Raw genomic sequence first — 55,148 nt, forward strand, 5'->3', positions numbered from 1 at the left:
CCGGGGGCATGTGGTTTTGGGCAGGATTAGAGGCAGACGATGTTTTTCTCTCCCTCGGTCCCGATTGGGGCTGGACTGTCAGGATATGTCGCCGAGATTTCAGCCGCGTTCATCTGCGCGGCCTTGGGCATCGCGCCGACCGTTCGCCATTCCGATTATGTCGGCTCATGGCTCGAAGTCATGCGCGAGGATAACCGCGCGATCTTCCGTGCAGCGGGTCAGGCCAGCAAGGCCGCAGATTATATCCTCGCTTATGGCGAAGACCAAAACGGGAGGCAGGCGGCATGATCCCGCTTCCTCCCGATCTTCGCGCGAAGCTGCTGGCGAACGGGGCCGCGCGTGGTCCCGACCATGCGCCGCTCTTGAAGCTGTTCAATCCCATCGGCGCGGCGACATGGCTTGCATCGGAACTCTATGAGGACGGCGACACCCTGTTCGGACTGGCCGACCTTGGTTTCGGATGCCCGGAAATGGGCACGTTCAGCCTCACCGAAATCGCATCGGTCCGCCTTCCCTATGGCCTGCGGATCGAGCGCGATCTGTATTTTCGCGCCCGCTTCGGCCTCACCGTCTATTCCGATGCCGCGCGTATCGCGGGCCGCATCACCGAGGACGAGCGGCTACTGGCAACGGCGGCGCGCGCGCGTGAATTGAACCGAAACACCGAGATTCCGCCCGACCCGGACGGATGAGCCCGCGCGGACTCTTCTCCGCGTTTATCCCGGCTCCGTCCGCCGCAATTCCCTTAACAGTGAACGGAGCCGGTCCACCCCAAGAAGGAGTGAAGACCCATGCAACTCGCAAATATCGAACTTGGCAAGCTGTTCGTCAGCAAGACCAATATGCGCCATGCCGACAAGGCCCCGGACGTTTCCGACATTCTCCCCACCGTGAAGGCGCGCGGCGTCATCGTGCCGCTGATCGTGCGTCCCGGCGAGGACGAGGGCAAGCCTGATATGTTCGGGATCGTCGCAGGCGCGCGCCGCTTCCATGCCGCCGGTCTTGCCGCGCAGGAAAACGGCGAAGCCGACGCCCTGCCATGCGCGATCATGGAGCCGGGCGACGATGCCGCTGCACTGGAAGCCTCGCTGATCGAAAATATCGGCAGGCTCGATCCCGACGAAGTCACCCAATGGGACACCTTCACCCGCCTCGTGCAGAAGGAAGGCCGGACGCCCGAACAGATCGGGCAGACCTTCGGCCTTACCGACCTTTATGTCCGCCGCATCCTTGCACTCGGCAATCTGCTGCCCCGCATCCGCAACCTCTATCGTGATGGCGAGATCAATGCCGCGAGCGTCCGCCATCTGACCCTTGCGACCAAGGCGCAGCAGAAGGAGTGGTTGGCCCTGTTCGACAGCCCGGACGAATATGTCCCCACCGGCCAGCAACTCAAATTATGGTTGTTCGGCGGCGCGTCCATTTCCACCAAGAACGCGATCTTTCCGCTCGACGGATATAAGGGCAAGATCGTCGCTGACCTGTTCGGCGAGGACGGCATTTTCGCCGATGCCGATCAGTTCTGGCGCGCACAGAATGAAGCCATCGCCGTCAGGCGCGACGAGCTTCTGGCCGCTGGCTGGGCCGATGTCGAAATCATGGAACCGGGGCGCTATTTCCATGCGTGGGAATATGAACGGACGCCCAAGACCAAGGGCGGCAAGGTGTTCATCAGCATCACCCACGGCGGCGAAGTCGAAATCCACGAGGGCTACCTGTCGGGCAAAGAGGCGAAGAAGGCCCGCGCCCAGCAAGCCAGATCGGGCCAAACCGAGGCCGACAAACAGGCCGCGCGCGACCAGCGCAGCGAGACGACGAGCAGCTTGCAGACCTATATCGACCTCCACCGCCATGCCGCCGCCCGCGCCGTGCTGACCGACCATCCCGGCGCCGCGCTGCGCCTGATGGTCGCCCATGCCATCACCGGATCGCCGCTTTGGACCATAAAGACCGAGAGGTCCCATTGCCGCAATGAGGCGACCGCCGAGAGCGTCGAAACCAGCACGGCGGAAGCTTTATTCGATGCCAGACGCCGCGCGGCTCTGGCGCTGCTGGACTTCTCGCACGAGGAACCGACCGTCACGGGCGGGAATGGCAGGAGCGAAGGAACCGCCGCGATCTTCGCCCGGCTGCTCGCCCTTGGCGACGGCGATGTGCTCGCCATTCTCGCCGTGGTCATGGGCGAGACGATGGAAGCAGGCAGCGCCGTGGTCGAGGCCGTGGGCAGCTATCTCAAGGTCGATATGGGCGCGCTATGGACTCCCGACGATGCGCTGTTCGATCTTGTCCGTGACCGGCAGGTGGCGAATGCCATGCTGCGCGAAGTGGCGGGCAAAAAGGTTGCGGACGGTAATATCGCGGAGAAGGTGAAGACGCAGAAAGCTATTGTCCGCGACTGCCTGACCGGCAGCAATGACCGCAGGAAGGTCGAGGGCTGGGTTCCCCGCTGGCTGCGTTTCCCCGCGGCCAGCTATACTGCCCGGCCTTTCGCGTCCCTCGCCAAGTGGAAGCAGATCGAGCCGCATATGAAGGGACTGCCCACGCCGCTTCCCGTCGAGATCGGGCCGGTCGATCCCTACGCGGTCGCGGCGGAGTGAATTAACAAAGGGACGGCAATCGCCGTCCCTTTCACCATGTCTGGCCTGAAAAATCGCGCCGGTACACGCGGCTATGCCGCGCGTACCGGCGTATACAGCATTTCGAAAAAATCGTCGGCCAAATCGCAGGCCGTCTGCGGCAGCAAGCCATCCACCGTTCCGACAAAAGTCGATCCATCGAACATCGCTTGGGTTGGATCGAGTCTGGTGCGCTCCTGAAACCGCTTGAACATGGCGCGCATCAAGGTGGTGCCCGCATCGCCACGGAGATGCGCGTCATAATTCTTCTCCGTCGATATGCAGTCCCAGTTCAGCCGCCAATATTTGCGTCCTATATGCAGATAGACGAAAGGGACGTTGCGGCGCTGGCAGGCATAAAACCAGTTGTCGTTCGCTGCCCGCTCACGCTTGGCGAAAGCCCTCCAGATCGGATCGGGCAATGCCTCTCTCGCCATGCCGCTCAGATCAACGGCCTGATCGTCTGCGCCGAAGTCACTCAACCGTTCAGTCAGTTTCACGTCGCTGACCCGAGCGAGCGGCGGATATTTTTCGCGCGATGCCTTCATCCCGGCCAGCAGCGCGGCGTGCGTGCGATAGCCGAGCGCGGCGGCCAGCCCCTCGCTTATGTAGCTGGATTTGACGTGCGGGAGCGCCGTGCGCAGGCGGCTTTTGAGGTGATGAAGATTGGCATGCGTCAGCAGAATGGCGGCCATGCGACCGTTCCTTTCGTATTTAGCCGTCATTCGCCGATTACGTGACGGCCCGAAAAGGATCGGTGCGTCGTAAAGATTTGATCCGCTTTGACCCGGCGACAGGTCCGGTCGGATCGACCGCCGTCCATGCTATCAGTTCCTTCCGTCAGCACAAGCGGCAGGTGCGATTCCCCCGACGACAGAGCATCGTCCGGCAATCCTGCGCTCATATGTCGGCAGGCTTCGGGGACGCGAAAGAACGTCCTTGGGCGGACAACCGGCCTCGCTTCGCATCTCGCACCGGGCGCGATCTCGGCTGCATGTCGGACCTATGGGCGGTCCTGGCCGCCCGCAACCGGGATGCGCTTGCCTATTTTCCCCGCCGCGTGAACGCGGCTCCTCGCGGTCGCTGCGCTCCAAAATAGCCCGCGCACCCGGTCCTTCGCTTACGCTCCGGCCCTTGCGGGTGCAGGCGTCCCGGCCAGCCCATCACGGTCCATGCATCGCCGGGGATCGGCTCCGGCGGACAGTAAAGGAGTATATGTCATGTCCACTCTCGGTATCGTCTCGCGCAACCCTGAAACCAACGAAATGCGCGGGAGCATCGCGCTCCTCGGCCGCCGCAATCCGGTCGGCATCGAGATCGTTCCCAATCCCGCCAAGGCGAGCGAACGCCAGCCCGATTTCCGCATCTACAGCGGTGCGAACGAGCTCGGCGCTGGCTGGATCAAGGTCAGTCGCGAGACCGGAAAGCCCTATATCTCGCTGCGCATCTTCCACCCGCAGATCGCGCAGTGGCCGATCTATGCCAATCTCGGTCGCGCCGCCGGGCAGGACGATGACGACGTGCTTGCCGTGATCGTCAACGAAGCTGCCTGACCGGCTCGCAGGCCCCCGCGTCCTCTCCGGCGCGGGGGCTTTGCGTATCCAATTCCTGGATCGCCCGAATCCGGGGGCTGGCTGAAACGGGCCTGCCCGAGCGCACCCCGGCGCGTCCAAATGCTCTCCGGCATCCGAGGCGATGAACCCGTCGCTTCCATGCCCGAAAAAGGAGCATCAGACATGGACGACGACGATCCGAACGCCCGCGCAGCGCGGGCGCGAAAGGGCAGCCCGTTCCTCAATACCGCACAGGCCGCCTTCTATATCGGCCTCAACTGGCGGACGCTCGAACAGATGCGGTGGAAAGGGCTCGGCCCGCGCTTCCGCCGCCATGGCCGTTTCATCCGATACCATATCGACGACCTCGACGAGTGGTCGCGCACCAACGGCCAGATGCCCCCGGCGATGGGAGGCCGCGATGCGTAAACGGCTCCCGAAACCCACGCCCGCACCGCTGCTCGAATGGCATCCGCCACTCGCCCGCCAGCTTCGGGGGCGCCGCCGACCGGTCCTGATCGCAGGCAGCATCGGCTTGGCTCTGATCGGGCTTACCACGACGCTCGACTTCGCCATCCGGCCAGCCCCGCGCCTGATCTGGAATGCGTCGGCGAGCGCCCCCATCGGGCTGTGGCGGGTTGATCCCTATGCCCGTTTCCGCGCTGGCGACATGGTTTTGGCACACACGCCCGAAAGCGTTCGCTCGCTTGCCGCCGCGCGCCATTATCTGCCCGCCAATGTGCCGCTCCTGAAGCGGATCGCCGCGCGCGATGGCGATGATGTCTGCGCGCTCGGTTACGAGATTTTCGTCAATGGCGCGAAGGTCGCGGATCGCCGCACCGCCGACCGGCAGGGTCGCCCGCTGCCCTGGTGGAACGGATGCGAACTGCTCCGGGGCAGGCGCGTGTTCTTGCTGATGGATGCGCCGGACTCGTTCGATGGTCGCTATTTCGGACCGATCAATGAGGACGCGCTGATTGGAAAGGCGGTGCCATTGTGGCTGCGCTGATCCGTCCCTTCACGCCGCTTCTGCTCTCGCTCGCGATACCGTCCGCGACGTTAGCGCAGTCCACGCCAATGGTGGAACACGTCTCTCCGGCGATCGAACGCTGGCGTTCATTCATCGCCGAAGCCTCGCGCCGGTTCGGCGTACCACAGGCATGGATCACGGCCGTCATGCAGGCCGAAAGCCGAGGCCGAACGCATCTCCATGGCCGTCCGATCACCTCCAGCGCCGGTGCGATGGGACTGATGCAGATCATGCCCGGCACATGGGAAGCTCTGCGCCGCCAGCACGGGCTTGGTCCCGATCCGCATGATCCGCGCGATAATATCCTGGCGGGCACAGCCTACCTGCGCGCCATGTATGATCGCTTCGGATATCCCGGTCTGTTCGCCGCCTATAATGCTGGCCCCGGACGTTACGCGGAGCATTTGCGCACAGGAAGGCCGCTTCCCGGCGAGACGCGCGCCTATATCTCCCAGCTCGCGCGAGCACCGGCCACGCCCACGATGCCGCCTGCGATCCTGTCGGGAACGCGGCTCTTCTTCGCGCTGGGGAGGGTGAGCAAACCGGTCCCAACAGCCAGCGAAGCGCCGCCAGAAAACCCGCTGTTCGCGACACTGGAACAGTCGCGGGAGGATCAGAAATGAGAGATCCGGCGTTTGTGGAGAGGAGGATATCCGCTCAGACCAGCCCAGTATCCGGCATGGATCGGGCCGCCTCAAGGACGACGCCGGACACGATTTTTTCCGGCTCGGCAAGGCAGGTTCCCTCCTCATTGATATGCTGCCTGGCCGGAAAAAATCGCGCCCGGCATCGCCGCTCGCGCGGCCGCTTCGCGGTCCTTGACCCGACCCGCTCCATACCGGGCGCAGCCTGCATCTTTCGAAGATCAGGAGGCGATGATGACCATTCAGCAGCATATCGACGAGCTTCGGGCCGAACTGTCATGGAACGACGATCCGGCCGAAATCCGACAGATCGAGGCCGAATTGCAGGACGCACTGGCAGAACTGGAGCGGCAGCGACGGGAGGATTGACGGGGTTTGGGGAACGGTGTCGCCCGGCGTCGTTCCCGGCCTTTTCCATGATCGCGGCAAAGGCAGGAAGACGAAGGACGGGAGCGTTTCCGAGGGGAGAAAGGGTAAGGCAAGATCAAAGAAATGGCGTCATGCCCTTCGGGCACTCCGCCATAACTCATTGTCTGCACATCATTTTCTGGATGATCGCCGATGGCGCCATCCGGGAGGCTGTGGCGCCATACCCCGTCGAAGCCCCCGGATTTCTGGGCTTTTCCATGGCGCCATCGGCAGAAGCCGGAGGGATGCGCCATGTCCGATGACGACGAGATCAAGCCGCGTCTCGGCAAGCAGCGCAGCACCCCTATCCGGCGCGGGCGCAGCTATATGAGCCAGGTCTTGCAGGCCGCCAATCTCGCCGGCGGCATCAAGTCCGGCGGAGGAAGCCGGGGCCGGTTCCACGGCAACCGCTCGGGTGTCGGCGTGGGCGTCGGCCGCGTGCTCGCCTCGCGCGACCGTTTCGCCGCTTTTCGCCAGCGCCGTGTCATGGTCAAATCACGCATCGTCCGGCTCGACCGGGCGAAGGGAATGAACGCCGCACGCGCGCATCTGCGCTATATCCAGCGCGACGGCGTCACCCGCGACGGCACGCCGGGCCAACTCTACACCGCCGAACAGGAAAAGGCCGATGGCCGCGCCTTTCTCGAACGCGCGGGCGGCGACCGGCATCAGTTCCGCTTCATCGTCTCAGCCGAGGATGGTCAAAGCTACGGCGATCTCAGATCGCTGACCCGCCGCCTGATGACACAGATGGAGCAGGATCTGGGCACGAAGCTGGACTGGGTGGCGGTCGATCATTTCAACACCGGCCATCCCCATAGCCATATCGTCCTGCGTGGTAAGGACGAGCGGGGTCGCGACCTTGTCATCGGTCGCGAATATTTGACGGGTGGCATCCGCGAACGCGCCGCCGAACTGGTGTCGCTCGATCTGGGGCCGCGCACCAATCTCGAGATCAGCGACCGGCTGCAGCGCGAGATGGAGCAGGAACGGTTGACGAGCATCGACCGGCGTCTGCTGCGTGACATGGATCAGGATCGGATCGTGGAAGCCGCCGACCGCGATCCATTCCAGCAATCGTTGCGCGCCGGGCGATTGCAAAAGCTTGGTCGGCTGGGTCTTTCGGGCGAGATCGCGCCGGGTCGCTGGCGGCTCGCCGAAGGTATGGACGATGTGCTGCGCCGGATGGGCGAGCGCGGCGACATCATTCGCACCATGCAGCGGGCCTTCACCGACCACGAGCTGGAGCGCGCAGGAGCCGACTATGCGATCGCCGATCCCGCGACCATGATACCGATCGTGGGGCGGGTGGTGGAACGCGGCCTTGCGGACGAGATCAACGACCGCCATTATCTCATCGTCGATGCGACCGATGGGCGCAGCCATTATGTCGATATCGGCAAGGGGGATGCGACCGATCCGATCCCGGCGGGTGCGCTGGTACGGATCGACCCGAAATCGACGATCGCCCGCGCCGTGGATCACACTGTGGCCGAGATCGCCGCCGCCCATGGCGGGCGCTACAGCATCGACATCCATCTGCGCCATGATCCCAATGCCACGCAGACCTTCGCCGAAACCCATGTCCGGCGGCTGGAGGCAATGCGCAGGGGCCTGGCCAGAGAGGGAAGCGGGATCAAGCGGGAGGCGGATGGCACATGGATCATTGCGCCCGATCATATCGAGCGCGCCACCGCGTTCGAGGCCCAGCGGGCGAAGACTGCACCGGTCATCGTCAATACGCTCTCCACACTTTCGCTCGACCGGCAGGTGGTCAGCGACGGCGCGACCTGGCTCGATCGCCAGCTTGTCGGCGCGGAAGTGGAACCCCCGCGCGATGCCGGCTTCGGCAAAGAAGTGAGGGAGGCGCTCGACCGGCGGCGGCAATGGCTGGTGGCGCAAGGACTGGCGCAGGAGGAACAGGGGCGCATCGCCATCCGCACGAACCTGCTTGCCACCCTGCGGCGACGAGAACTTGCCCGTGTCGCCGGGCAGCTCTCCAGCGAACTCGGGCTGGGCTATGCCGAAGCCCGAAACGGCGAGCGAATTGAGGGCCTATATCGCCGGCCGGTCGAACTCGCGTCGGGCCGCTACGCTCTGATTGAAAAGAGCCGCGAATTTACCCTCGTGCCATGGCGGCCGGTGCTCGACCGCCATATCGGTAAGGAGGTCTCCGGCATCGTGCGCGGCGATGCCATAAGCTGGACCATCGGTCGTCAGCGCGGACCATCAATTTCGTAAGGGGCAATGACTGGGGTGTTCGACGATCTGGAATGGCCGGTTTCTTTGTCTATCTGGCCGGACTTGCCGTTCGTTCATTCGGTGATTGGCGCCGTTGAAGTGATTGTAGTGACGGTCCGGACACTCGACCGACCGTGACAGCCAATGGTTGGCGCGGTTCACGAGAGCCCGGCCCGCAAGGGCGTGGCAATAAGTCATCGGCAGGTAATTGAGTGTTAAACGGGGAATTCGCAACGCAGGAAAAGTCCGGCAGCCACGGACATCAAGGCTTTCTGATCACCTTGGTTTTGTAGACAGTTTCTTTAACGTCGCCAACTGTGCGTTCGACACCGACCCACATATCTTTGCCGTCGCCATCGTATTTGGCGCTATCCGAGAGCTTCTTATACGAACGCGAAGAAATATAGACGCACCAGGGATAGTTTCGCACATCGGAAAGCTTGGCCGAGAATGCCGGTGCCTTTCCTATCCAAATGAGATCGTTATTATTACTGATGCCAGCGCGAACGGCGCGGGCCACACCCACGTCGATCCCTACGCAGTGGGTGATTTGCAACTCGTTGTCGCGCACAGATTTAAATTTTTCCCGTGCTTTCGGCGCGATGATCTTTTCAACGACATAGTCTATCTCTCTTGCGCAGTTTGCAGCGTTGCTGTTTGGCGTGTCTCCAATAAAGACCCCCATCACGCGATCACCGTCGAAGCTGCGAATTTCTCCGCCCCAGGCCCTGATGAGGCGGGTGGCAACGTCGAGATAGGCCCGGATAATCTTCGCCGTCGTTTGCCATTGGCAAACGCGGGCAAGGCGAGACGATCCAGCCAAATCGGCGTAGAGGAACACAGCATCGAGCTTCACGGCACCGTTGCGGAGCGTCACGCTGTCGGAATCCGGCACGGTCCGACCCTCGCGCTCATCCCAGGCGACGGAAAAAATGTCATCGACGGAATCGCTCAACGTATCGACGAAAGAAGACATTCGGACCTCATATCAAGCAATCAGCGGGCGCGCCTGTCGGTGAACACGCCTTCCTTTTCAATGTGCTCCTTCGCTTCGATGCAGGCGTTGCGCACCGTGCGCTTCATTTCATCGTCGGAACCGGTCCGATATCGCAACGTGGTCAAACCTGCTGCATCGCTCGGCAAACGAACGCCGTCATCTGCGCAAACTAGAAGCATTGATCGCCGACGCCCCAGCACGCCGAGAGAAATCCCAAATTCGAGATGGACATTGTCGCGAGCAACTTGATGGGTTTCGCCTCGCATGGTGAGGGTGTCATCCGCTCCGACAACGGCAATCGTGAAGTCGGACGATTCAATCGCGTCCATCAGCGAGCTTATGGGATAATCGGAAATGCTGAATGTCCCTTTATCCCACAGTTGAACTGCAATTTCCTTGGAATCGAGATTCCGCACGATTTCATTCGCGACACCGATCTTCTCAGATGACGAAATCACGAAAATTCTGGGAATGTCATTTGTTTGCCCAATGCCCTTGTTTCGCTCGTCAAGCCGTCCTGCGACCACATCAAGCATCCGCTTCAAATAGGCAGGGCTATCGCGCGTAATCTCATCCAGCGCAGTGCGCTTGAGGCGAAGTACTAGCGCCTCGCCGATCGCCGAAACGGTAGCCGTGCGAGGCCGCGCTGGGGATGTACCGGTAAGCTCCCCTACATGCGTGCCAGCCTCGCGTACCGCCTGCGGACGCCCGTTGATGGTGATCTGCATCTTTCCGGCAAGAATGAGAAACAGGTCGTCGTCCCAGTCGCCTTGCTTGATGATGACATCGCCATCGGCAATTTCCTGCAACACCCCGGCGGCAACGATCTGTTCGGCAAGGTCCTTGTCATTCGCGACCAAATCCTGGCCGCAAACCGCTTCTATGAGCCTGCCTTTGTTTTCGTCTCCACTAAATCTATCCAGCAATGCGCCCATAGTATCCTCCAATCCTTTCAGCGTAATCCGCACGACTTCATTTTACCGCAACAAGTTTCGCCCAAAGCGCGGGCATCCTGCCAGTATTTTTCAAGATGAAACTTCCTCTTCTGCTCACAAGAGACAAGTTCCAGCATTAGCGTCCGCTTCTTGCAGTCCTTGCGCACAATCGGCCACTTGCGACGACTTTTGTGCTTGCACCCTATTGGGCATGGTGCCCGACCGTTGATCGGGTTGCCCTTCTTGTCGAAAAAACGAAGATTGGGATCGGTGATCCATGAGGGCTCGCCCAGATAGGCGGCGGCGTATTCCTCTTCAAAGCCAAGCTCGCGTGCCGCGATGAGCGCCTTTTCGTGCCATTCGCCTGCACCGCCATGGTCGAGCGCGTGCGCTGGCGGCCAGATACCTGTCTTTTCGGCAATCGACTGGCAGCAAAGGTACTGCCTTAGTTGCTCCCACCATTGAATGGCCGTCTCGTCCGATACCACTTCGAGAGTATGCAGGTCCAGACAAAAGGTCTGATCGCGTTGTATGTGGCGTTCGGGACAACGGGCCGGGAAATTTGTGCCGGGAGTTTCTTCCCTAACGCTGAGCGTCGAATATCCCTGTATGTGCAATTTTATGCCGGAGCCCGACCAGAGAGTGCCGGGCACATACGCTGTGCCTACAAGAAACAGCGACGACGATGTTTCTATCGAAAACCAGGCGGGGCAGTTGCCTTCTAAATGACGGGATGGCATGGCCGCTCACAGCTTCGCATGTGCCCTCATTGGCTCGGGTGCGTGCGCGCGCATCGGCTCCGCCTGCACAGACGAAACGTAAGGCGATGCCATTGTTCCCAGAAGCATTGCCGACGCATCATAATCCATGTTGGAAATGACGCGCTCACTCCCAAAGATTTGCCGAACGACGGCAGGCGCAACCGCATAGGCCTTCTCGCCTATCGCGGTTTCCGTTCCTGTGCACCGGCGCTGTTCGTTCTCCGAAACGCAGGTGGCGCGGCTTGTCGCAGTCCTGACGCTGGCCGCACCGCGAAGCCCGATGCGGCAGATTGGTGTCGGGCCGAAGTCGATGCCGATGGCAAGGCCGAGGCCCGCGATACCCGGCAAGGCCATCTTGCAAAGATCGAAGGAGGAACGAATACCACCTGCCGCGTTCACTGAGGCACGGATGGAATCCATCGCGTTGGTCTCGCGAGAATTTCCCTCTGCGAGAAGTCCGTGCACACAATCGCCGACGAAGCGCACTTTGCGCCCCCCAAAATCTTCCCGCAGCACAGCAGCCATCTCGGCGCGGAGCACATGCAGATTGGCAACGGCTTCAGCTACATTTTCGGTCTGGATTGCGTGATCCACATAGGCAGTGAAACCGTCGATGTCTGCGAAGATCGAGGCCAGTGGCATGCGTATCGCGTTGCTGGGGGGATGCTCGGCAAACACGATGTCCTTGAGCGGCGGTTCCTTATGGTGAAAGCGGAAGGCTGCATCTGAAGCCTGCTCGGGATATTCGCGGCGCTTCATCTGAGCTTCAAAATCAATATAGGCTTTCGCCAGACGCGTGTCGGCATCGAATGTCTGACCTCGGGCACTGACGCCCTCTTGCAGAAATCCTGTTTCCACGGCCTTTGCCAGAGCGGTGAAGGAAGTTGGCGCGTTCTGGTCTCTCGCGTGCTGCACACGATTGCTGAGAAAGATGCCTTCTTCGTCTCCGTCAGCGAGCTTGGCCGCATGGTTTGCAGGGCTACCGATGAAAAGGGGGTCGGGCTCGTCACGCTTGCCGCTATCGATTGCCACCGCCGGACCGCTGTCTATGCCGACCCGCACCGCCGTTTGAAACTCGGGGAAATCGTTGCCGAGGCGCTCGACCATCTGGCGAAATGCCGCTGCAAACGAGATCGCCTTGCGAATGCGCTCCGGTTCGTTCTCTCGCCCTTCGGGGGTTAGCACGACAGCATGGAGACGTGAGCCGTGGAAATCGACGCGCTGGATATCAAACTCGTCGATAAGGCTGTCGCAGGCACTGTAGTGTGTATGCAGGAATTCTAAAGCGCGCCGATGGCTCGCTTCGGTCTCAACGCCAGCGTCTTCAAGGACACCGTTGAAATCGATGAGGTTCGCATAGATATGCGCACCGTGCGTTGTGATGGCGCGGTTGCGGGGCACACGAAGAATTGCGAGTTTATCGTCAGTGAGCCCGCCGCTCGCCTTCAGAACTCGCCTTTCACCCAGATACCGGGCAAAATCCTCGACGACAATTTCACCTTGCGGAACGGTCTCTTTGAACCGCTGGATGCGTAGTGCTGCACGTTCCTGATTCCAGGCCATTCTACCTCACTCTCCGCAGCATCACGGGCTGCGCTTTCATTGTTGACCGCAATCAGCCCTTTGGCGGATTGGGATCGTTGCCATGGCTGTCGCTGCTGGCGATGCGGCCATCCTTATTGTGGATCCGGAATTCGGTGCCCTGATTGCGGCTGATCTCGCGACCCCGATCAATAGCTTCCCGCTTGGTGTCCGCATGTACGCTCGCGCGTCCTGCTCCACCCCGTTTCACGTCCCATCCGCCGTTTGGATTCGGTACGACGTGGTGGGACTTCGGCCCTTTGCCCATGAGCTGTGCTCCGTAAAGCTCGCGAGGCACACTTTATACCTCTACTCCGAACATGCTTGCACAGTTGCTATTCGGCAGTCAAGCCTATAAAATACCTCTACACCGAACACGGCAAGGCGGGAGAAGCGGTTTTGGCAAATATCCTTGGGGAAAAGATTCGTAAGTTGCGCAAAGAGAAGGGATTGACGCTGGACAAGCTCGCCGATTTAACGGGGTCGAGCAAAAGCTATATATGGGAGCTGGAAAACAAGAACCCTCCAAGGCCGTCTGCGGAAAAACTCGCAAAAATTGCCGAACAACTTGAAACGACAATCGAGTTTTTACTCGACGAAGGTGATGAACTCTCGCAGGAAGATGCGGCCGATGCGCGTTTTTATCGCCAATATCGAAAGATGGATTCCGCGACGAAGGCAAAAGTGCGTCAGATCATAAAGCTTTGGGATGAGGATACATGACCAAGAGCTGGTCGCCGCAACGCTGGGCAAACTCCATCACGACAATGCTCAATGCAGTGTACGGCGATGCACCGAAGCGTTTTCCGGTCAATATTCCACAGCTCGCCAAGGAATATTCAAAGCAGCGTTTCCCTGACGACTCGATCACGCTGGTGAAGGGGGCGTCCTTGCCGGGGTTCGATGGCGCGCTCTACCGTGCCCCATCGGCGAAGAAAGGTTGGGGGATCGTTTACAACGATGCGATCAGGTCGCCAGGCCGGATCAATTTCACGCTGGGACATGAGTTCGGTCACTACCTGCTTCACCGCCTTGCATATCCCGATGGGATGGAATGCGGCGACCAGGACATGGTGCGCTGGGACAGCGAATACGCACAGATCGAGCAACAGGCTAACGAATTTGCCGTCGGCCTGCTTATGCCTCTCGATGATTTCCGCAGACAAATCGACCCAAAAGCGAAACCCACCCTTGATGAGATCGGCGCTTGCGCTGCGAGATACGACGTTTCGCTGATAGCGGCGACGTTACGTTGGCTTCAATTCACCGAGCGCCGGTCCGTGCTCGTCGTTTCGCGAGACGGCTATATTCTTTGGACAAGATCGAGTGATCGCGCGCTCAAGACCGGTGCATATTTCAAGACGGTTGGCCGCCCACCGATTGCGGTGCCCGCTCTGTCCCTCGCCGCGCGCTCCGATCCTCTGAATAGCAAGGGCGCAATCGAGCATGGCGCAGACGTATGGTTTGCCGAGCCATGCGAGGAAATCGCCCTCGTCTCCGACCACTACGATTTCACGATCTCGCTGCTGCATCTTGGTCGAGCCGAAAAGCGGACGTGGATGGACGAAGACGAGGTTGAAGATTCCTTCGGCCTGATGCAGCGCAAGTTGCGCATTGAATAGGGGCGTGGGCAACGACGGCTTTGTCCCCAGATCTGGTCAGTCGGTCCACCGTGAGAGCTTGATGAACAAACGGAAGCTTTCGAGAAGCCAATTTGAACGGCTGAACGACGGCTATGTTGGCGGCACCTGCCTGAACGAAGGTCGGATTACTTTGATACACCCCCCCCGAACCCAAAGCTCCAGCCCATGCAGGCTGGCTGGCGCGCGGAAAGGTGCCTTGGCGTAACCACGTCGATCGACTTGAATCTCAGGGGGCCGGCGCCGACATTTGAGCGATAGTCCAGCCCGACCGAAATGCTCGCCGCCTCGGTCAAGCCAGCGTGGGAAGTTCGGCCGCTATGATCCTGATGGAATATGATGTTGATGGAGATTCGCCGCGACACCTACCGTCGCCTGGCAAGTGTATCTACTGCAAAGAAGCCGGCGTTGAGCTGACCGACGAGCATGTAGTGCCGTTTGCTATAGGCAAGGACGCGACCATCCTTGACAAATCCTGCTGCGTGGTCTGCCAGAGGATCATTCAGCCTTACGAGCAGTCGGTTCTGCGTCACCAGCTCGGTCATTTCCGCGCGTCGGTCGAAGCGCCGACGCGAAAGCCGAAGGATCGCTTCACCTCGCTGCCACTCGAATTCGTCGAGGCCAACGAAAAGGGCGAGCCCATCCGCGAACTAGGCAAGCGCGAGATTCCGATCGCCGCGGCGCCGCTGATCCTCAACCTCTGGCAATCGCCACCGCCGGGCGTCCTTGGTATCCCAATCGACCCTGCTTTCGCGGAGGGACGCCCCTTTCGTTATGTCGAGAGCAAGGTCGCCGACCCCATCCTAAAGGCTGTTGCGGCCGAGGCCGGCATCGCGCACGTCGGTTTCAAGCTGCGGCCCGTCAACCGCCTGCATTATCTGCGCACGCTCGCGAAGACGGCCCATGCATATGTCGCCGCCGAGCTGGGAGTCGACGCCTTCAACCCCTATCTCACCGACATTATCCTCAATCGATCGGATGACATCGCGCGGTATGTCGGCGATCTTTCCGGGGTCGCATCTCTTGAAGGTGCGACCGGGCACACCTTCAAGATTGCACTCGGGGAGGTTCCCGAGGATGCCGGGATCGGCAAAGGCAAGATTGCGGTATTCATGCAGTTCTGGGGAGAGCTTGGCTCACCGCCGCACCTAGTGATCGTTGGAGAGACCCTGATCGACATGCAGGCGTATTTCGCTGCAAGGGGCAATGGTGGCCTGATCGCAGCATAGCCCGGACAACTGAAAGTTGACGATGTCGATGAAATTCGCGGAATTTGTAGATCGCTACGGCGCAACGGATCGTCGTCGCTATCTCATCGGCCTGCTCAAGAACGAGCTTGATCACATCGTCGCGCAGGGGTGGCTTTACCGCGCTTTCGTGTTCGGCAGCCTCGTGAACAGTGACAAGGATGAGCCCGGCGACATTGATGTTCTGCTGTGCATCAGCAAACCCTTCGGTGCGGACTTCTGGCGCAAGCTCACGGCGAGCGAGGACATTCATATCAAGGGCTGTCAGCTGGCCCCCAATTTCGACTCCGAGGCCCGGACAGTCCCGCCGCTTCGGTCATGTCACGGCGTTGAAGAGATGGTTCGCCTGTTCAACGAGAGTACGAAAAACACCGAAGAGGATATCGAGATCTCGGCGGACCAATGCGTCGAGATGACGCTCTAGCTGGCGACCGCCGGCGCGATGGTCGCCGTTATGGCGCGCAGCGTGTCAACGAAAGTCTCCAGAAGCTGACGCCCCTGATCGACCGGATTGGCGTTGGCCTGATCTACGTTCGCCCGCCGCAGCCCGCTTTCCACGAGGCTCGAGCCAAGATGGGCATCGGCATTGCGCAGATCATTGATCCCGAACAGTGGCGCCATCATCGCGCGGGCATCCGCCTGACCAAGCGATTGCTCCAGCAGCTTTTCCATGGCCTTCAAGGTGCCGAGCTTATCCTTTGCGGTGAGCCCTGCCGGCCCGCGCAGCGCGTCCATATCGACCCGCTCCATGAGCAGACGATTCAGCTCCTTTGCGAGCGAAAGGAGACCGTCCAGCTCGATCGCGCGGAACCGGTGGGTCCGCCGAAGGAGCATGGGGATGGAATCGTGCTCCCGCAGCAATGACGCGCCGAACCGCTCTTGAAAGGTGTCGTCGAGGGCGTCCAGCGACTTCCTGATCTGCGCTTCGGGTGCCTGCGTGCCTGCCGGCTTGCAGTTCATCTGGGTATCCCAAAGCTCGCCGGGTACGCCGCCGTCCAAAGGCGTGCTGTGCGCGGCCCAGACGCGCTGTTCCCAGCCGTCGAGCTTGGCGATGTCCTTTGCGAAGATCGTAATGAGCCCCAGCGCGTTCACCCCGAAATGGATGCCCGTTTCGCCGCCTGCGATTCCGCCGGTGTCGCGGCTGTACCAGCCAAGCGATCCGCCCCGATATCGAAGCAGTGCGGGCACGAGCGATGGCTGAAAGGCGATATAGGTCATGGCGCCGATACACTGCGCTGCCGTCTTCCGCTCGCCATCAGGACCGACCGCGAAGCTCACCTCGTCGGCTTCAGGATCGCCCCGCACGCGGATGCTCTGTGCCCCCGGCTCGAACCACTCTGTCCGCCACAGCGCGCCGAGGCCTCTGAACTTGTGGCCCCGATCGGATAGGAATTCGACGTCACGGATATATTTTTCGCGAGTATCCCGGCCAGCTTCGGACTGAACGTGCTCGTCCGCCCATTCATAGGGCGGCTTGGCAATGAAGTTGGCGGACCGCTCGTGATAGCTCGATGCGAAGAGCACCATATCGCGGGAGACCAGGTAGTCGGACAGCATCTCGGCGCGAATTTCGAGAAGCACGGGGCGATCCTCCTCGTCCCGCTTGAGGCGTGCGACCTCGATCCATCCTTCATCGGGGCGGAGCCACACATCGCCTTCGCGTTCCAGCTTGAGCGCGATGACGAGATCGTGATGGAGATGCCAGATTTCCGGAGACCAGCCGCCTCGGGCCTGCGCCAGGACCAGATGGGTGCCGACGGCCTTATGACCCTGATTCCAGTCCGACTGGACATCGGCAGGCCGATATACCCCACCATCGAAGGTCGGTCGGTGGGCCGAGGTATCAACCTCGCTCCAGCTAAAGCCGTCGACCGCCCCACGATCGGCGGAGGCAACTGCGAGAGTCGCGATGCCGGTATACTCCCGGATATCACCGATCCCCTCGAAGGGGCTCTCGTGCTCTATCTCGCCGTTCTGGCGAAGCGGTATCCAACTCCGCCCCTGTATGGCGCGGATGTCGCTCAGCGCGAAGAATTCCGGGGAGAGGAATTTGGTCATCCCACTGCAAGCCCGCCTCGTCGTTCCTCGTCGAACTGTTCGAGGATGGCACGCAGATCCTCCACTCTCACCATTAGCGTGGTGAGCTTGCGGGTGCGAGGGGGCGCGTCCAAGCTGGCCTCGTCGTCGTAGGTATCGGTGAGGACGTCGACCCAGACAGCGTCGCCCTCTCCGAAGCGGGGATCGAACGGATCACCGAAGCGGAGCCATCGCCTGGAAACGTCACAGCTGGCGGCGCGCCGGCCGCGACGCGCGCGTTCACGCTGAGCATAGCTGATGTAGCCATCGATCGGGTTGTCGCGTGGCATGAGATCCCCTTTCCTCCAGTAGATAGGTAGTGGACTGGCTGGGCGCCATGCCTGGACTCAAATGCCGAGGCTTAGCCCCGGCCGAACTGCCAATCGACACCGCCTCCCGGCCCCATGCTCGTTTATCTGCTGCACTTGCGGCCCCTCGATCACCGGGCCAAAGAAGCGCCTCAAGTCGCCGCGTGAATGAAAGTCGGGTTTCAACGGCCAAGTAAGGCGTAGTGGCGGATGCAGCCCCGTTCAATGATCCCAAGCGCCGAGTGAGGCAGCGATATCTCCAATTGAGCGGAACAAGGTCAGAGGATCGTCCTTGGAGGGTAGAAATCCCCACCTTCGCCAAAACGTTGCCGCCTCGTCATCCACGGCATTGACCACCAACGCGCGCCCACCGATCAGTCGGGAGGCGGTCACGCATCGCTGCAACGCATGTTTGAGCAGACCTGTACCTATGCCTTTGCCAGCCCACTCCTGATCCGTGGCAAGCTGAGCCAGCAGCAGGCAAGGGACGGGATCGGGCGGTTGCCCGGTTCGGATAGATCTGGGAAGCTCAGCCGGAATGATCGACGTCGGCGCAAGTCCATAATAGCCGATGACTTGCCCACCTTCGTGGACCACCATGACCGCCGTGAAGCCCTTTTCCTGATTGGCGAGCGCTCGTGTCTGCAACCAGCGGTCGAGCGAGGGCTTACCGCAGGAGAAGCCGGATACATCATGCGCCGTCGTCAGCGGCTCCGGGCCGGAGATCCCCAAGGATTATTCTCCGGTGACTGGACGGTCAGCTTCCCATGGCGCGACGCGGCGGAACAGTTCCACCATCTCGGGAACGGGAACCGCTGGGCCGGACACAGCGGCGAGGAAAGCGTCGAACCCTTCCGCGGTCATGCGGATCGGTGTGGTTTCCATCAGCACCTCCTCGGCCGCACGCACGGCGGCATCGCGCACGAAATCGGTGCGCGAACGCCCCCGCAGCCTAGCGGCACGGTCGATGATGGCGATGTCGGTATCCGGTAGCCTCATGGATAGCGGATGTTCTTTGCGTTGTGCGGGCTGCGGCATGTTTCAACTCCGCCAACCCATATGGCAGATTGTATTGCATTTTGCAATACAGGATAGCGCGGGCGGCAACCAATGTCCGCTCGGCGGCATCCGAGACCGTGCCTTCAGCGGGTTTGGCAGGGTGTAACCGACGTAACGCCCTTCCGCTGATCTGATCCAGCTTTGGCCCTCTTCGTGCCGCCTGTCGCGGCCCGCGAGTCGGAGCCAATGCCATGACCCCTACCAAGCTGCTTGTCGGGCAGATATTCGTCGTTTTTGCCATCGTGATATTGGGCGTGTGGGCCGCTACTCAGTGGGCCGCATCCATGCTCGGCTATCAGGCGCAGCTTGGGACGCCTTGGGCGGTTGCCTTCGGTATTCCGATTTATCGGCCCTGGCAGCTTTTCGCCTGGTGGTATCACTACGAAGCTTATGCACCCCAGGTCTTCGACAAGGCCGGTGCGCTGGCGGGGGCCAGCGGCTTTCTCGGTTGCGCGTCGGCGATCGCCGGTTCGCTCTGGCGGGCGCGACAGAACCGTCACGTCACTACTTATGGTTCCTCCCGCTGGGCTTCGCGTACCGAAATCGCAAAAGCCGGGCTGTTTGGCCCCGCCGGTGTATTCCTTGGCCGCTATCGCGGGGACTATCTGCGCCATGACGGCCCGGAGCATGTCATGGCCTTCGCGCCAACGCGGTCGGGCAAGGGCGTTGGTCTTGTTGTGCCATCGCTGCTGTCCTGGACCGGCAGCGTCGTCGTGCATGATATCAAGGGCGAGAACTGGCAGCTCACTGCAGGTTGGCGCTCGCGATTCTCGCATTGCCTGTTGTTCAATCCGACCGATCCGCGTTCCACCCGCTACAACCCGCTGTTGGAGGTGCGCAAAGGCCCCGACGAGGTGCGCGATGTCCAGAATATCGCGGATATCCTCGTCGATCCCGAAGGCGCGCTCGAACGTCGCTCGCATTGGGAAAAGACCTCGCACAGCCTCTTGGTAGGGGCGATACTTCATGTCCTCTATGCCGAGGAAGAAAAGACCCTCGCGCGGGTAGCGACCTTCCTGTCCGATCCGCAGCGATCCTTCGCTCACACGCTGCGGCGGATGATGGCAACCAATCATCTGGGTACCAAGGAGCATCCGAAGGTCCACCCGGTCGTTGCGTCAGCGGCGCGCGAAGTGCTGAACAAATCGGAGAATGAACGCTCCGGCGTCCTATCCACCGCCATGTCATTCCTTGGACTTTATCGCGATCCAATTGTGGCGCGGAACACGGCCGCATGCGACTGGCGTATCGCCGATCTTGTCGATGCCAAATCGCCGGTATCGCTCTATCTGGTCATTCCGCCGTCCGACATTTCGCGGACCAAGCCGCTGGTCCGCCTTGTCCTCAACCAGATCGGCCGCCGCCTGACCGAACGACTGGAGGGCGACCCGAAGAAAAGTCGCAAGCATCAATTGCTGATGATGCTCGACGAGTTTCCGGCACTCGGGCGACTCGACTTCTTCGAGACGGCGCTGGCCTTCATGGCGGGCTACGGCATCCGGGCCTACCTGATCGCGCAGAGCCTCAACCAGATCAGCAAGGCCTATGGCGAGAACAACGCCATTCTCGACAACTGTCATGTCCGCATAGCGTTCAGCTGCAACGACGAGCGCACGGCGAAGCGTATCAGCGACGCGCTCGGCACAGCGACCGAATTGCGTGCTCAGCGCAACTATGCCGGACACCGGCTCGCCCCCTGGCTCAGCCACGTCATGGTGTCACGGCAGGAAACGGCGCGCCCACTGTTGACGCCGGGAGAGGTAATGCAGCTCCCGCCCGCCGACGAATTGGTACTGGTGTCTGGCCTTGCGCCGATCCGGGCGAAGAAGCTGCGTTATTATCAAGACCGCAATTTCACCTCGCGCGTACTGCCCGCGCCCGATCTCGGTCGTAATGACGACGGCGACGCGGCTTATGCTGACCGGCCCGATCCGCGCCCCGACGACTGGGGTGGCGAAATTCGCGGTCTGCATGATGGGCTGATCCCCGCCGCTGATGAAGAAGGCGCGACCCTCGATGATGAAGCCGAGGGCGGCTTGCAGCAGCAGCGCCACCCCGGCTTGCCGGAGGAACAGAGCGTTCAGCCCGCAGAGCCGGATCGTGAGGTGCTTACGGGCATCGAGGACGAGAGTGACGCGGGCTCCGATCGGCAGACCATGGATCGCCTGCGCGGTCTGCGCAGCGTGCAGCGTGCTCATGCCATGAATGAAGCCGATCGCGGCGACGACCTCCTGCCGAGCTTCTGACGGAGGTCGGCACGATGAAGCCCCGCCATCACCTCTACCTCGACGATGATCTGACCGCCCAACTGGAGCGACTGGGATCGAAGCCCGGCACGTCCAAGTCCGCGATCGTCGCCGACGCGCTGCGCGATTATCTCAATCGACGCGCGACGCGCGAAGTGGACGACCTGCTCAAGACCCGGCTCGACCGGATCAGCACCCAGCTTGGCCGGATCGAGCGCGACAGCCTGGTGCTGCTCGAAACCCTGTCGCTGTTCGTGCGCTACCAGCTCACCGTAACCGCGCCGCTGCCCGATGCCGACAAGGCCGCGCAGGCGGTCGGACGCGAACGCTTCCGCCGCTTCGTCGATCAGGTAGGGCGGCAACTCGCCGCCGGTCGGTCCATCGCTTCCACGCCTTCCGATAACGGAGGCGGACAATGAGCGGTGGTGTCAATCTGACCGCCCAAGGCCGTCGCCGGGCGATGCTGCGCACTGCGATGGGACCGGCGATTGCCGCTGCGCTTTCCGACCCGCGCGTCCTCGAGATCATGGTCAATCCGGACGGTTCGCTCCGGCTCGATCTGCTGGGCGAAGGCCGTGTGGATACGGAAGTGCGGGTGGAACCGGCGGAGGCTGAACGCATCATCCGGCTGGTAGCCTCAAACATCCGCGCCGAGGTCCATGCCGGCGCGCCGATCATCAGCGCCGAACTGCCGGAAGGCGGGGAGCGGTTCGAAGGGCTATTGCCGCCGGTGTCGGCCGCACCTTGCTTTTCCATCCGCAAGCCGGCCGCGCGCATCCACACACTGATGGACTATGTGACGGGCGGCATTATGCGCGCCGAAGTCGCGCTGGCGCTGTCTATGGCGGTAGTCGAGCGCAAGAACATCCTAGTCGCGGGCGGTACGTCTTCAGGCAAGACCACGCTGGCGAACGCCTTGCTGGCCGAGATGGCGACGCTCGACGAGCGCGTCATCATCATTGAGGACACGCGCGAGCTGCAATGCGCCGCGCCTGACACGGTGGCGCTGCGCACCCGGCCAGGCGTTGTGACGATGGCTGACCTGGTGCGTTCGACGCTGCGTCTGCGCCCCGATCGCATCATCGTCGGCGAGGTCCGGGGCGGCGAGGCGCTGGACATGCTCAAGGCCTGGAACACCGGTCATCCGGGCGGGATCGCCACGGTTCATGCCAACAGCGCGCGCTCCGCGCTTTACCGTATCGAGCAGCTTGTTGCCGAGTGCGTCATCACTGTGCCGCGACGGCTGATCGCCGAAGCCATCGACATGATCGTGTTCATCTCCGGCCGGGGCACCGGCCGCAGGGTCGAGACCGTTGCCGAGGTGGGCGGACTCGATGCCGACGGCGATTTCGCCGTCACCGACCTCATCATCCCCCACAGCACAGGAGATTGAATCCCATGTACGCCCCCAATGCGTCCTTCGTCCGCCACTTGCCCAACAAGTTGCTGCTCGCCACCGCGACGCTGCTCTTGCCCATCTCCGCGATGGCCGCCGGGTCCGGCATGCCGTGGGAAGAACCGCTGCAACAGGTTCTGGAATCGGTGCAAGGCCCAGTCGCCAAGATCGTCGCCGTCATCATCATTATCTCGACCGGCTTGGCGCTCGCCTTCGGCGAAACCTCTGGCGGTTTCCGCAAGCTGATCCAGATCGTCTTCGGCCTGTCGATCGCCTTTGCCGCGTCCAGCTTCTTCCTGTCCTTCTTCAGCTTTGGCGGCGGAGCGCTGGTCTGATGGCCGGGGCCAAGTCCATCGCGGCCGGTGAGCACATCGAAGGTTTCGAGGTGCCGCTGCACCGCGCGCTCACCGAACCGATCCTGCTTGGGGGTGCGCCGCGCGGGATCGCGATCCTCAACGGCACACTAGCCGCCGCGATGGGGCTGGGTCTCCAGCAATGGATCGCGGGGCTTTTGCTCTGGCTCGCCGGGCACAGCCTCGCGGTGTTCGCGGCGAAACGCGATCCGGATTTCGCACCCGTTATCGCCCGTCACCTCCGACAGAAGGTCTACCTCTCATGCTGAACCTGCGTGAATACCGCAATGGTGCCGATCGCCTTGCCGATCATCTCCCTTGGGCCGCGTTGGTGGCCAAGGGCGTGGTGCTGAACAAGGATGGAAGCTTCCAGCGCACACTCCGCTTCCGTGGTCCCGATCTGGAGTCGGCGACCGAAGCTGAGTTGGTTTCGGTCTGCGCGCGGGCGAACAATGCACTGCGGCGTCTGGGATCGGGCTGGGCGCTGTTCTTCGATGCCGAACGTATTGAGGCGCTGGGCTATCCCGGCAGCGTCTTTCCCGATCCCGCGTCCTGGCTCGTGGACGAGGAACGGCGCGCGCATTTCGATGGGAGGCGGGGTCAGCATTTCGAGAGCCGCTATCATTTGACCCTCTGCTACCTGCCGCCCGCCGATCAGGTGAGCCGCGCCGAACGGGCGCTGCTCGAACGCGAGACACCGCAACAGGATCGCGATTGGCGACAGGAACTGCGCGGTTTCATCGCCGAGACCGACCGGGTTCTGGACTTGCTTTCAGGTTTCATGGCCGAGGTCCGCGCGTTGGACGACGCTGAAACGCTAACTTTCCTCCACGGCCGCATTTCCGCAGGACGCCATCCCGTCGTGGTGCCGGAAACACCGATGTATCTCGACGCCCTGCTGGTCGATACGCCGCTATCGGGCGGGATCGAACCGATGCTGGGCGAAGCCCATCTTCGCACCGTCACGATGCTGGGATTCCCCAACGCGACCCGGCCCGGCATTCTCGACGCGCTCAACCATCAGGGTTTTGCCTATCGCTGGGCTACCCGCTTCATCGCACTGGACAAGACCGCCGCGAACAAGGCGCTAACCCGCATTCGGCGGCAATGGTTCAACAAAAGGAAGTCCATCGCGCAGCTTATGCGCGAGGTGATGATGAACGAGCCGGTTCCGCTCACCGACAGCGATGCCGACAACAAGGTTGCCGATGCCGATCTCGCGCTTCAGGCTTTGGGCGGCGATCATGTGGCATTCGGTTACTACACGGCCACCATCACGGTGTCGGACAAGGATCGCGCTGCGGCCGATGAAAAGGTTCGCATCGTCGAGCGTATCGTCAATGGCCTGGGCTTCACCTGCATCCGCGAGAGCGTCAATGCGGTCGAAGCCTGGCTGGGGTCGCTGCCCGGCCATGTCTATGCCAACGTCCGGCAGCCGCTGGTCCATACGCTGAACCTGTCCCACCTGATGCCGTTGTCGTCGGTGTGGGCAGGCCCGGCGCGCAACGATCACTTGGCCGGGCCACCCTTGCTTTATGCCGAGACGAGCGGATCGACACCGTTTCGCCTGTCCACCCATGTCAGCGACGTGGGACATATGTTGATCGTCGGCCCAACCGGCGCGGGCAAGTCCGTTCTGCTTGCGCTGCTTGCCCTGCAATTTCGTCGATACGCCGGGTCACAGGTCTATATCTTCGACAAGGGGCTGTCGGCGCGCGCCGCCGTGCTGGCGATGGGCGGCGAACATCATGCCCTTGGGACAAGCGACGCGCTGGCGTTCCAGCCCTTGCGGAATATCGACGATGACGCCGAGCGAGCATGGGCCGCTGAATGGATCGGCGCGCTGCTCGCCCATGAGCGGATCGACGTCACGCCGGAGATCAAGGAAGCCCTCTGGTCCGCGCTTAGCAGCCTTGCCAGCGCTCCGCCCGAGGAACGGACGCTGACGGGCCTTTCGGTGCTGCTCCAATCCAATGCGCTCAAAGCGGCGCTGATGCCCTATACGCTCGAAGGCCCGTTCGGCAGGCTGCTCGACGCCGCCGAAAACAGCCTCGCGCTCTCCGACGTGCAATGCTTCGAGACAGAGACGCTGATGCACAGTGCCGGCGTCGTTCTGCCGGTGCTGACCTATCTGTTCCACCGGCTCGAAGAGCGCTTCGACGGGCTGCCCACGCTTCTCATTCTCGACGAAGCCTGGGTGCTTCTAGACAACCCGCTGTTCGCCCAGCGCATCCGCGAATGGCTGAAGGTTCTCCGCAAGAAGAATGTCAGTGTGGTGTTCGCCACCCAGTCGCTCGCCGACATTGCCGACAGCAGCATTGCCCCGGCGATCATCGAATCCTGCCCGCAACGCATCTTCCTCGCGAACGATCGCGCGATCGAGCCGCAGGGTCGCGCCGCCTATGAGCGGTTCGGTCTCAACGACCGGCAGATCGAATTGATCGCCCGCGCCACGCCGAAGCGGCATTATTATCTGCAATCGCGGCGCGGCAATCGCCTGTTCGAACTCGCCCTTGGCCCCATCGCGCTCTGTCTATGCGGCGCATCCGATCCCGAAACCCAAAACCTGATCGACGCCCTGCTGCGCAGCGAAGGCGCTGACGGCTTCCTCGCGGCCTTTCTCGAAGCACGCGGCTTTTCCTGGGCTTCGGAACTGATCGCTGACTTTCCCGGTGCGCAGCGCACCGGGACCGAACCCATCACCCCCCAGCAGAAGGAGCTATTGTGATGAAATTCCGCCCATTCGCCGCATTTCTGGCCGTGACATCGATGATCACAACCGCCGTGATCGTGCCCGTCGCCCCGGCGCACGCCATCGTGGTGTTCGATCCGTCGAACTACGCGCAGAACGTGCTGACCGCAGCTCGTACGCTACAACAGATCAACAACCAGATTCAGGCGCTTCAGAACCAGGCGTCGATGCTGACCAACATGACCAAGCATCTCCAGCGCCTCGATTTCTCCTCGCTCACGCAGATCACCCGCTCGATGCAGCGGATCGGTACGCTGATGAACCAGGCCGAGGGCATCGCCTTCGACCTCGCCTCGACCGACGAGGCATTACGCCAGCAGTTCCCCGCCGTGTTCGATACCGCGCTTTCCACCAATGAGATCGTCACGCAGGCCCGTGCCCGCTTTCAGGCCTCGATGCAGGGCTATCGTCAGACGATGCGCGTGCAGGCCCAGGTGGTCGAGAATATCGGGGCCGATGCCGAGTTGCTCGGCGAACTCGTCACGCAGAGCCAGTCGGCGACCGGCAGCCTGCAGGCTGCACAAGCGACCAACCAGCTCATCGCGCTCAGCACCAAGCAGCAGTTCCAGATCCAGCAGATGATGGCGGCGCAATATCGCGCCGATGCGCTCGAACGTGCGCGCCAGCAGCAGGCCATGGAAGTCGCACGCGAGCGCACGAAGCGCTTCATCGGCTCGGCCCGGATCTACACGCGCAACTGACGGCATCCATAAAGGCGGCCCGGCCATGAACCCCGACCTCAACATCATCGACAGCTTCCTCGAAGCCTTCATCAGCTACATCGATTCCGGTTTCGGCCTGTTGTCGGGCGATGTGGCATTTCTCACCACGGTGCTGATCGGCATCGATGTGACCCTCGCCGCGCTGTGGTGGGCAATGGAGAGCGATCAGGATGTGCTCGGCAAGCTCATCAAGAAAGTCCTCTATGTCGGGGCCTTCGCCTTCATCATCGGCAACTTCAATACGCTCGCCGAGATCATCTTCCGCAGTTTCTCCGGTCTCGGCATCACGGCGGGCGGCGGGGGCGTGTCGGCCGACGACCTCATGCACCCCGGCGCGATCGCCGGCACCGGGTTCGAGGCAGCGCATCCCTTGCTTGAGAAGGTGTCCGAACTTTCGGGCTTCCCGGATTTCTTCGGCAATTTCCTGTCGATCGCAGTGCTGCTTATCTGCTGGTTGTTGGTGGTGCTGGCCTTCTTCATCCTTGCCATCCAGCTCTTCATCATCATCCTCGAATTCAAGCTGACGGCGCTCGCGGGGTTCGTCCTCGTGCCCTTTGCCCTCTGGAACAAGACCAGCTTCCTCGCCGAACGAGTGCTGGGCAATGTCGTGTCGTCGGGCATCAAGGTCATGGTGCTGGCCGTCATCATCGGCATCGGCACCAATCTCTTCGACCAGATGACGACACTGTTGGGCAGCGATCCCGAGATCGCCGAGGCCCTGACGCTGCTTATGGGGGCGCTGACCCTGTTCGGCCTCGGCATCTTCGGCCCGGGCATCGCATCGGGCCTCGTTTCCGGCGCGCCGCAGCTTGGCGCTGGCGCTGCCGTCGGCACGATGGCGGGCGCGGCGATCATGACGGGAGGTGCGGCCGTGCTGGGGACGCGTGGTGCGATGCTGGCGGGACGCAGCGGCATGGGCGCGATTCGAGCCGGCACTGCAATGGGATCGGCCGCCTCCAGTGCCTACAGGCTCGGCCAGGAAACGTCCGGCAGCGCCAGCGTTGGTGCTGGCCTCGGCGGTATCGCCACGGCTGCTGGCGGCGCGGCGGCGCAAAACGTCAAAGCCGCGACCTCGCGCATTGTCGGTCCGATCCGGGAAAGCGCGGCGAAGGGTAGCCAAGCCGCATGGACTGCCGGCCGCACATCGCCGGTGCCCTCCGCTCCGTCCAGCGGCGCAACTCCATCCGATCCAGCTCCGGCATGGGCGCGCAATCTGCACGCGCAGCAGACAGCGCGTCATCACCGCCACATGGCCGTGCAGGCCGTCAAGGATGGCGACCGGCCCGGCGGCGGAGCCAATCCCGACCTCAGCGAAAAGGAGTGAACCCCATGATCTTCAAACGATCGATCCAGCGCTATGGGGTCACGCCCCAGCCTGAATCCCCCTATCAACGCGCCGGCCAACTTTGGGACGAGCGTATCGGTTCGGCGCGCGTACAGGCGCGGAACTGGCGGCTTGTCGCCTTCTCCTGTCTCGGTCTGACCGGAATCCTCATCGCATCGAATGTCTGGCAGTCGATGCAGGCCCGTGTCGCACCTTATGTGGTCGAGGTGGACCGCTTGGGCGAGGCTCGCTCGGTCGCGCCGGCGATTCAGAATTACAAGCCGACCGACGGACAGGTCGCATGGCATCTGGCGCGTTTCATCACCCATGTCCGTTCCGTTTCGACCGATCCGGTGCTGGTGAAGACGAACTGGCTCGCCGCCTACGACTTCGCCACCGACCGCGCTGCGATATTCCTCAATGAATATGCCCGCTCCAACGACCCCTTCGCCGGGATCGGTCAGCGCAGCGTTTCGGTGCAGGTGACCAGCGTGGTGCGTGCGTCTGACAGCAGCTTTCAGGTCAAATGGACCGAGAGCATCTACGAGCGCGGCGGCCTTGCGAAGACCGAGCATTGGACCGCTATGCTCACCGTGGTGATGCAACCGCCCAAGACGGCCGATGCGCTCCGCAAGAATCCGCTCGGGCTGTTCGTCAACGCGATCGACTGGGCGCGAGAACTGGACGGCCAGCCATCCCAACCGCGAGACGCATCCTCCTCACGGGAGCCACCTCCATTCAGCCCGACGATTTCGAACGCAGTTCCGGTCGCATCAGAGCCGACGCCGAGCATCACCCCATCCACTTCCGAAAAGAAAGGAAACCATCCATGATCCGGAATGTCGCACTGAGCGTGCCGCTGCTGGCGCTCGCCACGGCCTGCGCCGGAAAAACGCCGCCACCCGCGATCGCGCTCGATAGCGCGCAGTTCCAGCCTGCTATATTGGAGGCCGAACCGCCGAAACCCGTCGAGATCGTGCAGACGCCGGTTCCGCTGCCGCTGCCGGGTCAGCTTCTGCCCCGGCCAACCGTCAGTCGCGATACCGGCCTGCCGACCGCAAGAGTGGAGGCCGCTAACCGGGCGGCGATGCGAGAGCCGTCGAGCGCGGGCTATATCAATGCGGTGCAGGTCTATCCCTGGACCGAAGGCGCACTATACCGCCTCTACGCCGCGCCGGAGCGGGTCAGTGACATCGCGTTGCAGCCCGGTGAGAAGCTCGTGGCCGTATCGGCAGGCGACACGGTGCGCTGGGTCATCGGCGATACCAGCAGCGGTGCCGGCGAGGACACGCGCGTGCATGTGCTGGTCAAACCCTTTGCCCCAGGTCTTGTCACGAACATGGTCATTACCACCGATCGGCGGGCGTATCATCTGGCGCTCGAAAGCACCGACAAGACCGCCATGGCAGCAATCTCGTGGACCTATCCACAGGACCGGCTCGTCGCCTTGCAGCGCCAGAACATCCGTGCCGAACAGGCAAAGCCCATCGCCGACGGCGTGACGCTCACCAATCTCAAGTTCCGCTACAAGATCACGGGCGGCAATCCGCCATGGCGTCCGGTCCGCGCATGGGATGACGGCAACAAGGTCTATATCGAGTTTCCCGCGCGGCTCGATCAGGGCGAGGCGCCACCGCTGTTTGTGGTGGGGCCGCTGGGGCAGAGCCAGCTCGTCAACTACCGGGTCAGTGGCAATCACTATATCGTCGATCGGCTGTTTGGCGCGGCAGAATTGCGACTAGGCGAGAATCCTCAGGCCGTCGTGCGGATCAGCCGCACCGATGGTCAGGCTAGGAGGGCAAGCAAATGAGCGAGCCGCCTGTCGATATGGCTGCGCCCGATGCCGCCACCCAGGCAGCCCCATCCAGCACCGCGGGAACCGGCAAGGTCGCTCCCGAGAAGCTTGTCCTTCGGGCCGCACCGCGCCGGGTGGTGCGCTTTCGGCGCGGCGTAATCGTTGGCGGTGCGGCGGTGGCATCACTTGCCATTGCTGGCACCGCCTGGATGGCGCTGGGGCCGAAGACCCTCCAGATCGTCCCATCCGAAGACAAAGCGATCACCGACCGGCGGACGCCCGCCGACGCTGTCGCCAACCTGCCCGGCGACTACAGCAAGGTGACACCAACCACCCCGATCCTTGGCGATCCGCTTCCCGGTGACCTCGGCAAGCCGATCCTCGACCGTCAGCGCGAGCTTGCAGCCGAGGGAGCGATACCATCCGATCCGGCGGCCGCGCCGCAAGGTATGACAGCGGCAGAACAGGCCGCCGAAGCCGAACGCCAGCGTATTGCCGCGCAGGCCCATCAGGCGCGCGAGGCAGGTGTGATGGTGCAATCGTCAGGGTGGGCCGCAGGCGTTTCGATGGCAACCGGCAGCGATGGCGCGGCCACGGCCAGCATTACGCCGGCAACCGAAAACGAGCAGGCTGGCCATCTCGCGCTCGATCCTGATCGAGACCAGAACGCGCAGCAGCGCAAGCTGGACTTCATCGGACAACAATCGTCCAGCGGCATCTATAACGCCCATGCCCTCCAGACCCCGGCGTCACCTTATCAGATCATGGCGGGGAGCGTGATTGCCGCCAGCCTCATCACCGGTCTCAATTCCGACCTTCCGGGCATGGTGGTGGCGCAGGTGACGGAGCCGGTTTTCGACACCGTGACGGGTCGGATACTGCTGATCCCGCAGGGCTCGCGCCTGATCGGCAGCTACGACAGCGTCGTCGCCTTCGGTCAAAGCCGCGCGCTGCTGGTCTGGCAGCGGATCATTCTGTCCGATGGCAGTTCCATTCAGATCGACAATCTCCCGGCGACCGACGCGGCGGGCTATGCTGGCCTGTCCGACAAGGTGGACTTCCACACCTGGCGCCTGCTCAAGGGAGTCGCACTGTCGACCCTGCTTGGCGTCGGAACCGAATTGTCGCTTGGCAGCGATGAAAGCGATCTTGTCCGCGCGATCCGGCAATCCACCCAGCAGTCCGCCAATCAGGCCGGTCAGCAGATCGTTTCCAGGAACCTCAACATCCAGCCCACCATCACCGTCCGTCCCGGCTGGCCGCTTCGTGTGATCGTTCACAAGGACATTCAACTTCGGCCCTGGGGTGACGCTCGCTAACAAGGAGATGTTCCGTGCTCAAACTCGCAAAACTGCCCGATCGTACACCGGTCAAGATCGGCATCACCGTCACACCGGACATTGCTCATGCGCTTGCCGACTATGCGGCGCTCTACAACCGCACCTATGCCGACAAAGCCGAGGTAGCGGACCTCATTCCCGCCATGCTCGAAACCTTCCTCGCCAGCGACCGCGCATTTGCCAAGGCCCGCAAGGAGATGGAGGCCGGCACATGATGCGCAGGAGGATTATCGGCCGGTTCAAGCGGTCGAAGCAGGGCGGATGGGAAGGCGAGATCAGCACGCTCGCCATCCAGCGTCAGATCCGTCTCGTGCCCAATGACGACCGCGTGAGCGACCGGGCGCCATCGTTCCGTGTCATGTTGGGCTGGCACCACATTGGCGATGCCTGGGAGCGAACGTCGCATAGCGAACCGCCGCGCGAATATCTGCGCGTTCGGATCGATGATCCGTTCTATCCGATCAGCGCCATGCTGTTCCCCGATGCCGAAGGGCTGACGGCGCATCTGGTGCTGCCACCGGAACGCACGAATTTCCATTCGGACACGGCCGGATGAAAGAGACGCATATGCCAGAAAGGGCGGAATTCACCGATCCGCCCGAACGGCTCCTGAAAATGGAAGAGGTCAGCCGTCGGGTGGGCCTTGGCAAGTCCATGATCTATCGGCTGATAAGTGAAGGACGTTTCCCTGCGCCTTATAAAATCTCGCCCTTCGCTTCTCGCTGGAGCGAGCATGAGATCGTGGCCTGGATCGCCGAGGTGAAGGATGGGTTCGAGGGTAAGCGACGCAAATTCTGGTGAGGCTTCCGCCGATCGGATCGACAGCGTTTCCGCTCAGGGCGCTGCCACTGTTACAGGCGAGCGCCCCTTCGCGGCCTTCATGAGCTTGCGGTCGAAGGTCAGGAAGGCAGAGCATCCATCGGATTTCGCCAGATGGAGGGCATCGGCGAAATCCATGCCCTCGCGCATCCAGTCCAATGCCTGCGCAAGCAGCAGGGGCTCCTCCACGGTAACGGCCGGCAGTCCGGCCAGACCGCGCAGTCCGTTCGCAATCTGATCGGCCGTGAACCCATATCCGCTGCGCAAGACCCATTCGCTCTCCAGCATTACCGTCATGGGCACGAAAATATCCCCGCTTTCGATCGCGGTGCGGGCGGCCCTGGCCTGCTTTTCGTCGTCGGCGGTCAGGAAGCGGACGATGATATTTGTATCAATCGCGCGCACGGCGCTTCGCCTCGCGCGCGATTGCCGCGTTCATATCTTCGATCGACAGGGCTGGGCCTTCATGATGCAGGGAACCAAACAGCGTATCGATGCTGGTTTCGGGAAAGGCTGGCACGGGCTTCAGCAGAACTCCATCGGGCGTATCTTCGACGGTCAGCCGCGTTCCGGCAGGCCAGTGCCGCAGGTCGCGAATGGCTTTGGGCAAGATCACTTGTCCCTTTGTTGAAACAACGGTCGTCAACCGCTCTTGCACGCCCATGCCGATTCTCCAAAAGTAAGACGTAAGTAAGATAGTTATATTTGCTGGCGTGGGCAAGGGGCTGCCGAGCATGGTCGTCCAGCCTTGGAAGCCGGCAGGCGGATCGCAAAATCCGTTTGGAAAACATCGTGGGTTCGATTACCATCCCGTCCGTCGAACTGAGCCTCTAAGCTTCAGTTTTTCAAAGAAGAATGTCTCGTGGTTCCAAACGTGGATCGGCTTGACGGTTGTGATTTCGGACAGCTTTCAAATCAGCCACTTACAGGCTGAGTTCGAATCCCTCCCGCTCCGCCAATCACTGTAAATTGCTGTTAAGATTCAGCATATTGCCGATGATATGATGGCTTCACTCAACGTAACGCCCAACAAGTGATGCCTTTTTTGCCTTTGAGTAGGCGCGCAAGAGCATCGTCGTCTTAATCAAAGCACAAGTATTGTTCCTTCGAACGCCGATGGATCGTGCAAAGTGAGGACATGCTTTTCTGAAAATGATTAAATTTCTGAATTGTATCAGTTCTTGGCGCTGAGAAAGTTCTTGTAGTGCTACCTCTCGATTGCGGTGATTCGTTATGCCGCGAAAAAGGGGGAATAATCCAATGAAGGTATCGCTTTACGGGGCCCTGATTTGTGTCGCTCTGGCGGCCTCGCCAGCCTTGGGGCAGGAACCTGCTGCAACTGTACAGTCAACAGGAACGTTGCGTGGCCAGGTTCAAGAGGCCCCACAAGCTCCGGTTGCTGTCTTGGCGCCTGTGCAGCAGGTTAATGTCCTTCGGGCCGGGACAGAGATACCCCTCATCATGAGGGAAGAACTGACCACAAAGAAAAAGAAGCTTCGCGTGGGTCAGCGCTTCCAAATGGAAGTGTCAGAAAATGTTACGTCGAATGGGGTCGTGGTGATCCCCTCGGGAACTCCTGCGATTGGAGAGATAACCGAGGTTCGAAACAAAGGAATGTGGGGTAAGTCGGGATACATTGGTGCCCGCGTAGTCTCCTTGAGATTGGGAGACCGTCACATTCGTTTGACCGGCAATTTTGACGACAAAGGTGTAACAGGCACAGGTGGCGTTGTCGCAGCTGTTGCCCTTGTTCCCATTGCAGGCTTCTTCACCACCGGTACGAGTGCGTTCATAGCAAGCGGCGCGGGCGTGAAGGGCTTCCTCGACGAGGATATTGCCTTCCGTCCTGTTGCTTCGCAGCTGCAAGTTATCGACGTTCCGGTTCAGGCATCTGCGGCATCAACACCGGCAGCATCGCAGAACGCGATCCCTGCGAAGTAACGAATTTTCAAATTGCCCTGTTCGCTGTCTTTTGACTGGCGATGGGGCAATTCACACAGAATTGGAGGAGGTGCCGTGGAAGACCAGTCAAGGGTCCGAGCAGTGCAGCACATTATGGCTACGCTCTTCTCCGCACAGGACGCGATACGAGAATTGGCGCCTGGGTTCCGTTGGGCAGGCCTTGGCAAGCTTCCAGGTGACTACGATGAGTTCGTTGCCACCAAGCACTTTGGCCTAACCAAAGTCCTGGCTCGTTCGAACGGTTAGGCTATTTGCTGACTTACCGGATACGCCAGCTTCATAGACGCTTTTTGCTTAAGCGTTGAAATGGCTGATCTTGACGGTAAGCAGGGATCAAGGTTGACGCCGTTAGGCGGTCGAAGAACAGATGCGTCAGGGCTCCAACTGTTGGGTTGTCGTGCAGGGGACGAGGTAAAGGATGAAGCATTTCACATTGATTGCCCTGGCAATCGCCATTCCCACTGGCGCGAGCGCGCATGCAAGCGGTTTCGAAATTACGCTTGCGCGCGCACAGAACATGCAAGGCGCGATCGTGCCCGAAGTCGTATTGACCGTGGATACGGGGCGCACGCGGCTTGATCGAGGGCAGTTGCAGAATTCCGTCAGCAGTCAACTGTCGCGCGTCGGGGTCACTCCACACACGGTGGAGGTCCAGTCGGTCGCGACGGCAGCCATACAATTCGCCGCAGATCAGGACACGGGGCTTCAGAGCTTCTGCTACGAAAGATGGTGCGCCAGGGTCTCGCTTGCGAAGATCAGCCATTGATGTGATCTTGAACCATTGACGGTTATTCTCGGCGACAACCGCCGGAGCGCTTTCAATTTGATTCCTCCAAACGCAGCCAGTCTTCAACGTGCCCCTTACAACCTTCAGTGATCATTTTTGACGATCCGGGATACAGCACGCCCGCTTCCCCGATGCCGGTCGCAAATCGCTCAGCAGCTGAAAGTGGCGATCTGTTCCGCTGGCACCAATGGCCGAGATTGGAGGTGAGCAGCAGTTGCTCGCGTTGAAAGGCTCCAGCTAGGACGGGTCTCGATCATCTATCCAATCCACAATTATCTAACGCGTCGCCTGGAAGCGTAATTTACAGGCCTTGGGCATGGGCCGCATGACTCGACGAAACTGATCGGGGCAGAGGTAACGGCATGGCCGCCATGGGCACTTCGGAAATCTATCTGATCGCGCTGACTGCGATCCTCGGCGTGCCCTATCTCGTCTGGCGCCTCCTGCGAACCGAGTACTGGGCACCGCTCGTCGTGGTCCAGATCGTCGGCGGCATCCTGCTCGGTCCCGGCGTGCTCGGCGCGCAATTCCCCGCAACCCATGCATTCGTGTTCAACCCGCAGGTCATGGGCGCGCTCAACGGCGTCGCCTGGTGGGCGGTGATGATGTTCGTCTTCGTCGCCGGTCTCGAACTCGACCTCTCTGACGCCTGGACGCACCGTCGCGAGACCTCGATCACCGCCGCCTGCGCATTGCTGACTCCGCTGGCTTTCGGCGCTCTCGCCGCCGCGCTGTTGTTGCGCATGCCTGGCTGGATCGGACCGCGCGGCACTTATGCCCAGGCGGTGCTCGGCATCGGCATGGCCTGCGCCGTCACCGCGCTGCCGATCCTTGTACTGCTAATGGAAAAGCTCGGCATCTTCCGCAGGCCGCTTGGCCAGCGGATGCTGCGCTACGCCAGCCTCGACGACATCGCGATCTGGGGTGTGCTTGCGCTGATCCTCGTCGACTGGGAGCGGATGGGGCGCCAGGGCCTCTTTCTCGTAGCCTTCGCGGTCGCGGCGTTCGCGATCCGCGCTCTTTTCCGTCGGATGCCCGAGCAGGACCGCTGGTATCTCTCGTTGATCTGGCTTGCCGCGGTGGGCTTCGCGGCAGACTGGTCAGGGCTGCACTTCATGGTCGGTGCCTTCCTCGCCGGTGTCGTCCTAGACGCGCACTGGTTTGCCCGGGAGAAGCTCGACCAGTTCCGCGAGTTCCTGCTTTTGGCGGTGATGCCGGTGTTCTTCCTCAGCACCGGCCTGCGCACCGATTTCGGCGTCGGCGGAGGCATGGGCGCCGCCGTGGTGATCGGCGCCGCGCTGCTGTTCCTCGTTGCGTCGGTCGCGGGCAAGCTCGCGGGCGTGCACCTCGCGGGGCGCCTGCTTGGCTGGAGGAAGGGCGAGGCATCGCTGATCGGGTGGATGCTCCAGACAAAGGCGCTGATCATGATCATCTTCGTCAACGTGCTGCTCGACCGCGAGATCGTCACCTCCGAGACGTTCACTGCGCTCCTGCTCATGGCGGTCGGCTCGACGATGCTGACCGTTCCGATGACCAAGCCGCGGATGGCGCGGCTTGGCACGCCGGGAGACGAGTGAAATGCCAGGCGGGCTGGATGACCGCCAAGGTTCCAGACCTCCCGGCGAGTGCCTCGGCAGTGCTTTGCGAGTATCCTGAACAGCGCTGTCGAGGCTGATTCTCGGCGCATGGATGCCGAACTGGATGGGGTCGGACATCTTGACGGAAGTCGCGCTGGTGGCGCTGGAACGCTATCTTCTTCTTTCTATTCGCGCCATTCTTCCGGGTCCGGGGCGTGGCGAGGTGCAGCTGTCCCAAGCCTGTCCAGGCACTACCGAACCGCGGATGGTCTCGATCGTGCTCACCCTGGCGATGATCGCCGCGGGATCACAACCCGTGCTGCTCGGGGCGATGACCTGAGGCGATCTGGTTGTCTTCTGTCTTATCCAGACGATACGGGCAGCCGGAAGATTGGCGATCGAGGAGTCGCCTCGGCGTGTGTGAAACGGCCAGTTTTTCAAGAGAATCTCGTTGGCTCTTTCGGCAAAAGTCGGTCGCAAGAGCAATGATGCCTCCGCCCGTTGAATTGCCCTTGGCAGAACGCTGGCGACGCTGTTAGACAATTCACATCGGGACCTCGCAACCTCCCGATCAGGCGCTGCCGCCCAAGTGTTGCCTTGATTGTCCGTGCTATCGCGGATGGAAAGGCATTGGTTTCAATGACGGTATCGACGCCTGAACCCGAATTCTCCGAGCTTCTTCGCGTATTCGCCCGCATTGGGTTCCTTAGCTTCGGCGGTCCAGCCGGACAGATCGCACTCATGCACCGCGAACTCGTGGAGGAGCGGATATGGGTAAGCGAAGAACAATACCTTCATGCCCTGAACTTCTGCCATTTGCTCCCCGGCCCTGAGGCCCAGCAACTGGCGACCTGGATCGGCTGGAAGCTTCATGGCGTGCGCGGAGGATTATCGGCTGGCCTGCTGTTCATACTGCCGGGTGCTTTTGTCATTTTCGGCCTATCGGTCCTTTATGCCTATGCCGCACACCTCTTCTGGTTTGCCGCGCTCTTTCTCGGCATCAAGGCGGCGGTGGTTGCGATCGTTGCGCAGGCACTGATCCGTATTGCCGGGCGCGCCCTCAACACACCGGTGAAGCGGATTCTGGCAATAGCAGCGTTCATCGCGCTTTTCTTCTTTAGCGTCCCGCTTTAGGAGCAACCCCTCCGACTTCCAGTCGGATGTTGGCTTCAGCCCCAGACTCGCTCAATAGCAGGGGTCCTCGGAAAAGTGAGACCGCCGAAGGCGTGACGTCTCACTTTTCCGAGGACCCCTGCTATGGGATATTCTACCGGCTGCCATACGACATTTCATCACCGTTTCCACTTGGTTTGGGCGCCGAAATATCGGTTCAAGGTGCTGCACGGCGAAGTGCGTCTTCGTGTGCGCGAGATCATTCGCCAAGTCTGCGCTGAGATGGGAGTAACGATCATCAACGGCGCCCTATCACGCGATCATGTCCACATGTTTGTCGAGATCCCGCCACATATCTCGGTCAGCGATTTCGTCCGCCGCGCCAAAGGACGTTCCTCCCGAAAGATTCAACAGGAGTTTGAACACATTCGTAAGCGCTACTGGGGGCAACGCTTCTGGCAACGCGGTTACTTCTCGACCACGTCTGGCAACATCACCGATGACGTAATCATGCGTTATCTGGATCGCCATACCCACAAGGATGGCTTCAGCCCCGGCCCGTGAACCTGCCGGCGTCAGCCGGCCAGTCGTTCAGTCTTCCTTTCCCGCTCGTGGTCCTCGGGTCTGGCGCAATCGGCATGGTGGTCGCCGCTTGGCGAGCCGAGCTACTCGCCTTGAAGACAGGCAACGACAGCGTTTCCATCGCGCCGCGACCCTGGGGTAAATCTTTTCGGGCGGTCTGCCTTTGGGGAGTGATCTGGGTCGCACCTATGGCGTTCGTCTTTCTCACGGTGGGGCCGGACCACGTGCTTTGGCGGATCGGAGAATTCTTTTCTCAACTCGCAGTTGTGACCTTCGGTGGGGCGTACGCAGTGCTGGCCTATATGGCTCAGGAAGCTGTGCAGGCACATGGATGGTTGTCGGCGGGCGAAATGGCGGACGGCCTGGGCCTTGCCGAGACGACGCCGGGGCCACTGATCATGGTGACCCAGTATGTCGGGTTCCTTGCTGCCTTCCGCGCTCCGGAACCTTTCAGCCCGATGATCGCCGGCCTGCTGGGCGCCACGCTCACCACATGGGTGACCTTTGCCCCCTGCTTTTTGTGGATCTTCGCATTAGCACCATGGATTGAGCGTCTGGAACACGCGAAACGGCTTAAGGGCGGCCTGGCAGCCCTCACTGCAGCAGTCGTAGGTGTCATCGCCAATCTTTCGATTTGGTTTCTGATCCACGTCATATTCACCATCGTGAACGAGCAACGTTTTGGCTTTCTGCGGTTTGTTCTACCAGATTGGGCAAGCTTTGACTGGCGGGCCGCCTTGCTGGCTGCGCTGTCGGGTATTCTCATATTTCGTTTAAAAATGAATGTGATCAAAGTGCTGATCATAGCCGGGATTGGGGGCCTGCTGCTGGCACAGCTCTAAGTGAGCGTGCATGGAATGCGCAAGCTCGCGGCGTATGTGTCGGCGGCGTCAGCGGAACGGCAGTTGTCCCCGATCGTATTTTGAAAGCTGCCGATCCTTTTGTGGCCGACTTGCGCATGCGGAATGGCGAATCGGCCGGTTTGCAGCTGAGGAGTGAAAATCGAATTCTGATCGGCAGGGATGGGTCGAGCGGGACCTGTTCCTGCGTGCCCTTGTCGTAACTGCAGTGGCAATTGGTTACTTATAAGGTCGGCCGTTCATTGGCAGAGCTACCTATTGCCAGCTGTCACATCGGATTGGCAGCTTCTGACGGTCGAGCATCGGCTCCGACCTCGACGCCTTACTGCAATCCGCCTCGTCAGAATCATGCCCGGGACAAGCGGGATCGGTCCCAGCGCTGCGGCTATCGAGGCGAGAATGAAGGCGGTCAGCGGGGGCGATGGTACGGGTTCAATGCTGAGCGAACGCAGGCAGGCATCACGCGATGCGCTGACGGGAATTTCTGAAGTCGAGACTTTTGCCTCTCGAGGGCAAGATGGGATCTCGGGAAGGGGGGTATTTCAAACTTTGGATTGAATTTAGTTCAAACCTGAAATATGCAAATGCATATAATGATTCGCCGTGAATGCCGGATGTTCGTGCCTTCCTCGGGAGGAAGGCGCGAGGATTGACCGCGAGCGGGTCGGATATAAATAGAACGCTAATTCGAATATACAGATAAAGGGAGGCTCACGTTGAGCGACAATCATGCTAACCGAATTGCCCGTCGCATGAAGGCTGTCCTGGCCTCAGGCACGGTACTTCCGCTGATCCTGTTTGCCGGGCATGCCCATGCCCAGGACGCGCAGGCAGCCGATGGCAATGACGCTGCAATGCCTGGCGAAATCGTGGTCACTGCGACCCGCAAGTCAGAGAGTTTGAGCAAGGTGCCGCTCAGCGTTGTCGCCAAGAGTCAGATCGAACTGGACAAGCAAGGTGTGCGGTCCGTGAAGGACATTGCCCAGATCACTCCGGGCATCACCTTCGGTCAATCCGCTATCCTTTACGGCACCGGGCAGAGCTCGATTGCCATTCGTGGCATCAGTTCGACGTCGGGTATTCCGACCACCGGCGTCTATATCGACGACACGCCCGTGCAGACCCGCGTCGGCGTAAGCCCCTCGCTCAGCAACCCTTATCCGCAGGTTTTCGATCTTCAGCGCGTCGAGGTTCTGCGTGGCCCCCAGGGCACGCTTTTCGGCAGCGGTTCCGTTGGCGGCGCGATCCGGTTCATCATGCCGGAACCCAATTACAGCGATGTGGGCGTCTATGCCCGCAGCGAGATAGCCACCACCGAGCATGGCAGTGAGAGTTACGAGGCCGGTATCGCGGGCGGCGCGCCGATCGTCCAGGACAAGGTCGGTTTTCGTGCCAGCGTCTGGTATCGTCACGACGGTGGTTATGTTGACCGGCTCGACCGCGCTACCAAGCAGCTGTCCAAGAAGGACACCAACAGCGAGAACAATTTCACGGCGCGGCTTGCTGTAGGGGCGAAGCTGTCGGACAGCTTCACTATCACCCCGTCGATCTACTATCAGGATCAGGACATCAAGGACAGTTCGCGCTTCGAAGTGGCAACGTCGAAGCTGTCATCGGGCAATCTCAAGAATAGCCTGAATGCAATTTCTGAGCCGCACAAGGAATGGTTCACTCTGCCTGCGCTGAAGATGCAGCTCGACCTTGGCAGTATGACACTCATTTCCGGCACGTCGTACTTCTATCGCAAGACGCGGACCGGGAGCGACGACACGACCCTTACCTATGCGTTCGATGCAGGCATTGTCGATGGGCCGTTTCCACTTCCCGGTTTTGAGGACTATGTGCCGACGACGCAGAGCCGCACGAAGCAGCGCGCGTTCACGCAGGAACTGCGGTTGCAGAACAACAATTCGAACGATCGATTCAACTGGATCGCCGGGTTCTTCTACCAGCGGTCGTATGTGCAGGACCAATATGTGGGCGTCGACCCGCGGATCCTGGACCTCATCAACTACGCACAGGATCAGGCCGGTGAGGAGCCTTTCGCCTCTCTGACGGACGTGTTCGGCGTTGAATTGTATGAAGGCAAGTATTCGCTTCTCCAGCGAAACAGGCACTGGGACAGGCAGGCCGCCTTCTTTGGTCAGGCGGATTACGAGATCCTGCCCAGACTCAAGTTGACGGCAGGACTGCGCTACACCATTGCCAATTACAAGTTTGAAGGGCTGACTGCGGGACCGGTTTACAGCACCGATGGTAATCTTGTTTCCGAGAAGAATACCGGCCGCACTCTGACACCGAAGTTCGGCATATCGTTCCAGGCAGACCGCAATAACCTGTTCTATGTCAACGCGGCCAAGGGCGTGCGGGGAGCCGGTGTCTCGCCTCCGGTCGGTGCCAACTGCGTGGCCGACGCTCAGGCGATCGGGTTCGATCCTTACGCCACGCTGACGGTCAACCCGGACTCGATCTGGAGCTATGAAGCAGGCAGCAAGAACAAGTTCTTTGGCGGGATGCTCTCGGTCGATGCTTCGGCCTATCATGTCGACTGGAAGAACGTTCAGACGCAGTTCGCGCTCCCTCAGTGCACTCTCTACACTGCGCTCAACCTGGGTTCCGCCAAGATCGACGGCTTTGACCTGTCAGTGGGTGTGCAGCCCGCCGAAGGGCTGACGCTCGGAGCCTCGGTGTCGTATATCCATGCCCGTTACACCACGCCGGTGACCGGATTGGTGCCTGATGGCACGGGCGACACTGTCCCTGGCATTATCCGCCCGGCCGGAGAGCCATTCCCTGGCGTCGCGCCCTGGACGGTCCAGCTGAATGGCGAATACAACCGGCCGATCGGCAATGCCGAACTCTATACGCGCGCGGATTTCAGCTACGCCAGCCACAACAAGAAGCCGGTTTTCGAATCGCCGCTATACGATCCGGCTTATCCGCGTTCTCCCGCCACTTCGCAGTTGAACCTGCGTTTTGGCGCACGCCTTGACGCATTGGGAGAGAAGGACCTGGATATCAGCCTTTTCGTCAATAACGTGACGAACGAACAGCCGCTTCTGAGCCTCTATCATGACACACTCAATGCGCCGAGGTTCCGTTCGGGCACGTTCCGTCCGCGGACCATCGGCCTGACGGTTTCGGTCAGGAAGTAACCGGGCCGAGATGATCCTTTGATGTCCTGCTCTTGCGGACTTTGCTTCCAACAGGGCTCCGGTGCCGCAAGCGGCATCGGAGCTTTGTTGCAATTTCGCTGTGGATCTGTGTCGCAATGCACGCAGTAGCCCGTGGTTGGCAGAGGCAGGCTACTGTGAGCACGTCGGGCGAATAGGCCTGTTTTCCGGGAACGCCGTGATGAGGCAGGGTCACGGATCGGGCCCGGCGCCAACACCGCTTCCGTCGATTGGAGGGGCCGTTTAAGGGATGTCCTCGCCTGTCTTCATCTGGACGGTGCCGTCGGTATTGACCTTGAGCAGCGCGTCATCCCTTTCGCAGAAGTATTCCGCCATCTCGTAATCCGGATCGCGCTTGTATTCGTACGTGAAAACGTACGGTTCGAGCAGGGTCTCGGGATCCTCGATGGAGATGACATTTTCCATCACATCCGGTCCCGTCAGTCGAATGCGCTCGGTGATGACCATTTTCAGACTATGGGGGATGTCGAAGAATCGGACGTCTTCCTTCACGCCCTTCGTGGTTACGATCAGGGTGTCGCCTTCCCACCGACCGGATGAGAAACCGTAGAATGACGGGTTGAGGTCTTCGAGCGCCGGCATCGGCCGGTTCAGGTAAATGCGCCGTGTTTGTGTGAAAAGTTCTGCCAGGACGGTGACTTGTCCGGGCGTTTGAAGAATCTCCAGCGGGAAGATGGCGGCCATGATCCCAGGCATGCCTTCGGGAAGGCACAGCGTGCTGGGATCGACCAGGGGAGTGCCGGCAGCCAACATGGCCTCGCGTTTCGCGCGAAATTCCTTCCATTCCGTCGCGTACGGTTCCTTGAGCCTGGGGCCGTCGCCCGGGACCGGAAATTCGATGAAGGCGTCTTCGGCGTCGCTGGTGTCATCGGGATAGGATTCCCAGATGCCAGAAATGTTCTGTCCCACGATCTGGCCGGCCTGAGCGCCCGCGATGGGGGTTTCGGCATTGACCGAGGTGCACAAACCTATCGATAGAGCTGTCGCTGAAAGTAAGGTTAGGCTTCTGAGACGCATGGGTTCTCCCTTAGATCCTGCCGATCGGAACGGCTTTCGATGTTCTGCCGGAAGCGGTATCGCGCGCAGGCTCGATCGCCAAGAGTTGAGATATTCGATCCATAATCTCTGGATCATATCAATGAGCTGTGATTTTACGAGCGGGCAGGCGAATACGGTCTATCGCAAGAACGCCTGTCGCAATTCATGAAGTGAGCTGCCGGGGCGAGGGTCTCTCTTGCCGCAGGTCCATTCACCTCGCACGCGGCTGGTTGAATGCGATACCTTGCAGCGCTGTTGGCTGTACCAGCTGTTACCACCCGCATTGCCGACTGGCAGGCTATTGGGCCACTCACGCAGTCTCTCGCGATGGCCCCTCACGCAGAACCGGTTGTTGGCGGAAAATCCGGCCTTCTTGTCAAGATAACTCGGTGCCGAAGGGATGGGCGACCCGACAGCCGCCCGTTTCCCTGTCTTTTTCTTACGACGCCGATCGCGAAGCATCGTCGATAATGTAGCGCCAGCCGCCATCGGCCTCCTTGCGCATCACCTCGATGCCGCCGCCGGTAAGTTCCTGCTTCACGCCATCGGCGTTGAAGAAGTTCATGCGCCAGTGGTTGGTCGTCAGGGCGATGTTTTCATAGACCATGTGGCGACGATTACCCAAGACGATCTGGGGTTTCAGCGCCAACAGTCCTGCAAGGTCCGTGCGCACTGCGGCCTTGCCGGACAACGCCACGCCGTCGGGATTCACGTAGTAGACATCCTCAACATAGAGATCGACGAGGCCTTCGAGATCGCCGCTATTCATGCGCTCTTGCCAGGCGTCATAGAGTTTGTCGATATCGGTCACGGGAGGCACACCAGACGCTTTGGCCGGAACGGCGGCGCGGGCCGACCCACTGAAACCTGCTGCCAGCGCACCTGCGGCCATCATGCGAAGGAAGCACGAGCGGGTCACTCCGTCGTCGGTCCCCTCAGCGGCTTGGGTGGACACTTCATGGCCCTCAAAAGCACTTTGCCATGACTTGCGAATGGATCCGATCACACTTTGGCTCCTCTGCGGGTCTTGCCTGGCGGGCGCTGCACAATTGCCGCCAAGCACCTGATTAAAGTAACAGTTAGAGGCAGTTCAGCGCAGGCGTCAATTTCATCTTCGGCCTAAATCCCAATTGTTTCGGTCAGGGGTCGCGCCCGATCAGAGCCACGCGGACGGATCATGGCGAGGTTGGTCCCGGATGATCGAACAGGCCCGGTTTTCGCCTGTTTGTCTGCCTTGAGCAATGCTGGATCGGGCGGGTTGGGGCGTATGCTCACGACGCCGCCCAGGGCCCTGTCGCTGCCCCGATTGAGGTCACGTAGGCCGAAATTGCAATGTATTCGAGAATGAGGGCAATTCTGTCAGCGCCCGGACATGCCATTTTAGGCTCAAACTAATTACAGGCATACGGTCATGCCCTTTCAGGGTGATCCGGCTTGGCGCGCCAAGGTCCTGCCAGCCGGCAGGGAGAGCGGTCACGGTCGGATCGATGAATGGGCTGCAAGGGAGCGTTGATTTTGGAGCTGGCAGGTTGAGCGGTCCGTCGCAAGTTCAGTCACTTTTCACAAAGGTCCATCGTTACGTTGGGCTGACGCTTGCGTTTTTCCTCATCATCATCGCCGGCACAGGCAGCATAATCGCGTTTTATGACGATTTGGAGCGCACCTTCAACGCGCGCATGCGCGTCGTCGTACCGCAGGAAAAGGGATGGACGTTGGATGACGCGCTGCGGGTCCGAGCGCAGCTTGAGGCGCAGGACCCGCGTTCGCACGTTTTCTCTCTGCAATTTCCGCAGAAGCCCGATGAAGCGCTGTTTTCCAGGGTCATGCCGGCCATCGATCCGGTTTCCGGGCGGCCTTTCGAGATCGACTACGATGAAGTCTTCGCCAATCCCTATACCGGCGAACGGCTTGGCCAGCGGGTGATTGGTGCGGCTACGCTGCGGCCGGAAGGCCTGCCTTCGTTCCTCTATTACCTCCACTACGCGCTGATCTTCCCGCTCGGGCTGGGTATTCTGCTGATCGGCTCACTGGGTCTGGTCTGGGCCTTCGAAGTCCTGACCGGCATCTATCTGACACTTCCGCCCAAGCCCAAGAAAAGCAAGGCGGGCAACCCTCCGCGGCCTTTCCTCAAGCGTTGGTCGACATCGTGGAAGGTCAGCAAGGGGAACAATTCGAACCGCTTTATTCTCGATCTGCACCGGGCTTCGGGACTTTGGCTGTGGGCGCTGTTGCTGATTTTCGCGGTGTCCGGTTTTGCAATGAATCTTGGCGGCTATTACGCGGCCATTGTCAGCAAGTTTGCGGATTACGAACACTTCCAGGAGGCTCCGCCGCGCCCGCCCTTGAAGGAACCGCTGCTCAACCCACCGGTAGACTGGTTTCAGGCTGCGGAACTCGGGCAGCGTTATTTCGCGGAGCAGGCCCGGGTCGAGGGCTTTACGCTCGGCAAGCCGGCCGCCCTCGAATACCGCCGCGATCTCGGCCTCTATTTCTTCCTGATGCACACGTCGCGCGATCTGCTCGACGGGCAGGGCAACCCGACTGAGACGAATTCGCCCGCCACTGCCGCGACCATTGCAATCGACGCGCGCGATGGCCGGTTCGTCGGGCTGCAACTGCCCCGGGGCCAGCGTTCCGGGAATACCGTTACGAGCTGGCTGATGGCGCTGCACGTGACCGCGATCGGCGGACGTCCGGTACAGATTGCGGTCTCCCTTTTCGGCCTGCTTGTGGTGGGCATTTCCGTAACTGGCGTTCTTCTGTGGTGGCGTCGGCGCAAGGCGCGCCGTCCCAAGCCTCGGCGAGCGGCAAACGTTCCAAATCCGAAGGGCGAACCGGCCAAGGGCGGTGCGACCCGGTGATATTGGTAAATTAGGCAAGACAATCAATGAAGACGGGGAATACAAAATGAGGAAATCTACGCGATACCTTTTCAGGCTCTCCTGCATGCCAATATCCGGAGTGGTCCTGCTTGCGTTGAACGCCGCGCCGGCAATGGCGCAGACCAGCGCCGACAGCACGGCCGTGGGCAATGAGATCCTGGTTACCGCCCAGAAGAGGGAAGAGCGTCTCAAGGACGTCCCGGTGCCGGTCACGGCCGTCGGGGGCGAGGACATGCTGGCGCAGAACCAGACCAAGGCGCAGGAATTCTTCGCCAGCGTACCGGGCGTGAACCTGCAGTTCCAGAACAACCGCGCGCAGCTGGCGATCCGCGGCATCACGACCAGCCCGGTGACGGGAAACCCGGTTGTGGGCTTCACAGTTGATGACGTGCCTTACGGTTCGTCCACCGGGCAGGGCGGTCTGTTCGGCGCGGCGCCTGACCTCGACCCGTCCGAACTTGCACGCGTGGAGGTTCTGCGCGGACCGCAGGGCACGCTCTACGGCGCCAGCAGCATGGGCGGCCTGGTCAAGTATGTTACGGTCGATCCCGACCTTGACGGCCTTAGCGGTTCGGTCGGCGCGGGTGCGCACATGATCCACAAGGGTGGCCAGTCGCTCGGATACAACCTGCGTGGCGCGATCAACGTACCACTGGGCGACACCTTTGCCGTGCGCGCCAGCGCCTACACGCGCAAGGAGCCCGGCTACATCGACAATGTTCGCACCGGCAAGAAGGATGTGAACTCGTCGCGGGTGACCGGCGGACGGCTGGCTGCGCTTTGGCAGGCTTCGGATACCTTCTCGATCAAGCTCAACGCCCTTTACCAGGTGCGCGACATCTATGGTTCTTCGAATGTCGATTCGACGACGGGTTCGTTTTACAAGCAGACCGATCAGATCGGGGCCGGCCGCAGTCAGTCCGACGTCCAGCTGTACAGCGCCCAGATCAATGCCGATCTGGGGGGTGTGGACCTGACGTCGATCACCGCCTATTCGCGCGCCACCAATTACGACTTCATCGATTTCACGGCATCGCCGCTGACGGCCTTCCTGTTCCCGGCGATCTTCCCCCCCGAAATCACGGAATTCGGCAACGTGTTCCGGCAGGTCTACAACGTGGGCAAGTTCTCGCATGAAACGCGTCTGTCCGGCACGGTAGGCAGCAATATCGACTGGATTGTCGGCGGCTTCTACACGCGGGAATCCGGCAAGTACGATGTCGATGCCTTTGCCACCAATCCTGACGATGGCAGCATCTACGGCAATCCGGTGGTCTGGCGCGACAAGATCAAGTATCGGGAATACGCGGGCTTCGCCAATCTGACGGCCAGACTGTCCGATCAGTTCGATATCCAGTTCGGCGGACGCTACAGCAAGAACAACCAGCGCATGCTCCACCGCGAATGGTTCCAGGGTCTGCCTTATCCCGCAGAGCCGTTTGCCGGCGTTACCAGGCCGAAGGCCAGCGGCAGTGCTTTCACTTACCAGATCACGCCCCGGTTCAAGCCGACGCCCGATCACATGATCTATGCCCGCCTCGCCACGGGTTACCGCCCGGGAGGCCCCAACGCTGCCTGCAGTGAAGATCCGGTCGAGCCGGTGCCCTGCCAGTTCCGTCCGGACAAGACCACGAACTACGAGCTGGGCGCGAAGGGCGATCTGCTGGGCCGGATGCTGTCCTACGATTTCTCGGTGTTCAACATCGACTGGAAAGACATCCAGATCACGCAGGTGTCCTCGCTCGGCACGTTCACCTATAACAGCAATGCAGGCAAGGCGCGCAGCCGTGGCTTCGAGATCGCGTTCGAATCCCGGCCGGTCGATGGGCTGACCCTGAAGGCGTGGTGGGCCTATGTCGACGCCAACCTGCGCGAGGAGTTCGCCTCCGGTACGGTCTACGCCGTAAGGGGTGATCGTCTGCCGTACTCGAGCAAGAACTCGGGCCGGTTCTCGTTCGACTACGATACCGCGGTATCCGACAGGACCAAGGTCTCCTTCGGCGGGTCCGCGACCTATGTCGGGGAACGCAAGGGCGAATTCGTGCCCTTCGAAGATGCGGCGCCGTTCCGCGCGTCCTACCCCGGCTATGTCCAGTTTGACATCAATGCCGGAGTTGAGTTCGATAACTGGAACCTTCGCGTCTTCGTCCAGAACCTGACCAACAAGAATGGCGTGATCGGCGGCGGTTTCTATAACCAGAGCACTTTCAACGCAGACTGGTTCAACTACGTTCAGCCGCGCACGATCGGTCTGAACATCGAACACTCGTTCTGATCGGACGAACCGACCGGCGCACCTGGCGCCGGTCGGTTCAGGTCATGCGAAAAGGGCCGCAGCGGGGTGATCCGCTGCGGCCCTTTCTCGTTTTGTGGACCGGTTTTGAATTACCGGGGGTTGGGGGAAAGTTCCCGATCCTGCTCGGTCCGTCCGTCGAGCACCTTCGAGCCGACAATCCGGCCCGATGTGACGAGTGTCAGGCGCACGGTCGACAGCCCCCGGTTCTGCCAGTGCCAGCCGTGAATTCCCGAGAAGGCCGCGACGTAACGGCCATGCTGTTGATTGCCCTTGGCGATCGCGTAGCTTTCGGTGAGGGCTTCGCCTCCTTCGAACGGATGGGCATGCATGTCGTAGTTGAGCGGACCATCGGCGCTCCACGAAAAGACAATCGGGGCATCCTTGTCGAGAACGTATTTGAGCTCGATCTCCTGATAGGGTTGCAGCTCGTACGTCCAATGGTCGCTTTGACCCGGCTCCGGTGCGAGGGCCGTGTCGCTTGGAGTCAGAACGCCCTTGCGCTTCAGCCCGCGTTCAAGCGTTTCGCCTGCCTGCGGATTGGCGATCTCGGTCAGACCGCTTGCCTCGCCAAGCCCGGTGGGGTCGATGCCGAACTCGGCAGGGAAGACGAAAACCACTGCAATGGCTGTCACTGTCGCAACAGCAGCAGCGCCGAGCAAAACGATCTTGCCGCGGCTTGGCGTGCCGGTCGGTTGTTCATCGGTCATGATATGAAATACTCCCGTGTCTGGTCGAGCATGATCGCTGCCCCGCCTGCCACCAGGACCCAGTTTGCAACTCGCGCACCGGACTTGAAGCCCGGGCGGCTGCGCCAGAGGTTGAGCAGGGAGACGACGAAGAACAGGACGAGGATCTGGCCCAGTTCCACGCCCAGATTGAAGCTCAACAGATTGATCACCAGCCCATGGTTGGAAATCGAAAGGTCGAGCAGTTTTGTGGCAAGGCCCAGGCCGTGGCAGAGCCCGAAGACGAGAACCGCCAGACGGGTATCGAACGTCCAGCCCAGTTTGCGCAGGAGGCCGAGGTTTTCGGTCCCCTTGTAGATGATTGACAGGCCGATGATCGCGTCCACGATATGGCTGTTCGCGCCGGTATGGAACAGCACGCCGAGAAGCAGGGTCAGCGAATGTCCGATCGTGAACATCGAAACGTAGAGGACCACGTCGCGCAGTCGATAGAGGAACATGACCACGCCGATCAGGAACAGGATGTGATCGTACCCGGTGACCATGTGTTTCGCGCCCAGGTACAGAAACGGCACGACCGCCGGACCCTGGGTTGCCGTGACGAAGGCGCGGTCGCCTTGCGCCACGGCGTGCGCCATGGCCAGATCAGGCCAGACCAGTAGGCAGGCAAGCGCCGCGACCAACCATGCGATGCGCGGCATCAGGGTTGCGTACCTGTGCTCTCATCGGTCGGGATGCCCGGGGCCACGCTCACGGGGTTGGGCATATATACTTCGTGGCAGGCACTGCAGACGTTGTAGAGCGTGCCGCCGACCTCGAGCACCTTGTCGGGGTCATGCGATTGGGCTGCGGCTTCGGCCTGACCTGCCACGTCGACAAGACCCTTGGCATAGTCTTTCCAGTCCGCACCGCGGCCTGCAGCATATTCAGGCTCCTGCAGTGTTGCCCCATACTTTTTCAGGGCGCGGGCACCCTCGAGGACTTCTTGCCATTCCGCCGCGGTTTGCGGCACGATCTCGCGCGAGCCATTCTCGTCGCTGATGAACTGCACGGCGTTCCAGAAGGTTTCCGCGGCAGGCTGGACATGCAGGAGCATCTCCGCCTTGATGTCGGCGGCCTTTGGTTCTTCCTGTGCCGAGCATCCGCTGCATAACAAGATCGTTGCGGCACTGATTGCGAGTATTCTTCCCATTGTTGCCCCTCGTTGCAGATCGCTGGCCGCGATGCGGCACTTCTGTCGAAGTTCTGTCAGCCATGCGCGTGCAACGGAAATGATTTGCGGTAACTTTTAGGTTACACGCCCGTCACGATCGGAAGGACAGACGGGGCCGGGCATTGCAAGTTCGCCGCCTGAGCCGGTTTCAGGCAGGTTTTGGCCCTGCGCGCTGCCGGCAGGTGGATTGCGGAGCTGTTGCGCGATGCGCCCCACGGTCCGGCGATCCGTACCCGTATCGAACCGTTTCACCACGTTCAACGGGCCCATCAGGTGGCGTCGGTGGGAACTGTCTGGCGAGGATATGCCCGGGAAGGGGGAGTCAATTCCTGCTATGCGCCGCACGTCGCGGTTTCGAGCACCATACTGAGACTGCCTGCAAGAATGGGTCGGTCGGTACGAACGCAATCAGGCCGGATCTACACGACATCGCCATCTTCAACTTCGGGCTTCAGGCTTCAGGCTTCAGGCCTGCGCAGGAACCGGCCCGGGGAAACGCCGGTCCAGTCCTTGAAGGCGCGGGAGAAGACTGCGGTGTCGGAATAGCCCAACTGCTCGGCGGCCACCGCCAGCGAGATTCCCGGCTTGGACAGGATTGTCCGGGCCCTTTCCTTGCGGGCTTCTTGAAGGAGTTCCCGGAACGATGTGCCTTCCTCGGTCAGGCGCCGACGCAGCGAGCGTTCCGAGAGCTTGAGTTCCGCCGCGACCGTGACGCAGCCGACATGTGTCCGTCCGAGCCAGCGCGCGATGACGTCTTTCGTCAGGGACACGATACTCTCGTTCGGTGCTGCTTCCGGCCCCATCAGATCGAGCAGGTGCCATTCGAGGATGTTTCGCAGCTTGAGGTCTTCCGAGGGAACCGCACTGACGAAAGGCTGGTCAAGGTCATCGTTCCGGATCACCAGGCCGTTGGCCAGTTGATTGCCCACGACAGGTGCCCGGAAAAATTGCTCCAGACGGTTCTCGCGGTTCTTGATCGCATGTTCGAAATGCACACCGGCAGGGGCCCATTTCGGGGTCGTGAGTTGCCTCGCCAGATTGACGAAGCTCGAAATGGCGAACTCGGCATCCTGAGCCCGCGGCCAGACGTTTTCATCCTCGATGCGATACCAATAGGTCGTGGTCTCGTGATCGCGCTGGCAGTCGAACAGCGTCCGGGTTTGCATGCGCGACTGGAACAGCCCGAGATAGTTCATTGCACCCCGCAGCGTTCCCGAAGCGCGCAGCAGTGCGTAGAACGGTCCCATGTCCGCCAGACCGAAATTCATTCCCACTTCAAGCCCCAGATAAGGGCGCTGGAACTTGTGCGCCGCCTGTTCCATAAAGGCGACATAGCGATGGAGCGGTATGAAATCGTAAGGTGTTTCAAGCTGCGACCGAAACAATCCATGTTCGCGTAGCAGTGGATCGATCCGCTTGCCCACATCGGACAGCACGTCGAGCAGGGCCTTCAGAAAAAGCAGCCGGATCGTTCCCAGATTGCCTTTCGATTGGCCTTCGGAGGGCGGGAGAGAATTGGCTTCCAGCATGATAGAGATGGATACTGGCCGATTATGCAAATGGTCAATCCCTAGCTGCAATTTACAGTAATCATGGGAGGGCCGAAACCGCGCAATAAGCTGTCAGGTGTCGGTCTTGGCTGCGAATAATGGGAAAAGCGGCAAATAAAAGGTGTGCATGTGTCCGATTTGAGCTCCGATGCCCAAGTGGCTCCAGAAGCTGTTCACGCCGTGAGGATGTCCGAAAATGACAAGGCTGGTAGCGATCTCCTGAGTGCACTGCCCCGGGTGGATTTTCTCTATCTTTCAGAACCCGACATGATCCGCGCGGGCGTCACGAACATGGCCCAGTGCGTTGATGCCATGGAGGAGATGTTCCACCTTCTGCATATCGGCGACTATCGCATGGCAGGCGGGAACAACAATTCGCACGGCGCGATCGTGGTCTTCCCCGAAAATTCGCCATTCCCCGACATGCCCAAGCCGACCACCGATCGTCGCTTCATGGCGATGCCGGCCTATCTTGGAGGGTCGTTCTGCACCGCAGGCATGAAATGGTACGGATCGAACATCGAGAACCGCGACAAGGGGCTGCCGCGTTCGATCCTGACTTTCATGCTCAATGATGCCGACACCGGGGCGCCGCTGGCGCTGATGTCGGCCAACCTTCTTTCGGCCTATCGGACAGGGGCAGTGCCCGGTGTCGGAGCGCGGCATCTTGCCCGGCGGGATTCGCGCGTGGTGGGCATCGTTGGCCCGGGTGTCATGGCGCGCACTTCGCTCGCTGCGTTCATGGAGACCTGCCCGCTGATCGATACATTGAAGATCAAGGGACGAGGGAAGGCCAATCTCGACGCTTTCACGGGATGGGTTGCGGAAACCTACCCGCAGATCACCACGATCAAGGTTGTGGAAACCGAAGAGGAAGTCGTCCGCGGTTCCGATATCGCCACCTTCTGTGCCTCGGTTGCGACCGGCGATCCGTCGAAATATCCGACAGTGCGCCGTGAATGGGTGAGCCCCGGCACATTCCTGTCGATGCCTGCGCCCTGCAACATCGACGAGGGCATGCAGGGCCCGGAAATCAGGAAAGTCCTGGACTTCACAGGCCTGTACGAAGCCTATCTCGAGGAGCTTCCGGCGCCGCGCCATGTTCACGTGCCTTCTGTCGGCGTTCGCTTCTTCGACCTCGTCGAAGAGGGCAGCCTGCCACGCGAGGCGCTCGAGGACCTTGGCGCGATCGTGTCTGGCGACGCGCCCGGCCGCCAGAACGACGAGGAGATCTTCATTCTCTCGGTAGGCGGCCTGGCGGTCGAGGACGTGGCCTGGGGCACCGTGATCTATCGCAATGCCGTCGCCAACGGGATCGGCGTCAAACTCAACCTGTGGGACGCGCCGGCACTGAAATAGTCGGATTGCCAACGCTTCATCAATTCTAACCAGGAGTCTCCATGCCTGAAGTCATCAAGGTCAAGACCGGAAACAAGTTCGAGGATCTCGGTTCCTATTCGCGGCTGGTCGCCGTGGACAACATGATCTGGGTGTCCAACACTGCCGGACGCAATCCGCGAACGAAACTGATCCCGGAAGATCTGACCGAACAGACCAATCAGGTGCTCGACAACATTTCCGGTGCGCTGGCCGCGGTCGATGCGGTGCTGGAAGATGTCGTTTCGGCGCGGGTGTTCGTCCAGTTCCCCGAGGATATCGACACGATCATGGCGGCATACGGCAAGCGCATGGGCGGCATCAATCCGACCCTGACCATGACCTGCCCTCCGCTGGGCGCCGCCCAGTACAAGGTGGAAATCGACGTGGTTGCCGTTCGCGGCGTTTCCAAGGCCGACGTCAAGGAACTGCTCGTCTCCCTGTGACAGTCAGCCCCGCGCGTCGCGGGGCTGATCCAAACTTTCAAGGCCCTTGTTTCATGGCTCCTCAGATCGTTCCGGTCCAAACATCACCCGCCCTGCCGAAGCAAACCACCGTTGTGGTGATCGGTGGCGGCATCGTCGGGCTTTCCACCGCACTTTGCCTGGCCGAGCGCGGCGTACCCGTGGTGGTGATCGAGAAAGGTCGGATCGCCGGCGAACAATCGTCCCGCAACCTTGGCTGGGTGCGCAAGGTGATGCGCCCGGTGCCCGATCTGCCGATGGCTCAGGCGGCAGAACGGCTGTGGGCGCAGATGCCGCAGCGCGTGGGGGATGATTGCGGCTTTCGCCAGGCCGGGATCGCCTATGTCTCGCGCACGCCGGAAGAACTTGCAGTCCATGAAAGCTGGCTGACGTCGGTGCGCGGATCGGGGGTCGATTCCCGAATGCTGACACCGGGTCAGGTCGCGGAGCTTTTTCCCGGGAGTACCGGGACGTGGGCCGGGGGGATCCTCACCCCGTCCGATGGACGTGCTGAGCCGACCATGGCCTCGAGCGCCATTGCCAAGGCCGCAATGGCCAAGGGCGCCATCATCGTCGAAAATTGCGCGGTGCGCAAACTGGAGACCACCGGCGGGGCGGTCAGCGGCGTGGTCACCGAACAGGGGGAAATCCGCTGCTCGCAGGTGGTGTTGGCCGGTGGCGTATGGTCGCGCAGGTTCCTTGGGAACCATGGCGTAAGGCTGCTGACTTTGCCGTTGGTCGCCGCGGTTTTGCGGACCGAACCGATGGACGGGCCGACCGACTGCGCCGTGGGCGGCACGGATTTCTCGTTCCGCAAGCGGCTTGATGGCGGCTACACCATCACCCAGCGAGGTGCCTTGTTCGCCCCGCTGACCCTCGACCACTTTCTGATCGGGCTGAAATATCTGCCCACACTGATGGCCCAGTGGCGCAACTTGCGTGTCTCGTTCGGACGCGAGTTCTTCGACGATCTGGCGTTGTCGCGGCGCTGGAAGGCAGATGCCCTATCGCCCTTCGAAAAGATCCGGACCATGGACCCGGATGTCAGGCATTCGCTTAACGAGGAAGCGATGCGCAATCTGATCGCGGCCTGGCCGGTCTTTGCAAAGGCGAAGATCGCACAGGAATGGGGCGGAATGATCGACGTTACGCCGGATTCCATGCCTGTGATCGGCCCGGTCGCGCGCTTGCCGAACCTTACCCTGGCAACGGGTTTTTCCGGCCATGGTTTCGGGACCGCGCCGGCGGCCGGTGAAATTGTCGCCGATCTGGTGTCCGGAAAGACGCCGGCGCTCGATCCCACTCCCTACCGCCCGGATCGCTTCTGAGCCTTTTCAGCTCTGGCTGCGTCGGGCGGTAGCGACGGTTCCGGCTTATCCGAATTCGTAGTTGCCTTCGAGCCGCATGCAGACGGCTTTGGGCTCGGTAAATGCGTGGACAGCCTCGCTGCCGAACTCGCGCCCAAGGCCCGAGAGCTTGCCTCCCCCGAATGGCATGGCGAGATCCAGAACGTTGTGGGTATTGAGCCACACCGTCCCGGCATCGATCCGTTCGGCCAGCAGATGCGCATGGTCGAGGTTTCGCGTCCAGACGCTGGCGGCAAGGCCGAACGGGGTGTCGTTCGCCATCGGCACGATCTGTGAACGGTCGGTGATGCGCGTTGCGCAGACCACCGGGCCGAAGATCTCCTCGCGCATTACGACCATGTCGGGATCGACATTTGCA

General features: G+C 61.1%; 58 protein-coding genes and 1 pseudogene (1 of these 59 running past the window's edge). 40 read left to right on the forward strand and 19 right to left on the reverse strand.

Annotation, left to right across the window (positions count from 1 at the left end; translation table 11 throughout):
* Window positions 1-87 precede the first annotated feature (87 nt).
* The 3 genes and pseudogenes from B5483_RS00005 to B5483_RS00015 all read left to right on the forward strand — a co-directional run.
* A pseudogene (locus B5483_RS00005) lies at window positions 88-288 on the forward strand (zincin-like metallopeptidase domain-containing protein); the annotation flags it as partial.
* Window positions 285-692 carry a DUF2958 domain-containing protein gene (locus B5483_RS00010; RefSeq protein ID WP_079729107.1) on the forward strand — a complete coding sequence of 136 codons (408 nt, stop codon included), beginning with the start codon at window positions 285-287 and terminating at the stop codon, window positions 690-692. The pseudogene B5483_RS00005 and the gene B5483_RS00010, both read left to right, overlap by 4 nt.
* A gap of 99 nt (window positions 693-791) precedes the next feature.
* On the forward strand, window positions 792-2,597 hold the full coding sequence (locus B5483_RS00015) for a ParB/RepB/Spo0J family partition protein (RefSeq protein ID WP_079729108.1): 1,806 nt from the start codon (window positions 792-794) through the stop codon (window positions 2,595-2,597).
* 71 nt (window positions 2,598-2,668) lie between these two features.
* Here B5483_RS00015 and B5483_RS00020 read toward each other — a convergent pair whose 3' ends face one another.
* The gene (locus B5483_RS00020; RefSeq protein WP_079729109.1) at window positions 2,669-3,310 is read right to left on the reverse strand and encodes a hypothetical protein; all 642 of its coding nucleotides are present in this window, start codon (window positions 3,308-3,310) and stop codon (window positions 2,669-2,671) included.
* A gap of 525 nt (window positions 3,311-3,835) precedes the next feature.
* On the opposite strand from B5483_RS00020, the gene B5483_RS00025 reads away from it, so the two are divergent.
* The 6 genes from B5483_RS00025 (at window position 3,836) to rlxS (ending at window position 8,491) form a co-directional block, all read left to right on the forward strand.
* Window positions 3,836-4,168, forward strand: coding sequence for a DUF736 domain-containing protein (locus B5483_RS00025; RefSeq protein WP_062061455.1), 333 nt, complete (start codon window positions 3,836-3,838; stop codon window positions 4,166-4,168).
* Between the two features lie 183 nt (window positions 4,169-4,351).
* Window positions 4,352-4,597: a helix-turn-helix domain-containing protein gene (locus B5483_RS00030; protein WP_079729110.1), complete on the forward strand. Its 246-nt coding sequence runs from the start codon at window positions 4,352-4,354 to the stop codon at window positions 4,595-4,597.
* Window positions 4,590-5,177, forward strand: coding sequence for a S26 family signal peptidase (locus tag B5483_RS00035; RefSeq protein WP_079729111.1), 588 nt, complete (start codon window positions 4,590-4,592; stop codon window positions 5,175-5,177). The genes B5483_RS00030 and B5483_RS00035 overlap by 8 nt, the downstream gene beginning before the upstream one ends.
* Before the next feature lie 68 nt (window positions 5,178-5,245).
* Entirely contained in the window at window positions 5,246-5,821 is a 576-nt protein-coding gene (locus B5483_RS00040) for a lytic transglycosylase domain-containing protein (protein WP_139383917.1), read from the forward strand.
* Between the two features lie 255 nt (window positions 5,822-6,076).
* Window positions 6,077-6,211 carry a hypothetical protein gene (locus tag B5483_RS23635; protein ID WP_281251217.1) on the forward strand — a complete coding sequence of 45 codons (135 nt, stop codon included), beginning with the start codon at window positions 6,077-6,079 and terminating at the stop codon, window positions 6,209-6,211.
* A 291-nt stretch (window positions 6,212-6,502) separates the two neighbouring features.
* Window positions 6,503-8,491, forward strand: a complete 1,989-nt coding sequence (gene rlxS / locus B5483_RS00050; protein ID WP_079729114.1) for a relaxase/mobilization nuclease RlxS — start codon at window positions 6,503-6,505, stop codon at window positions 8,489-8,491.
* Window positions 8,492-8,753: 262 nt separating this feature from the next.
* Here the strand turns inward: rlxS and B5483_RS00055 are convergent, their stop codons facing one another.
* Genes B5483_RS00055 through B5483_RS00075 form a run of 5 tightly spaced genes read right to left on the reverse strand, consistent with a single transcriptional unit; the run spans window position 8,754 to window position 13,033 of the window.
* Window positions 8,754-9,446 carry an adenylate/guanylate cyclase domain-containing protein gene (locus B5483_RS00055; RefSeq protein ID WP_245828763.1) on the reverse strand — a complete coding sequence of 231 codons (693 nt, stop codon included), beginning with the start codon at window positions 9,444-9,446 and terminating at the stop codon, window positions 8,754-8,756.
* A gap of 41 nt (window positions 9,447-9,487) precedes the next feature.
* Window positions 9,488-10,423 carry a TIR domain-containing protein gene (locus tag B5483_RS00060; RefSeq protein ID WP_079729116.1) on the reverse strand — a complete coding sequence of 312 codons (936 nt, stop codon included), beginning with the start codon at window positions 10,421-10,423 and terminating at the stop codon, window positions 9,488-9,490.
* A gap of 17 nt (window positions 10,424-10,440) precedes the next feature.
* Complete coding sequence (locus B5483_RS00065) at window positions 10,441-11,163, reverse strand: E2 domain-containing protein (protein ID WP_139383867.1); 723 nt, start codon at window positions 11,161-11,163, stop codon at window positions 10,441-10,443.
* Between the two features lie 6 nt (window positions 11,164-11,169).
* Complete coding sequence (locus B5483_RS00070) at window positions 11,170-12,747, reverse strand: adenylate/guanylate cyclase domain-containing protein (RefSeq protein WP_079729118.1); 1,578 nt, start codon at window positions 12,745-12,747, stop codon at window positions 11,170-11,172.
* A 52-nt stretch (window positions 12,748-12,799) separates the two neighbouring features.
* Window positions 12,800-13,033, reverse strand: coding sequence for a DUF2188 domain-containing protein (locus B5483_RS00075; protein WP_038575574.1), 234 nt, complete (start codon window positions 13,031-13,033; stop codon window positions 12,800-12,802).
* Between the two features lie 56 nt (window positions 13,034-13,089).
* Between B5483_RS00075 and B5483_RS00080 the strand changes: the two genes are divergently transcribed.
* The 4 genes from B5483_RS00080 to B5483_RS00095 all read left to right on the forward strand — a co-directional run bounded on the left by B5483_RS00080 (window position 13,090) and on the right by B5483_RS00095 (window position 16,076).
* Window positions 13,090-13,488, forward strand: coding sequence for a helix-turn-helix domain-containing protein (locus B5483_RS00080; protein ID WP_245828764.1), 399 nt, complete (start codon window positions 13,090-13,092; stop codon window positions 13,486-13,488).
* Window positions 13,485-14,387 carry an ImmA/IrrE family metallo-endopeptidase gene (locus B5483_RS00085; RefSeq protein ID WP_079729119.1) on the forward strand — a complete coding sequence of 301 codons (903 nt, stop codon included), beginning with the start codon at window positions 13,485-13,487 and terminating at the stop codon, window positions 14,385-14,387. The genes B5483_RS00080 and B5483_RS00085 overlap by 4 nt, the downstream gene beginning before the upstream one ends.
* 338 nt (window positions 14,388-14,725) lie before the next feature.
* Entirely contained in the window at window positions 14,726-15,634 is a 909-nt protein-coding gene (locus B5483_RS00090; RefSeq protein ID WP_139383868.1) for a hypothetical protein, read from the forward strand.
* Between the two features lie 28 nt (window positions 15,635-15,662).
* Window positions 15,663-16,076: a DUF6932 family protein gene (locus B5483_RS00095; RefSeq protein WP_079729810.1), complete on the forward strand. Its 414-nt coding sequence runs from the start codon at window positions 15,663-15,665 to the stop codon at window positions 16,074-16,076.
* Here the strand turns inward: B5483_RS00095 and B5483_RS00100 are convergent.
* The 4 genes from B5483_RS00100 to B5483_RS00115 all read right to left on the reverse strand — a co-directional run bounded on the left by B5483_RS00100 (window position 16,073) and on the right by B5483_RS00115 (window position 19,035).
* Entirely contained in the window at window positions 16,073-17,710 is a 1,638-nt protein-coding gene (locus tag B5483_RS00100; RefSeq protein WP_079729121.1) for a hypothetical protein, read from the reverse strand. The two genes, B5483_RS00095 and B5483_RS00100, sit on opposite strands and share 4 nt — an antisense overlap.
* Window positions 17,707-18,018 (reverse strand): hypothetical protein, encoded by a 312-nt coding sequence (locus B5483_RS00105; RefSeq protein WP_079729122.1) that lies wholly within the window; start codon window positions 18,016-18,018, stop codon window positions 17,707-17,709. The genes B5483_RS00100 and B5483_RS00105 overlap by 4 nt, the downstream gene beginning before the upstream one ends.
* A gap of 240 nt (window positions 18,019-18,258) precedes the next feature.
* Window positions 18,259-18,768: a GNAT family N-acetyltransferase gene (locus B5483_RS00110; protein ID WP_079729123.1), complete on the reverse strand. Its 510-nt coding sequence runs from the start codon at window positions 18,766-18,768 to the stop codon at window positions 18,259-18,261.
* Window positions 18,769-18,771: 3 nt separating this feature from the next.
* The gene (locus B5483_RS00115; protein ID WP_245828765.1) at window positions 18,772-19,035 is read right to left on the reverse strand and encodes a type II toxin-antitoxin system TacA family antitoxin; all 264 of its coding nucleotides are present in this window, start codon (window positions 19,033-19,035) and stop codon (window positions 18,772-18,774) included.
* A gap of 251 nt (window positions 19,036-19,286) precedes the next feature.
* Here B5483_RS00115 and B5483_RS00120 point away from each other — a divergent pair, with 251 nt between their 5' ends.
* Genes B5483_RS00120 through B5483_RS00185 form a run of 14 tightly spaced genes read left to right on the forward strand, consistent with a single transcriptional unit; the run spans window position 19,287 to window position 31,824 of the window.
* On the forward strand, window positions 19,287-21,341 hold the full coding sequence (locus B5483_RS00120) for a conjugal transfer protein TraG (RefSeq protein WP_079729125.1): 2,055 nt from the start codon (window positions 19,287-19,289) through the stop codon (window positions 21,339-21,341).
* Window positions 21,342-21,355: 14 nt separating this feature from the next.
* On the forward strand, window positions 21,356-21,760 hold the full coding sequence (locus B5483_RS00125; RefSeq protein ID WP_079729126.1) for a ribbon-helix-helix domain-containing protein: 405 nt from the start codon (window positions 21,356-21,358) through the stop codon (window positions 21,758-21,760).
* Window positions 21,757-22,734, forward strand: a complete 978-nt coding sequence (trbB, locus tag B5483_RS00130; protein ID WP_176167919.1) for a P-type conjugative transfer ATPase TrbB — start codon at window positions 21,757-21,759, stop codon at window positions 22,732-22,734. The genes B5483_RS00125 and trbB overlap by 4 nt, the downstream gene beginning before the upstream one ends.
* Before the next feature lie 5 nt (window positions 22,735-22,739).
* Window positions 22,740-23,072 carry a TrbC/VirB2 family type IV secretion system protein gene (locus tag B5483_RS00135; protein WP_079729127.1) on the forward strand — a complete coding sequence of 111 codons (333 nt, stop codon included), beginning with the start codon at window positions 22,740-22,742 and terminating at the stop codon, window positions 23,070-23,072.
* Window positions 23,072-23,359 (forward strand): VirB3 family type IV secretion system protein, encoded by a 288-nt coding sequence (locus tag B5483_RS00140; RefSeq protein WP_079729128.1) that lies wholly within the window; start codon window positions 23,072-23,074, stop codon window positions 23,357-23,359. The genes B5483_RS00135 and B5483_RS00140 overlap by 1 nt, the downstream gene beginning before the upstream one ends.
* Window positions 23,353-25,818, forward strand: a complete 2,466-nt coding sequence (gene trbE / locus B5483_RS00145; protein WP_079729129.1) for a conjugal transfer protein TrbE — start codon at window positions 23,353-23,355, stop codon at window positions 25,816-25,818. Before B5483_RS00140 ends, trbE begins: the two co-directional genes overlap by 7 nt.
* Entirely contained in the window at window positions 25,818-26,543 is a 726-nt protein-coding gene (gene trbJ / locus B5483_RS00150; protein WP_079729130.1) for a P-type conjugative transfer protein TrbJ, read from the forward strand. Before trbE ends, trbJ begins: the two co-directional genes overlap by 1 nt.
* Before the next feature lie 25 nt (window positions 26,544-26,568).
* Complete coding sequence (trbL, locus tag B5483_RS00155) at window positions 26,569-27,888, forward strand: P-type conjugative transfer protein TrbL (RefSeq protein WP_079729131.1); 1,320 nt, start codon at window positions 26,569-26,571, stop codon at window positions 27,886-27,888.
* A gap of 5 nt (window positions 27,889-27,893) precedes the next feature.
* Window positions 27,894-28,721 carry a conjugal transfer protein TrbF gene (gene trbF, locus B5483_RS00160; RefSeq protein WP_079729132.1) on the forward strand — a complete coding sequence of 276 codons (828 nt, stop codon included), beginning with the start codon at window positions 27,894-27,896 and terminating at the stop codon, window positions 28,719-28,721.
* Entirely contained in the window at window positions 28,718-29,698 is a 981-nt protein-coding gene (gene trbG / locus B5483_RS00165; protein ID WP_079729133.1) for a P-type conjugative transfer protein TrbG, read from the forward strand. The genes trbF and trbG overlap by 4 nt, the downstream gene beginning before the upstream one ends.
* Window positions 29,695-31,002, forward strand: a complete 1,308-nt coding sequence (locus tag B5483_RS00170; protein ID WP_079729134.1) for a TraB/TrbI/VirB10 family type IV secretion system protein — start codon at window positions 29,695-29,697, stop codon at window positions 31,000-31,002. Before trbG ends, B5483_RS00170 begins: the two co-directional genes overlap by 4 nt.
* A 14-nt stretch (window positions 31,003-31,016) precedes the next feature.
* Window positions 31,017-31,238, forward strand: coding sequence for a DUF2274 domain-containing protein (locus B5483_RS00175; RefSeq protein ID WP_079729135.1), 222 nt, complete (start codon window positions 31,017-31,019; stop codon window positions 31,236-31,238).
* Complete coding sequence (locus tag B5483_RS00180; RefSeq protein ID WP_245828766.1) at window positions 31,238-31,579, forward strand: DUF736 domain-containing protein; 342 nt, start codon at window positions 31,238-31,240, stop codon at window positions 31,577-31,579. The genes B5483_RS00175 and B5483_RS00180 overlap by 1 nt, the downstream gene beginning before the upstream one ends.
* Complete coding sequence (locus tag B5483_RS00185) at window positions 31,576-31,824, forward strand: helix-turn-helix transcriptional regulator (protein WP_245828767.1); 249 nt, start codon at window positions 31,576-31,578, stop codon at window positions 31,822-31,824. The genes B5483_RS00180 and B5483_RS00185 overlap by 4 nt, the downstream gene beginning before the upstream one ends.
* Before the next feature lie 33 nt (window positions 31,825-31,857).
* On the opposite strand, the gene B5483_RS00190 is transcribed toward B5483_RS00185, so the two are convergent.
* A complete protein-coding gene (locus B5483_RS00190; RefSeq protein ID WP_079729137.1) occupies window positions 31,858-32,247 on the reverse strand; it encodes a type II toxin-antitoxin system VapC family toxin in 390 nt (129 codons plus the stop codon).
* On the reverse strand, window positions 32,234-32,506 hold the full coding sequence (locus tag B5483_RS00195) for an AbrB/MazE/SpoVT family DNA-binding domain-containing protein (RefSeq protein WP_079729138.1): 273 nt from the start codon (window positions 32,504-32,506) through the stop codon (window positions 32,234-32,236). The genes B5483_RS00190 and B5483_RS00195 overlap by 14 nt, the downstream gene beginning before the upstream one ends.
* Before the next feature lie 797 nt (window positions 32,507-33,303).
* On the opposite strand from B5483_RS00195, the gene B5483_RS00200 reads away from it, so the two are divergent.
* The 8 genes from B5483_RS00200 (at window position 33,304) to B5483_RS00240 (ending at window position 41,878) form a co-directional block, all read left to right on the forward strand.
* Complete coding sequence (locus B5483_RS00200; RefSeq protein WP_139383869.1) at window positions 33,304-33,783, forward strand: hypothetical protein; 480 nt, start codon at window positions 33,304-33,306, stop codon at window positions 33,781-33,783.
* A 439-nt stretch (window positions 33,784-34,222) separates the two neighbouring features.
* Window positions 34,223-34,570 (forward strand): hypothetical protein, encoded by a 348-nt coding sequence (locus tag B5483_RS00210; protein ID WP_139383870.1) that lies wholly within the window; start codon window positions 34,223-34,225, stop codon window positions 34,568-34,570.
* A gap of 392 nt (window positions 34,571-34,962) precedes the next feature.
* Window positions 34,963-36,168: a cation:proton antiporter gene (locus B5483_RS00215; protein ID WP_079729813.1), complete on the forward strand. Its 1,206-nt coding sequence runs from the start codon at window positions 34,963-34,965 to the stop codon at window positions 36,166-36,168.
* A gap of 139 nt (window positions 36,169-36,307) precedes the next feature.
* Window positions 36,308-36,508, forward strand: a complete 201-nt coding sequence (locus tag B5483_RS00220) for a hypothetical protein (protein ID WP_139383871.1) — start codon at window positions 36,308-36,310, stop codon at window positions 36,506-36,508.
* Between the two features lie 299 nt (window positions 36,509-36,807).
* Window positions 36,808-37,302: a chromate transporter gene (locus B5483_RS00225; RefSeq protein ID WP_079729141.1), complete on the forward strand. Its 495-nt coding sequence runs from the start codon at window positions 36,808-36,810 to the stop codon at window positions 37,300-37,302.
* Between the two features lie 123 nt (window positions 37,303-37,425).
* Window positions 37,426-37,845 (forward strand): IS200/IS605 family transposase, encoded by a 420-nt coding sequence (gene tnpA / locus B5483_RS00230; protein ID WP_054944868.1) that lies wholly within the window; start codon window positions 37,426-37,428, stop codon window positions 37,843-37,845.
* A complete protein-coding gene (locus B5483_RS00235) occupies window positions 37,842-38,705 on the forward strand; it encodes a chromate transporter (protein WP_342743622.1) in 864 nt (287 codons plus the stop codon). Before tnpA ends, B5483_RS00235 begins: the two co-directional genes overlap by 4 nt.
* A gap of 770 nt (window positions 38,706-39,475) precedes the next feature.
* Window positions 39,476-41,878 carry a TonB-dependent receptor gene (locus B5483_RS00240; protein ID WP_079729142.1) on the forward strand — a complete coding sequence of 801 codons (2,403 nt, stop codon included), beginning with the start codon at window positions 39,476-39,478 and terminating at the stop codon, window positions 41,876-41,878.
* A gap of 261 nt (window positions 41,879-42,139) precedes the next feature.
* Here the strand turns inward: B5483_RS00240 and B5483_RS00245 are convergent, their stop codons facing one another.
* Window positions 42,140-42,934 carry a hypothetical protein gene (locus tag B5483_RS00245; protein WP_139383873.1) on the reverse strand — a complete coding sequence of 265 codons (795 nt, stop codon included), beginning with the start codon at window positions 42,932-42,934 and terminating at the stop codon, window positions 42,140-42,142.
* A 460-nt stretch (window positions 42,935-43,394) separates the two neighbouring features.
* Window positions 43,395-43,766, reverse strand: coding sequence for a YybH family protein (locus B5483_RS00250; RefSeq protein WP_217698180.1), 372 nt, complete (start codon window positions 43,764-43,766; stop codon window positions 43,395-43,397).
* Between the two features lie 676 nt (window positions 43,767-44,442).
* On the opposite strand from B5483_RS00250, the gene B5483_RS00255 reads away from it, so the two are divergent.
* On the forward strand, window positions 44,443-45,816 hold the full coding sequence (locus B5483_RS00255) for a PepSY-associated TM helix domain-containing protein (RefSeq protein ID WP_079729145.1): 1,374 nt from the start codon (window positions 44,443-44,445) through the stop codon (window positions 45,814-45,816).
* Between the two features lie 85 nt (window positions 45,817-45,901).
* Window positions 45,902-48,112 carry a TonB-dependent receptor gene (locus tag B5483_RS00260; protein ID WP_176167920.1) on the forward strand — a complete coding sequence of 737 codons (2,211 nt, stop codon included), beginning with the start codon at window positions 45,902-45,904 and terminating at the stop codon, window positions 48,110-48,112.
* 110 nt (window positions 48,113-48,222) lie between these two features.
* Here B5483_RS00260 and B5483_RS00265 read toward each other — a convergent pair whose 3' ends face one another.
* The 4 genes from B5483_RS00265 to B5483_RS00280 all read right to left on the reverse strand — a co-directional run bounded on the left by B5483_RS00265 (window position 48,223) and on the right by B5483_RS00280 (window position 51,561).
* Window positions 48,223-48,840 (reverse strand): hypothetical protein, encoded by a 618-nt coding sequence (locus tag B5483_RS00265; protein ID WP_217698181.1) that lies wholly within the window; start codon window positions 48,838-48,840, stop codon window positions 48,223-48,225.
* Entirely contained in the window at window positions 48,837-49,520 is a 684-nt protein-coding gene (locus B5483_RS00270) for a HupE/UreJ family protein (protein ID WP_079729147.1), read from the reverse strand. The genes B5483_RS00265 and B5483_RS00270 overlap by 4 nt, the downstream gene beginning before the upstream one ends.
* Window positions 49,520-49,915: a cytochrome c gene (locus tag B5483_RS00275; RefSeq protein ID WP_139383874.1), complete on the reverse strand. Its 396-nt coding sequence runs from the start codon at window positions 49,913-49,915 to the stop codon at window positions 49,520-49,522. Before B5483_RS00275 ends, B5483_RS00270 begins: the two co-directional genes overlap by 1 nt.
* Window positions 49,916-50,490: 575 nt before the next feature.
* On the reverse strand, window positions 50,491-51,561 hold the full coding sequence (locus B5483_RS00280) for an AraC family transcriptional regulator (RefSeq protein ID WP_054945267.1): 1,071 nt from the start codon (window positions 51,559-51,561) through the stop codon (window positions 50,491-50,493).
* A gap of 207 nt (window positions 51,562-51,768) precedes the next feature.
* Here B5483_RS00280 and B5483_RS00285 point away from each other — a divergent pair, with 207 nt between their 5' ends.
* From B5483_RS00285 to B5483_RS00295, 3 genes are read left to right on the forward strand one after another with little or no spacing between them, the layout of a single operon-like run.
* Window positions 51,769-52,941, forward strand: a complete 1,173-nt coding sequence (locus B5483_RS00285; protein WP_217698182.1) for an ornithine cyclodeaminase family protein — start codon at window positions 51,769-51,771, stop codon at window positions 52,939-52,941.
* 41 nt (window positions 52,942-52,982) lie between these two features.
* Complete coding sequence (locus tag B5483_RS00290; RefSeq protein ID WP_079729149.1) at window positions 52,983-53,405, forward strand: Rid family hydrolase; 423 nt, start codon at window positions 52,983-52,985, stop codon at window positions 53,403-53,405.
* A 53-nt stretch (window positions 53,406-53,458) separates the two neighbouring features.
* Complete coding sequence (locus tag B5483_RS00295) at window positions 53,459-54,751, forward strand: NAD(P)/FAD-dependent oxidoreductase (protein WP_079729150.1); 1,293 nt, start codon at window positions 53,459-53,461, stop codon at window positions 54,749-54,751.
* 45 nt (window positions 54,752-54,796) lie between these two features.
* On the opposite strand, the gene B5483_RS00300 is transcribed toward B5483_RS00295, so the two are convergent.
* Window positions 54,797-55,148 carry the final stretch of an aldehyde dehydrogenase family protein gene (locus B5483_RS00300; RefSeq protein WP_079729817.1) on the reverse strand. Its footprint extends 1,169 nt past the window's final position, so only the last 352 of its 1,521 coding nucleotides appear in the window; its start codon lies beyond the right edge, outside the window; its stop codon occupies window positions 54,797-54,799.

The sequence above is a fragment of the Novosphingobium mathurense genome, from assembly GCF_900168325.1.
Classification (GTDB): domain Bacteria; phylum Pseudomonadota; class Alphaproteobacteria; order Sphingomonadales; family Sphingomonadaceae; genus Novosphingobium; species Novosphingobium mathurense.

What these genes read in the sequence shown, in the direction of transcription:
- B5483_RS00125 (WP_079729126.1), top strand. Translation starts at nt 21,356, where the DNA reads ATGAAGCCCCGCCATCACCTCTACCTCGACGATGATCTGACCGCCCAA.
- B5483_RS00140 (WP_079729128.1), top strand. Translation starts at nt 23,072, where the DNA reads ATGGCCGGGGCCAAGTCCATCGCGGCCGGTGAGCACATCGAAGGTTTC.
- B5483_RS00240 (WP_079729142.1), top strand. Translation starts at nt 39,476, where the DNA reads ATGAAGGCTGTCCTGGCCTCAGGCACGGTACTTCCGCTGATCCTGTTT.
- trbG (WP_079729133.1), top strand. Translation starts at nt 28,718, where the DNA reads ATGATCCGGAATGTCGCACTGAGCGTGCCGCTGCTGGCGCTCGCCACG.
- B5483_RS00255 (WP_079729145.1), top strand. Translation starts at nt 44,443, where the DNA reads ATGAATGGGCTGCAAGGGAGCGTTGATTTTGGAGCTGGCAGGTTGAGC.
- B5483_RS00180 (WP_245828766.1), top strand. Translation starts at nt 31,238, where the DNA reads ATGCGCAGGAGGATTATCGGCCGGTTCAAGCGGTCGAAGCAGGGCGGA.
- B5483_RS00170 (WP_079729134.1), top strand. Translation starts at nt 29,695, where the DNA reads ATGAGCGAGCCGCCTGTCGATATGGCTGCGCCCGATGCCGCCACCCAG.
- B5483_RS00260 (WP_176167920.1), top strand. Translation starts at nt 45,902, where the DNA reads ATGCCAATATCCGGAGTGGTCCTGCTTGCGTTGAACGCCGCGCCGGCA.
- B5483_RS00210 (WP_139383870.1), top strand. Translation starts at nt 34,223, where the DNA reads ATGAAGCATTTCACATTGATTGCCCTGGCAATCGCCATTCCCACTGGC.
- B5483_RS00225 (WP_079729141.1), top strand. Translation starts at nt 36,808, where the DNA reads ATGACGGTATCGACGCCTGAACCCGAATTCTCCGAGCTTCTTCGCGTA.
- trbE (WP_079729129.1), top strand. Translation starts at nt 23,353, where the DNA reads ATGCTGAACCTGCGTGAATACCGCAATGGTGCCGATCGCCTTGCCGAT.
- tnpA (WP_054944868.1), top strand. Translation starts at nt 37,426, where the DNA reads ATGGGATATTCTACCGGCTGCCATACGACATTTCATCACCGTTTCCAC.
- B5483_RS00090 (WP_139383868.1), top strand. Translation starts at nt 14,726, where the DNA reads ATGATCCTGATGGAATATGATGTTGATGGAGATTCGCCGCGACACCTA.
- trbF (WP_079729132.1), top strand. Translation starts at nt 27,894, where the DNA reads ATGATCTTCAAACGATCGATCCAGCGCTATGGGGTCACGCCCCAGCCT.
- B5483_RS00025 (WP_062061455.1), top strand. Translation starts at nt 3,836, where the DNA reads ATGTCCACTCTCGGTATCGTCTCGCGCAACCCTGAAACCAACGAAATG.
- B5483_RS00245 (WP_139383873.1), bottom strand. Translation starts at nt 42,934, where the DNA reads ATGCGTCTCAGAAGCCTAACCTTACTTTCAGCGACAGCTCTATCGATA.
- B5483_RS00085 (WP_079729119.1), top strand. Translation starts at nt 13,485, where the DNA reads ATGACCAAGAGCTGGTCGCCGCAACGCTGGGCAAACTCCATCACGACA.
- trbL (WP_079729131.1), top strand. Translation starts at nt 26,569, where the DNA reads ATGAACCCCGACCTCAACATCATCGACAGCTTCCTCGAAGCCTTCATC.
- B5483_RS00035 (WP_079729111.1), top strand. Translation starts at nt 4,590, where the DNA reads ATGCGTAAACGGCTCCCGAAACCCACGCCCGCACCGCTGCTCGAATGG.
- B5483_RS00290 (WP_079729149.1), top strand. Translation starts at nt 52,983, where the DNA reads ATGCCTGAAGTCATCAAGGTCAAGACCGGAAACAAGTTCGAGGATCTC.
- B5483_RS00040 (WP_139383917.1), top strand. Translation starts at nt 5,246, where the DNA reads ATGGTGGAACACGTCTCTCCGGCGATCGAACGCTGGCGTTCATTCATC.
- B5483_RS00295 (WP_079729150.1), top strand. Translation starts at nt 53,459, where the DNA reads ATGGCTCCTCAGATCGTTCCGGTCCAAACATCACCCGCCCTGCCGAAG.
- B5483_RS00135 (WP_079729127.1), top strand. Translation starts at nt 22,740, where the DNA reads ATGTACGCCCCCAATGCGTCCTTCGTCCGCCACTTGCCCAACAAGTTG.
- B5483_RS00030 (WP_079729110.1), top strand. Translation starts at nt 4,352, where the DNA reads ATGGACGACGACGATCCGAACGCCCGCGCAGCGCGGGCGCGAAAGGGC.
- B5483_RS00070 (WP_079729118.1), bottom strand. Translation starts at nt 12,747, where the DNA reads ATGGCCTGGAATCAGGAACGTGCAGCACTACGCATCCAGCGGTTCAAA.
- B5483_RS00185 (WP_245828767.1), top strand. Translation starts at nt 31,576, where the DNA reads ATGAAAGAGACGCATATGCCAGAAAGGGCGGAATTCACCGATCCGCCC.
- B5483_RS00285 (WP_217698182.1), top strand. Translation starts at nt 51,769, where the DNA reads ATGTCCGAAAATGACAAGGCTGGTAGCGATCTCCTGAGTGCACTGCCC.
- B5483_RS00200 (WP_139383869.1), top strand. Translation starts at nt 33,304, where the DNA reads ATGAGGGAAGAACTGACCACAAAGAAAAAGAAGCTTCGCGTGGGTCAG.
- trbB (WP_176167919.1), top strand. Translation starts at nt 21,757, where the DNA reads ATGAGCGGTGGTGTCAATCTGACCGCCCAAGGCCGTCGCCGGGCGATG.
- B5483_RS00100 (WP_079729121.1), bottom strand. Translation starts at nt 17,710, where the DNA reads ATGACCAAATTCCTCTCCCCGGAATTCTTCGCGCTGAGCGACATCCGC.
- B5483_RS00120 (WP_079729125.1), top strand. Translation starts at nt 19,287, where the DNA reads ATGACCCCTACCAAGCTGCTTGTCGGGCAGATATTCGTCGTTTTTGCC.
- B5483_RS00095 (WP_079729810.1), top strand. Translation starts at nt 15,663, where the DNA reads ATGAAATTCGCGGAATTTGTAGATCGCTACGGCGCAACGGATCGTCGT.
- B5483_RS00115 (WP_245828765.1), bottom strand. Translation starts at nt 19,035, where the DNA reads ATGAGGCTACCGGATACCGACATCGCCATCATCGACCGTGCCGCTAGG.
- B5483_RS00075 (WP_038575574.1), bottom strand. Translation starts at nt 13,033, where the DNA reads ATGGGCAAAGGGCCGAAGTCCCACCACGTCGTACCGAATCCAAACGGC.
- B5483_RS00015 (WP_079729108.1), top strand. Translation starts at nt 792, where the DNA reads ATGCAACTCGCAAATATCGAACTTGGCAAGCTGTTCGTCAGCAAGACC.
- B5483_RS00215 (WP_079729813.1), top strand. Translation starts at nt 34,963, where the DNA reads ATGGGCACTTCGGAAATCTATCTGATCGCGCTGACTGCGATCCTCGGC.
- rlxS (WP_079729114.1), top strand. Translation starts at nt 6,503, where the DNA reads ATGTCCGATGACGACGAGATCAAGCCGCGTCTCGGCAAGCAGCGCAGC.
- B5483_RS00020 (WP_079729109.1), bottom strand. Translation starts at nt 3,310, where the DNA reads ATGGCCGCCATTCTGCTGACGCATGCCAATCTTCATCACCTCAAAAGC.
- B5483_RS00265 (WP_217698181.1), bottom strand. Translation starts at nt 48,840, where the DNA reads ATGACCGATGAACAACCGACCGGCACGCCAAGCCGCGGCAAGATCGTT.
- B5483_RS00280 (WP_054945267.1), bottom strand. Translation starts at nt 51,561, where the DNA reads ATGCTGGAAGCCAATTCTCTCCCGCCCTCCGAAGGCCAATCGAAAGGC.
- B5483_RS00195 (WP_079729138.1), bottom strand. Translation starts at nt 32,506, where the DNA reads ATGGGCGTGCAAGAGCGGTTGACGACCGTTGTTTCAACAAAGGGACAA.
- B5483_RS00270 (WP_079729147.1), bottom strand. Translation starts at nt 49,520, where the DNA reads ATGCCGCGCATCGCATGGTTGGTCGCGGCGCTTGCCTGCCTACTGGTC.
- B5483_RS23635 (WP_281251217.1), top strand. Translation starts at nt 6,077, where the DNA reads ATGACCATTCAGCAGCATATCGACGAGCTTCGGGCCGAACTGTCATGG.
- B5483_RS00010 (WP_079729107.1), top strand. Translation starts at nt 285, where the DNA reads ATGATCCCGCTTCCTCCCGATCTTCGCGCGAAGCTGCTGGCGAACGGG.
- B5483_RS00065 (WP_139383867.1), bottom strand. Translation starts at nt 11,163, where the DNA reads ATGCCATCCCGTCATTTAGAAGGCAACTGCCCCGCCTGGTTTTCGATA.
- B5483_RS00105 (WP_079729122.1), bottom strand. Translation starts at nt 18,018, where the DNA reads ATGCCACGCGACAACCCGATCGATGGCTACATCAGCTATGCTCAGCGT.
- B5483_RS00060 (WP_079729116.1), bottom strand. Translation starts at nt 10,423, where the DNA reads ATGGGCGCATTGCTGGATAGATTTAGTGGAGACGAAAACAAAGGCAGG.
- B5483_RS00275 (WP_139383874.1), bottom strand. Translation starts at nt 49,915, where the DNA reads ATGCTCCTGCATGTCCAGCCTGCCGCGGAAACCTTCTGGAACGCCGTG.
- trbJ (WP_079729130.1), top strand. Translation starts at nt 25,818, where the DNA reads ATGAAATTCCGCCCATTCGCCGCATTTCTGGCCGTGACATCGATGATC.